The sequence below is a fragment of the Terriglobia bacterium genome (assembly GCA_020072815.1).
In the GTDB taxonomy this organism is placed as follows: Bacteria; Acidobacteriota; Terriglobia; order Terriglobales; family Acidobacteriaceae; genus Angelobacter.
This window is the reverse complement of record JAIQGE010000016.1, coordinates 56,919-99,007: the sequence shown is the minus strand read 5'-3', so window position 1 is coordinate 99,007 and position 42,089 is coordinate 56,919. Positions and strand designations below refer to the sequence as shown.

The window sequence follows — 42,089 nt, the reverse complement described above, 5'->3', positions numbered from 1 at the left end:
TAAGGCACCTGGACCGGAGCCAGGGCCGCCCGGCCCCCAGTCGTAGAGCTTTTCCGTAACCACATTGCCGAAGATTACACCCGTAGAAGATTGCGGCGGGTCATAGCTCTTCGTGACCTGGGTCATCTTGTTGCTGGGATAAACGGAGGTCTTAACGCTGTCAGGAACGACATTGCCAACCATGCTGGCGGGATAACCAGTGTCATCGGGAACCAGTACGCTGAGGTAATGAGTGTCAACTTGTTTGAGAGGCGGTCCACTGCTACTTGACCCGCTGTAAAAGCGCGTGCTGGTTTCGTACAACATGCAACCAGAGTTGTCTGTGGGGCTGAAGATATGGACCGTGTCGTTTTGGTTCGGATCAGTGACCGTGGTCATTAAGCTATTCGCTGAAAGTGTGCTGTAGACGTAAGACCAGGTCTGGGTGTGTCCCAGCCCATCATTGAACGACCGGGAGGCGACGGCACGGCTCACGGGGGTAGGGTCGGTGCAAGGGTTGAGCGCGATCGTCGTCCACGTGTAGCTGATGGACCCGCCCGTGGGCAAGCCAATGGCAGTGATTTCGCCGTAATTGTCGTAGCTGAAGGTATATTTCGATCCGTCAGGAAGGATGGCAGTGGTTACCCAGGAACGTGTCGGCCATTGATAGTCATTATTGGTGGCGCCCGGCCACGTCGGGTATTCCGCGACGTTCGGCACGTTGAAAGCGGTGGCCACATTGGGCGTGGTGCTGCACAATTTTAGTTGTGCAGAGCCGCCGTTATAGGCCGCGAAGTTGTAGATCATCGCGCTGCTCACCACGCCAACGCAGCCGCTGTAGTCAGTGGTCGAGGACCCAGAATAAGGGCTCCGGCCAAGCGTATCTAAGCTGTCGAAATTGATGACATTTCCATTGCTGTCTTTAATACTTTGCGCCACAGTTCGCTGATTGCAGGTTGTGATGGTGTCTTGCCCGTAATTGTTGAGATTCCACCCCCCGCCGAGCGCGTGCGGCATAGCGCCTTCGGCGCCCGCGTTCGCGTTGCTTCTACACCTGCCGCCCCAGGGCCCGAACTGATACTGATTCCCATTGCGGTCTGTGACAATCGCTGTGCTGGGAACCCCGCCAGGGCCTAGCGGGCCGCTCAGCTCTAAATGAAGTCCGCTGGTGTCACTGGCATCAAAGGACCAGGGCTCACCCATGGAATCGGCCGTGGCAGGGTTGCCTGAAAGCACGTGGTTCGCTCCATCCCGGGTCACGATGTAATAACCGCCGTGGTAATAGCTCATGGCGCCGCTTATATAGGCGGCGTCGGATTGCCACACGCGGTTAATAGCCATGGTCGGGGAGGTAATAAGCTGAATGCCGCCGGGCGGGTTCCCCCAGCCGAAAGCTGTACATGAGCCGCCGCATGAGTAGGAATATGAGTTCGCGTGCCAGCCTTTTGAGTTGGCGTGCAGATAGACCGGAAGCGCAAGCCGATCCCCGCGTTGGGGATAATTAAAGGGTAATCCGATGTGCAATTGCAGGTCGCCGTTCATGGTATTGATCGAATCGATGCTGGTGACATCATGCGAGCCGTAAGGCTTGTAGCCGGTTTCCAGATTCGGCTGGGTTTGACCAAACATCAACGCGGCTTGCACCAAAATTACTGCAACGAAGGCGACTCTGCTAGATTTCATTTTGTACTCCCTATCCTTCTACCTATCTTTTGGACACTGGTTGTGCGAGCACATCGGAGCTTTATAGACGCGGCGACCTTGGCTGTAGTTCCTCCACGGCATTACAGGGGGTAATGCAATCCGGCCAGGAATCTAGCTCTCAAAGGGGTGTTTAGATGCTGAGATCAATAGATCATGGCTTGGTAGTTGACTACAGCAAACCATGAAAAACTGTATCTAATTGGCCAAGACAAATGACGTGATGGCCATCACGCGTTGCGTGTATCTTAGCTCCTGCTTCAATCTCTCCCCAGCCGTGCCCAAACCACGAGTGATCTGTTGAGTTTCAGGTGTTCCAACGCTTGGGATGTGGAATCCACCTGATCGTCATACTTGCTGCCCGGGAAGGCGGTTAGTTCGCGGACGTATTCGTCGAGCCACGGGGCCGAGCGCGGCAGCAGCACGCGGCCGTTCTCAAATTCCGCCGACTGGGCATAGAGCCGCAAGAGTTTGTCCGATCCCGGAGGTGGATCATACGGCTTTATGTGGAGCACCCCATCCATCTTTAGATCCTGGATCAACTGCGTTCCCGACGCCTTATCCTCAATTAGAACCACATCGGCTGGGTGTAGGCGAGCGTGCTGTCGCCGAGCTTGTTCTTGCACGGCGCGCTTGAGATCGGGGTAATTAAGACGCTGACGGAAGACGTGAAGCAGGTAGTAGAGATCGTTAACGGCGCCCCAGGTGGTGCAAACGCTGAAATCATTAAGTTCACCGCTCTTATTGGCGGTATCCCAGCTTTGCAGGATGCAGGTGAACCGTTCGGGGAGATTACCAAGCTCATAGTATCTCAGCCACTGAGTCTTTATGATCGCGCCGCCCAGAGGCATCGGACTCTGCTGGTACTGGCTGGCAAAGTCATATTCTCCAGTCGTCCGACGAATGGCGTCGAGCGCGAGTTTGGATTCACGTTCGGGTTGCAGGACTTCACCGGGCTTGCGCTGAAACAGCCGCCGACCCCACGGACTTTCAATAAGATGAGTTTCGTTCTCTTCGGCAATGGCAGGGAACGATAAAACGTCCCAATGTTCCTGTTCCAATACGTGGCCCACCAGGTCGTCCTGGTGAAGCCGTTGCATGACAATAATAATGATGCCCGTCTCCTTGTTGTTGAGCCGGCTTAGGAGAGTGTTGCTATACCACTCGTTAACACTGGTTCGCCTGGTTGCAGACAGGGCCTCGTCGGGCTTCAGCGGGTCGTCAAGAATGATGACCTCCGCTCCCCGACCGGTCAAGACCCCGCCCACGGAGGTTGACATCCGGAAGCCTTGTTCCGTGGTCATGAACTCGTTGACCGCCTGTTTATCCGGAGAGAGCCGGGTCCCGGGGAAGAGCCTTCGATAAAAGGTGCTCGCCATCACCGTGCGGCAGTCTCTGGCGTGCTTGTCGGCCAGATCCTGGCCGTAGCTGGCACAGATGATCTGCGTGGCCGGATTGTGACCGAGTAGCCATACGCGCGGATCTGGTCTTCTGTCAGGTTTTCCACGCGAATCGTCGGAACCAGTTCCATCCCCAACAGCTTGGCGGCTTCCGCGCGGCCATGACCGGCAATGATCAGGTTATTGGCATCGATCAAAATGCCGTTAAGAAAGCCAAACTCTGTGATGCTGGCGGCTATCTGGCGGATCTGGCGTTTCGAGTGTGTCCTGGCGTTGTGGGGATTAATGCGCAGAGCACTAAGGGGCAGGTAGACAATTGTTAGCTGAAGAAAACCTTGTAGTTGCTTCATCGATACCTCTAGCGATGGATTTGAGCGAGTAGTACCGCTCTGAAATCCATGCTAGGGACCGATTTCGCGCGAGCCCGGCTAGCGCGAAGTGATTTCTTCTTTTGCGATTGTCCTCTTCGCTCTTGACAGCCGGTCTTTCAGGCCGGAGATTGGGGATGATTTTTCCGTTCCCCGTTCAGTAAAGTGAATTGCTCTCTTCTTCTCTTCGGCGAGTCCAGTGGCAGCGTCGATCTCAAAAACAACGGTGCCTTCTTTATGCCTTTCAAGCCAATCAAGCAGTTGCGGTGTGGTTATATTTCTGTTCTTTCGAACAATCTCCAGAATTAGCCGTCGAAGGCCGTCAGTCTTAGTCGCTGCGCCTCCTTTCTTGGATAGATTCGTTCGAAATTGTTTGAAAAGTCGGCCGACACCGTAGATTCTCTCATCAGCATCGGCCAGAGCCTTTTCAAAGGAGATCTGATCGCCTGGCGCTTTTCGCAATAACTGTTGCGCTTCAAGATTGTGTATGGTGCTCCAAAGAACGGCTTCGTCCGACATCCATCTCTCGATGCGTACAGACTGCGCAAGCCAGAATTGGCGACTCCGCTCGTTAACCTCCCGCAGTGTTTTAAGCCTGCCGGCCGGAGCAATGCAGGTAATCCCGGTATTTCTAAGAGTCATGTCTGGTGTCTCCCCCATTTGACCTCTGTAAGGGTAACGAAAATGATCACTCACCCTAAGTATAAGGAGATTTCGAAAGAGAGTTTGTGGGGTGGCCGGACGGTTCAAAACCTACCTGGATCAGGGATGTGCCGGCAAAGGGAGGGTGATTGATCTATCTGCCACAAATCGCCTAAATCAAGAGGTGATGCCTGGCGTAGCTCGCATCCTTAATTATTCCTCTTAAATAAGTCAGCCCGCCGGCCCAACAGGCTTTGGAGTCATTTAGGTCAGGCCATATTTGTGTCGCTTTCGGTTAATTTTCGAGCGTGTAGTTCTCAAAAGGTCCGCAACATCGTTTTCTGTCGCATCCGGGCATCTCTTTTGAGCTGTTCGCAAAAGCCATATCTCCAAATTCTTCGTATTCTTGTCTAGATCAAGGCCCCCATAGAAGTCGATGTGAAAAGGGCGTCTGGAAGACTCTATTATGCCGTCGACATGGGCCGCGAAATTTCGCAGGTAGCAATTTTGCACGCTTTGGCTCAGAGTCGCCCAGCGTGAAGATTCCTCTTCTGCTTTAACCAGATTATTTGTGCCAACAAACGACTCTGCAAGCAGAAGCCTGATCTCGGCTTCCAGCAAGGGATCGTTCCCGATGCCTTTGAGGGCTTCTTGCAACGGATCTATAGAAGATGCCCATTTAGCCAGGCGGTTGAAAACATAACCTTGCAAAACGTGATAGGGGATTTCAAATTCCGGCTGACCATCCTCGATAAGCTCTTTGAGCTCCAGAAGTTTCCGCTCAATGTCATAACGTGGGTTGTCGAGTTGACAGGCGAGGCGCACATCAATGAATTTATATCGACACTTCCAGTGGGCCTCAGCGGTTTCGCTGAGTTCCTTGAATTGATCACCAATAGTTCGTGCTTCGTTAAGAAGCACACTTCGTCGTTGCTCGTGATCGTTTTGCTTCGTGGACCAATCCAGCAAGTCCACCCAATCCAAGTATGCACGCGCCAACTCCTGCACAGCACGAAGTTCGCCTACGCTGGACTTCATAGACGCGTATATCTCACGCTGCATTTTGATATTCAGGATGGCCTGCTCGTATTCAGGGCTTCCGGGTGTGCTTAAGCGCCTTTCAATGATCGCCAACAGGAACTGCACCAGTTGTTTCATTGCTTGATGCCCGCTAGGCAGCAGAAGGGTCTCAGCGCTGAGCAACAATCGCCTCGCCCTTGATAAGCGCCCGCGATTAAGTTCAGTCCAGCCAAATCCGAAAGCAAGGATGCGCGCAGTACAAATGATCGCAAAATCTCGATGCTCGCTTATCGACAGGGGATCTATAGCTTTCTTACCTAATATGTTCTGGCTTTCGCTTAGGGCCGCTGGCGAATTCAGCTTGTGTTTGAGACGCTGATTCGCATGTTCCTGAGACCGCATTAGATCCCGTTCGACGTCAACGAATCTCCGAAGGCCCCTGAAACAGTGCGAGCGATAATAATACAACCGTGACAACGTTCCGTTGGGTATGTGGTTAGCGCTTTTTAAATCGCCGAGGATGACTGTTTCAAGCTGCGTAAGATGTTGAAGGCAAGGCTCGTAAGAACCTTTCTCATAAAATCGAAAAAAGAGGTAGTTCATCAACAGCCAAATGGCTTGCCGCAGTAATTTCTTGTCTGCCAAGTAGTTTTCGGGCAACTGTGCGCGCCCTGCCCTGGCGGACGCGTCCAGAAAGCTGAGCATCTCCACAGCAGGACCTTTTCCTGGTGCTGGCTCTAGAACCTTAATTGCATCGTCGATTCGTCCGAACATGGCATGAGATTCCGCGAGAAGGCTTTGGTACATCAATGAGTCGAGAAGAGAAAACCGCGACAGAGATGGTTCAAGGCTTTCTAGAACCTTGTGAATTTCGGCTTGAAGCTGGCTAGGCGATTCGATCGTATGTTCTCGAGGTAGTCCATTTCGAACCAGTAGACGCAACGTACGCAGCGCGCTTTTGGGCTGCTCAGAATCGGGCGCGAGACTGCTCACCTTCGAACGCCGTTTATTCATTATAGTAGGTCCGTTGTGAAGTTGAGTTTTGCATGGAAATTGTAAACGTCAGAAGAGCTCGCGCACACAAAAATCTGGCCGACAGTTGCTTAGATTTTGATGACGGATGGTCCTCGGAGTTGTGCTTTATGCGCTGAAGGGAGGCGGCATCCCTGACGTCGATGCTTTCGGCAAAACCAGTGTCGAACGCCTGGATTAGGAGGGTGTTGAACATGAACGTCATTATGCTGCAGTTCCTTGGCGGTGGGGCTTTGATCCTCTGCTCAGCCTGGCTGAAATGTCACGATGCTTCCGCAATCCTCAGGCTCGGCCGCCCCAAGTCGCAAAAATTGGAGGCCTGGATCAGGGTGTTGACGTTGACCGCTTTGAGCTTCACCGGCATCGCTTGCATTGTCGATCCCTTGATTCCCGGTTCAGGATGTCTGACAGTTGCGTTCCGCAGTGACCACCCACCTTATCCAACGCTCGCGGAAAATCTGAAACTGAGATTGAAGCCCATCGGCTTCCAAGGAGAATCTGGTGGAAACCGTGTTACCTACGCTGATTTTGACAGCAATGGATCAGCCGAAGTCTTGGCGGATATGTCCCTTCTTGAGACGCGGGTCACAGTAGAAGTCTTCGATGTGACGCAACCCTCAAAAATAATTCAAAGCGCTACGGTTTATATCTCGCCATTCGTAAGGCGGCAGTTGTTTTGCAAGAAAATTGTTCTTTAAGAAAGGAACCAGACCAACCATGAAACATATCCTCAGTACAGTGCTGCTTATCTCAACAATCTTCGTCGTGCTCGCTTGTCGTCCTACGGCAGGATCGGCTGCAGCGCAGTTCCAGATCACAATTCCGCGCTCGAATGCGGTAGTTCCAGGCGAAGTCCTTACGGTTTCAGGTGTCGGCGCAGACCCCGCCGGCACAATTGAGGTCGAAGTACTGACCAATGCCTGGTACATACAGGACGGAGAAGCGCGGGTTAACCCTGACGGCACGTGGACTTTCAGCCCAGTGCATCTCGCGGGCAAGGGAATATACAACAACCATACGATCAAGGCGACGATTATTAAAGCCAATCGCCGTCTGACCTCGGTGACGGTGTCCGGAATAGTCCGCAGACAATGAGCATCTTGGGCAGAAGATCGCACAGGGTCCGTGGCGCGAGATGCTCAGCTGTAATCCATACAAAGGAGGAGAGTGTGTCCGACCCCACCGGGAGAATTTATAGCGGTATCGACGGCCCTGCGCAGAATAGAGGCGCCCTGAATGAACTATTCTCTAGAGCTTTAACAGGTCAGCGCCGAACGGGATTCTATTTAGTGTTCAGCGCCGTCCTACACGCTGTGATTGTCGCTCTTGTTACTTTTCTGCCTCCGGGGCCTTCCTTGTCGAGAGCGATTGCACCAGAGCGCCTTTCGGTGATGCAGCTTTATATGCCTCAGAAACCTCTCGCAGCAGAGACCGGCCGAGCCCGAATGCGCGCGCCAGTAGCGGCCAGAACGGTTGCCAATGGCGCTTCGGCCGTAGGGAAGATAGTCCAGTTGCCGGTGGGCAAAGTGGAGATCGGAGCACTTGATCATTTCAGTGGCAAACCGCTGTCGGCGATCGGATATACCGGTTCAGGTGAGGTCTTGGTAGGCAGTCTAGACAGTGGGACAGCACGTCATGGACAACTGGGGCCTGTCGGGACCATCGGGCTCAGCGATGTCTTTACTCCATCCCGTCCCGGGCAGAATCAGGCAGTGCCGCTTTCACAGAATGCTGGTGACGAGGCTGCCCGATTATTGTGGGCGCCTACACCTACGTACAACGAAGAAGCGCGGCGCCTGAAAGTGACCGGTGAGGTGGTGCTCCAGGTCAAGATGACCGCGTCTGGCGAAGTGCGTGTTCTGAGGATTCTGTCCGGCCTTGGCCACGGTCTTGATCAAGCAGCCGTCGGCGCAGTGAACCAGACCCGTTGTCGACCTGCCCTCAAGGCGGGCCGTCCTGTCGATGTAATCGCAACCATCAGAGTCATTTTCAAACTTGCGTGAAATGAGGTGAATCATGCGGCAGTTAGCGACCTGCAATTGTTTTGCAATTATTCTTGTAGTGTTGGCTTCTCAGGTTTTGGGACAGTCAGCGGAAACGCGTCCAGCCGGCCTGCCGACAGACAAGAATGTTATCGCCTTCGGTCTCCGGGCAGAGGGTGCATTATCCTCGGGATTGCGGGAGGCAGCCCCGCTCAGCGAAATCTACGTGCAACGCCTCATCCCCGCAGGCAAACTCGGATTCGTAATAGATAGCGACCGTTATCTTCTGGGCAGATTCAAGTGGGGTGAAAAGCCAGTGATGGAAAACCTCCTCAATTACCCGGCAGACAGCGGCGACAACGATATCCAGAAATCTACCAACGACCAACAACTGCTCGATGGCCTTATCCAGGTGATGGTACCCGATTGGAAGCAACTCGGCCCCGAGCGTTACGAATACAAATTCGTCGGGCCCACTTTCCTCGGCGCTGTCCGTTGCCTGGTTTACGACGTGAAGCCACTTAACCCCGAAGGCGACGGGTTCACCGGCCGTATATACCTTGAAGATAAGTCGTGGAATATCGTGCGGTTCACGGGAATGAATACCAGCGTCGATAAGTTGTTTATTGCACTCCGCGCCAAGAATTCTCGGTTCCGCATCGACAGTTGGCGTGTGAATGTGACCAAGAAGCAGTGGGTGCCCGCCTATGCGTATGTCGAGGAAGTTCCTCCGCTAGACGCACCGGAATCGCCGGTCGTGAAGGGCCAGATCCGATTCTGGGGTTACAACAGGACGGGCATTCAGCAGCAAAAGTTTACCGATATTGTGCTTGATGGATCGCCTTTGACAACCGACGACAGGAAGGGGCAATGGCCCTCGCCTCAGCAGAGCCAGAGGTTGTTTGAGAACGAGGCCGAAGCAAACGTTTTGGAACGCCTCTATCAAGCCAGATTGCTCGGTACTCCAAGTGAAGTCGAGAAAATGCTGGATCAGATTCTGACGAATCTGATTGTCACGAATAAATTGATTCTCGGGCAGCAGGTGCATTGCCGGGTGCTCTTAACAACCCGGCTGGAAGCGTTCACGGTCGGGAACACCATCGTCATCAGCCGCGGGTTGATTGACGTGATGCCAAACGAGTCTGCTCTCGCTATCGTGCTGGCGCACCAACTCTCACATAATCTCCTTGGACACCGGAAAGTAGACACGCAGCTCGCATTCGCAGATGTTTTGAGGATTAGCGATGCCGAACTGCTGGCAAAGCTGCGATTCCATCACAGCCGACAGGAAGAAGCGGCGGCTGATGCAAAAGCGATGGAAATCCTTGAACAGTCGCCATACAAAGAAAAAATGGCAGAAGGTGGGCTGGTCATGGAAGCACTGCGGGCCCATGCAAAGCAGCTGTCGAACCTGATTCAGCCGCATTTCGGGGAACACATCGCAGATGTTGATCAAATCGTGCGTAATGATGGGATGTTTCGTGTAGTCCCAGAACACGACGAGGAACTTATTGATCAGATCGCTGCGCTCCCGCTGGGCTCGAGGCTTGTTGTCGATCCCTGGGACGGAGCGGTCAGGCTCATCCGTTCGGCCCCGCCACCGGCCCCTGTCCTTCGGGAGCGGGCCGAGTTTGCGGTTACACCGTTCATGCCATTCCTGGACTATGTCGTCGAAATAACGGCTGTCCCCATGCCGATAAACGCGTCCACGCAACGACGCACTGGTCGCCACCATCAGACAGTAAGCCGATCCGTGCGGCCTATAAAGAAGGGTGGATCATAGTGTGAGCGGCCCACCAAAAACTGATACACGGCGAGAGCGAGTTTACGGCATAAATCGAGGACCTGAAGAAGGGAGCGACTGTCTGTTTTGTCAAGGGGCTGAGTTTGAAGTTTGTGGAAAAGACGGCGGCGCGGGGCCGCCTTGGAAAACGCTCGGGCGTTTCCCACTTTCCCCCAAACCGGCTGCTGCTGCTGGACTAACTGGCAGTCATAGCGCAGGGAAGCGCCTGCGGATTGCGGACTTGGCGGGCCTTGGCATTGAGCCGCACCAGGAGTTTGTGAGTCAGAGCAATATGGATCACCTTCTTGGGTTTTCCCGCCGCGTTCAATCGGCGGTCGAAGGCGGCGAGGTCGGCATCGTAGCGGCGCACCACGGAGGCCATCACGAACAGGATGGCGCGGACGTTGCTGCGGCCGCCACGCACCGGGCGTTTGCCCTGGTGATTGCCGCTGTCGCGAGCCAGGGGCGCCAGACCGGCGAGTTTGGAGATGGCTTTGTTGGACAGGGTGCCGATCTCCGGCATCTCGGCCATGAGCCGGGAGACGGTGCGGTCGGCTACGCCCTTAATGGAACGGAAAGCCTGGTCCAGTTGCTGCCACGGCGGATCGGCAGCGATGAGCTGGGCAATGGCGGTTTCCAGAGCGCGGATCTGGGAGGCCAACAGTGCCAGGATGGCGGTGAAGGAGTCCAGCACTTGCGGGTCGGTGACCAGAAGACGCTGATTGCGCTGCGCGGCCTGCAGTTCGGTGGACTGGCGCAGACGGGTGACCAGAGCCTGACAGCCCTAAGACTTCTGGGGCGTCTCGGCGACCCGGTTTCTAAGGAGCATGCCGTCTCCGAACTGGTCCCATGTAGTTCAGTGCTGACAATTCAATTCAAAAGGGTTTGCTGAACGCCGCCAATAGGCCACCTGGTGTTGCGCAAGAAGCGCGCAGATTTGCTAGGCGCATATTCCATTGTTTTCCTTTCAAGGGGCCAAATGTTGTTGATTCTTATCTGCGCTTCCAGCCGACTCTGATCCTGGCCCGTTCAGAAGCTCTCAAGAGCTTCTATTTGTAGTTGACCTGATTCTCTGATAAAAGCGAGGTTAAGGGGAATGTTTCCCCAAATCGATGTGGCGCTCCACACGAATGCGCAAGGTAGTGCGACGATTCTGTTCATGGCATTTGGTATCTGGATTTGGATCGTTGCAGAACTGGGCGGTATTCGCCAAGCCTACAGATGTAACTCTGAATCCGGTTTTTTGTGAAACACCGCACTTATCGAACTGGTACAAGACACTCGCTGCTCGTTCGGAGCTGAGCTTCCAGTTATAAAGAAATTGCTCCCGTTCACCCTTCAAAGCCGGAGGAATTCTGTCGTCGGTGTGGCCTTCGATTACCAGGACTAGACTAGAGCGATCAAACGCTAGATTTTTCGCTTTCATTTGTTGCATCACTTTCTCCACCGAATCCTTGTAAACGCGGCACGCTTCATTAACCTGATCTATCCCATCCACATGCAGGTCACTGAGGCTGGGAACAAAGCGAAATTGCATTTCGATGCACTGGTCGCCCTCCCGGTCTTCACACTGATGGACTGTGATCTGATGGTCCTTCCCGCCTTGATATTGGGCCTTGAAAATGTTTGCCAATTCCTGGACTGCCTTTATCTCAATTTTTTTGTTATCGTCCACAATCACGGCCCCGATGGTCACAAAAATCAGGGAAGCAAATGCCGTCACCGTGAGGGCAGAGAAAAGGTCAGCCACGGAAGGCCACGGATTGAGCCGGTTGCGGGCCATTATGTACTCTTTCTGAACAGATGTTGGGCTCGCAATTTCACGGATTTCCAGAGTGACGGCTTGGGAGCTCGCGATTGCGGTATCCTCATTCCCTTGACGGAGAATTCGAGTGTGCTCACGGAACGGTCCAACGCGGTGATGGACCGGTCAAGGCTTTGTGACGCTTTGGTTTGCGTTTGGCCTGACTCCTGAAGGACTGTGGCGGAGCGTTCAAACTGGACTATTTCAGCGTGCAAAACCGTTCCAAGCTCCTGCAGCGATTTTTCGACTTTGCTCCATTGCTGTGCATGTTCAGCAGCCAGCGTGCCTGCGGCCGTCATTCCTTCCAGCACTGCGCGCGCAGCCTCGATTTGCGCCGACGCCCGGATAAGGTTGGTTTGCAGATCGGCCACGGCCTGGGGAAAGTGTTGCCGAAACGCCGTGTCAAACTGTTCCAGATAGACTTGCAGCCGTTTGGCGCCTTCTTCCATCGCACCCTTCAGCTGTGGCGTTACCGACTCCGCCATGTTTTGCAGGCTCTGTGCTGCTTCCTGCAATTTCAAGCTTCCTTTAGTAGCGGACTCGGCTATGTTCCCGGCGCTGCTTGCAGCAAGCTCACGAATTTCGTTTACGTATCTCTCGCCAAGTAGCTCGTAATAGGAACCTATCCGATCGCGCAGCACCTCGTGCAAATTAGACATATCTGTGCGGACTGCTTCAGGCAGGCTGCTTAGCTTTGCCGCTGACTCATCCAGGGCCTTGGCCGTTCCTTCAACGCTGGCATGCAGCTGTTCCGTTGTCGCAGTGATTCTCTGGGCATCGCCCAGGACCTTCTCCGTAACATTGGCCATGGCGGAAATCAGTGCCCCAATGTCGTCGATCTTGGCCGTCAGGCGCTGGATCGGCTGCTCCAGCGTGGCAATCGCAGAAGACACACGTTCCGATTGCCGGTCCAATTTGCCGACCGTCTCCTTCCATTCCTTGCGCGACTGCGCAAACAGCTCCCTCAGCGGATCCAAAAACTCCTGGTTGTTTTTCTGGATGGCCTTGGGCAGATCCACCAGCGGCTGCAGTTGTGTAATCAGGTTCTGGTTCGCCGGCATCAGGGCTTTCGCCATTTCTTGTGGCAGTTCACGCATCGCCAGCGCCAACCCTTCAAAGCTGTCTTGCTTCAGGGAGGCGGTACGGAAGTGCAATGCTTGATTGACGGCGCTTGTGGAAGCCTCGCGTAATCTGCGTTCCCAGTAACTCGCAAACGGGTGAAAAAGGATAGTCAGTGTAAGCCCCAGAAAACCGATGGGAAAAGAGTGACCAAGAGCGGTCCGCAGAGCTTCGAGAATGTCTCTCGAATCGGGTACCTGTTGCAAGACGGACGCTTGGCGTGCGAACTCGGCCATACCAAAGAAAGTCCCCGCCAGGCCCGCAACCAGAAAAAGATTGACGGCATTGTGCAGCCGGTCAACAAAGCCTTCAATGAGCGAGTCGATGCGGTCCGAGTAGTCTGTCATCGGTACGACAATTCCCTGGATTCGCCAACGCTCGGCTTCGTCCAGAAATACGCCCAACTGGTCGGTGATGTAGGCGTTTGGAGCTGCGTCTTTTGAGCTATCGACATGCGAGCCAGAAGGCGAGCTTTTGTCGGCTTCGGATTTAAGTGATGCTTCAAGCAAGCCATGATCGAAAGGCGAAACAGACTTTTGGGTGCGCTTTTTTTTCAGCTCTGCCCATCGCAGACACTCCTTTGTTTCTTTTCTTACTCTCCAAAACGTGACGAAAAAATAGATCAGAACTGGACCGAAGAAGATGACTACGACTGGCCACCGGGCTAGTAGCTGGCCCAAAAACCATTGAAGTATTGCCGACACAGCTACTCCTGGCAGAACTGCAGAGTGGCAAATACGGACTTGGACTCTGGCAGGTTGCGGCGATAGAAATTTTCCAGCAGGTCAGCTAGACCATAAATCTTATGCGGCTCGACCGCCGGCTGAGTGGTGGCCAGCTTCTGGATGTAGTTTCCCAACACCGAAACAGGCGAAGACAACTCATTCACCGCCGCCTGCATGTCCCCGGTCGAGGTTAGCTCAGAGCGCGCTTCTGGCGTCCCACAATGCACCGGCTGTTTGCCGTTGCAGGCGATTTGAATGGTCAATCTTGATGGAGAACCGCCCGCGCTCCCGCCTGCCAGCGTGACCTTCTGGATGGTGCCGTGCCCGGAAAATGACAGGTTGGCCGGAGCCAGCAAATCCAGGCGCAGCGGCCGGTTGGGATCCTTTGTGGAAAGCTGCAAGTGCGCGCTCGACGGTTTGGGCAGGCAGCTCAGGCGGAAGTCGTTGGCAGAGCTCACAGCACAGTTCACAAGGTCGCCTTCAATCCGCCCGCGCTGGTCTTTGGTTTCTTGGCAGACCTGATATTGCTCAGGCGGAACTGTGCTCGGAAAAACCTCAACCACCGGCAGGATTGCCGTTCCCCCTTTATAGGATTTTGCTTCGCTCAGCGTGCTGAGAAGACTGAAATTCGTGTGGTTGACGAATTCCTGCAGAAAGGCCCGGCTAGGCGCTACCTCTCCCACCACAAGAGCCAGCAGTATTCGCGGACCCTGGTAATCAAAGATCAAAGTTCCGTCATTGCCTTTGCGCGGATTGTCAATGCGCGCATTCACGCCCAGGTCCTCGCGTATTTTGGCTTCCGCAACACTAGCCTGAAAATCACCGGGATTAATCGGCTGTTCCGCGAAAAAAATCCCCTCGTACATGGTCACAATGGGAACAATCCAGGCACCGCGCAAAAGGCTGGCGTCCGTGCCCGAAGCACCCCGAAGGACGCTGCTAAGCGCGTCCGAGACGCATGCCGCATCCACGCCGCTGCCTACGCACTCCTTGCCCGATGAAAGCCCTGAAGGCACGCCGTCGGTAAAGATCACGCTCAGCCCATAGTCTCCCGCGCTCTTCACTGCCCGGTCCAGATTGGTATAGCCGCTGGCCTCGGGAACCTGCACGCCGTCGACGCGCGGCTGGCAATCGAAGATCCCTCTTTTCTGATCAAAGAAACATGCTTTCTTCGACTGTATGGAGAAATACAAATCGCGGGAGTAACTCAGCCCTTCATCCACCGCATGCAGAAGCCCCGGCAGGTTCTTCCTGAACCCTTTCATCGAGGCCGACGTATCTACCAATACCTGGACCTTCAGAAGAGGCGGCTTGTCCGGGCGCAGGTGGTCGTATAGCACCTGCCGGACATGGTTCGAATCACCCTGGGGAGAACCACTCTGCGCCACCGCTTGTTCCTTGCTGGTCCCCAGCGCAATCCAGACGATCAGCGCGCAGAGCTGCAGCGCCGTCCAACGACACTTCATGAGAGTTTCTCCGCCCATTTTTCCAAGATGATCTGCAGCGGGCCTTTTTGGATTCGTCCGCCAGAGAAGCCGAATTCGCCGCTTATGTACTCATCCGTGGGATCACTGCTCAGTTTAGGCATCGAAAAGTCAAGTCGCTGCTGCCAGGAACTCGGCGCCGGGGGCCCACTCACGCGGGTAATCTCTACGTGAGCTGCTCCTGTGCCCAGAGGAAGGTCAGCTACAGCAGGTCCCACCAGGTCACTCCATTTTATTTCGCTGCCGGTATTCGTTAGACGAACATCACGCCCAGACGGCATTCTTACCTCGTTAATCGCGCCCGGGATCTCACTCTGTCCTGTAGGACCGGCATTTTCCAGCGCTCCAATTGCCACCAGATGCTTAGGCGCTATGTTTACCTCTCCTTCATATATCGAGAAGTCAGATATCCCAAACTGTTGCAACGTGCGGGCCAACTCACCTTTCGCTGCGTTCTGGGCCAGAGGAGTGTTGGCAGTGAATTCTGCAATGCGCCAGCCGTTTCCCGCGAGGACAAGCCGTACGGCCCGGGTTGGGTATTTTTGTTGAAATGCCGCAACCATGACTCGCAGGAGCTCCTGGGCAATCGTTAGAAAGCGGTTAGCCACGCTATCGAAACCGCCGCCAGGGAACTCCTCTGCTACCCTGCCGGCCATGATTGCATCCCGGAACGTTGAATATTTTTCGTTGCGAGATATCTCATCCGAGCCCATTTTATCGGCAATGGTTTTGACGAAGGATTCCCCACCGATCTTGGCAGATCCCACCTGGAAAAACTTGGGAACACTTTCGCCTTGCGCGGAAGCCTCAACCTCAAACAGTGCCACGTCGAGGCTGCCTCCACCGAGGTCTGCAATCAGAAGAACGCTGCCTTCTCGAAATTGACCCAGGGCCCGTACACAGGCGAAGGATTCGTTGACGTTCTTAACCTCTACCGGACCGGAAGTATATTGGTCGACGTTCTGACGAAGAGTTTCATACAGGAACCCGTAGTCCTGGCGCTGAGCGCCAGAAAAAGCCAGTGGAAAGGCAAATCCAATTCTCCAATTACCTTTGGCCTTCTCACCAGGGAAGAGTCTGTTCAAAGAAGCTGGAAGGACCAAAAACAACAGCTCATCAAGGTATCGTTCGCGATATGTTCTTGAACTACTACTCCACTTCAGCCGGTATATCGCCTGATGTTGGCGTGACGGAGGATCGGATTTCCAGCGGATCGGATTACTCGCATTTTCTTCTGAGAACCAGAGTGCCGAGGGAATCAGGGTGGGGTCAGTGGCATCTTTGCTTGCAGTCGGTTGTGCAGGCAGGAAGGATGCCCGTGCTTCCCCCGCGCCTGCAATTACTTTGGCCGCACGAACCAGGTCTGACCGCTGAATGACCACGCGCCTGTTTTCCGGCCCCATTTCAATGGCCTCGCCGGCAGGCACTTGGACGTAGACAACAGTGTTTGTTGTACCAAAATCAATTCCCACATGAACAGCATGTACTGAAATTTTGTCCGTCACTTTTGGAAGCAGCCAGGTTGCACCAACATTGGCCGGTAGACCTCCACGGGTTGTTCCTTCTACCGCGATGGCCTGTGGAAGGCCATCCGTTGTCTCCAGGACTTCGGCCGGCTTGCGCGGGGTAACGTCAGGTTGCAAGGTGTCCGCCACCAGGCGCGCTCGATATTGATCCGATTGCGGTCCACTGCAAAAGAAGCGGTAGCGACGCCAGCCCGTGTACATCGGTTTGGGAAACATCCCGACCTGAAGCTCTGGAACCACCGTGCATGCAGCCTTGGGATAACGACCCAGAGTTACCGGATGCTTCATCCCCCGGAACCGCACGTTACGATACACAATCACGTCACGCTCGATTTCAGGCGCGGGCATTGGGTCTTGGTTCAATGCGAACAGCCATTCCGGACGGATTGGAAGCGCTTTCACCTCGCTGAATTCTCCCGGGACCAGCAGAGACCCATACTTGACGTCAGCGGGCCGGAGCTTCTGCAGGGTCTGTCCAGGAAAGCGCAGTCGCAGGTTTACCCGGACAGAGTCCCCTGTGCGCGCTACGTTCCATCGGAACCACACTTCGTCACCGTTGATCTCAGGCGATGGCGGCAGCGGAACCGCGCTTAGCCCCTCAAAGGTCTCTAATTCCTTCCAGACATACGTTGCGCTTCCATAGTTCCAGATTCCAAAATCTTCTAATTGGAAGGTGGTTGTCTGGGGGCAAGCTCCGCATTTCAGGACAATCTCGTTGCCGGAGACCTCGATGGCCGCGTCCGTTTCCGCGTAGGTCAAGGTATGGCGGCACCCCGTGTAACTGCATCTCGGTACAAACTGCGGCCGTTCGCCCCCGCTCGATGCGTCCAGGGCAAGATTCGTCAGGGCCAGGCCACTCCACGCAGAAGCATCCGCTTTCGCCAGGAGGGGAACGGCATATGGCAGCGGCTCTCCCCTGTAATCGTTAGGTACAGGATCGAACCTTGTAATCCGCAGGTTGGTTTGCAGCAAATTCAGCAGCCTGGGAGCGAACTCTGAGCCCCCGTCTTGTATCTGTCTGGCTGCCAGCGCCCGGATCCTGCTGTTCGCCAGCTCCAGCATTTGTGACAGCTCAGCCCGTCGATCTCTCGCGCCCGGTAATCTGTCATAGTGCTTCGGAAGCTTCGTGGCCAGCTTGCTTGCAGTAATATCGAACCGGTTCGGCTCAGGCAGGGGCCGGATGATCACTGTGGGACTGAGTACACCGATAGGTGTCTGGCCGAAATGCTCTTCCGAGCGGACCAGGACAACTTTGTGCAAATTGAGCTGGTCCGTATAGCCCAACAATGGCCGCTCTATGCTGACACTTTCCAGCTGCAACTCATTCAGGAGCAACATGCACAGCAAACGCCGCCAGGCCTCGATCCTGTCTTCCCAGGCCTTTGGCTTGGGCGACTGCCGCTCCATGATCCATAGATAAGCCCAATCCCAATGCAGCAGATGCGGGATAGACTCTCCAAATAGCGTGTAAGCTTCCCAGGAGTTCTGCTGGGTCAGGAGATTGGAAAGCCTGTTTTGGGCGTCGCCCAAGGGCACCGTGGAAACCGGATTGTTCTCCGTTTCGCTTCCTCGCAGAGAGTTGTGAAGGATGTGTGCGCTGGTATAGCTCGTCAACGCCTTCTGGCTCGAATTGAATCCCGGAACAGTAACATTGAGGCTGCTCCATCCGGCATTGCGCAGGACCGCCGGACCTACCGCCTTTTCTTTTGTGAGCGGGAATACAGAACTCAGGTCGTTCCATTGCGCGCCATACTCCGCCTGCACCCGGCCAGCCAGGCTCCTGATTCCATTAATGCCCAACGCCGGCTTCTCTTTTGCTACTGCGGTTGCTTTGGCCAACATCGCAGGAAGTTGAGGGCCATAGAACGTGGTAAGCCAGGGCTCCGCAGTCATGCGGTTGAATACTGTCTTCTTATGGATCGTGCGCGCAACTCCGAGGCGGTCGTTCAAAATCGTCGTGCAAGTCTCAAGATTGCGCAGTGGAAGACCAATTCTCTCTTTGCTGTCAAAACCATCTCTGGGCGCCGTGCGGTCCGTGCGAAGTTCTTCCAGGGCGGAGACTCCAATCCAGATCGCATCGGTTTGTGCCGGCCAGGAAAGATTGACGGGGCTGCGCTCATCATTCAGGTTACGCGGTCTGGGAGTAGCCGGTTCGATGAAAGCAAAGTACGCCAGCTCAGGCGGCGCCAGGTCCTTCAGACACCGCGCTACCATGAGCTTGTTGGATGGATACCGCAGGTTGGCGTCACGAACGGGAGAATCGCCTCTGATCTCGAAGTATTCGCCAAAAAAAACTGCTCGTATATCAGGCTGGGGGATGGTTTGTGCTGCCTTGATTCGCATCGCAAGCTGGCTGAGCAATGGGGCGATGAGCCCGCCTCCGGTGCCGCCAATGAGCGAACCTACCACCAATACCCGCTGGAATCCGGTGAGGCTCGCCAGAGGGAACTGGCTCCAGTCCGTTTGCAGGACAGCAGAAAGCGCTGGCCGAGCGTAGAGCCCTTCCTTTACGCTTTGGTTCAGCGATGTTGAGTCAAATATCGCTTCGGCAGGATGGAGATTCGGCGCTGCCGGCAGGTCTCTCCCCACCAACGCTTCCAGTACCGTGCTGCCAAGGTCGCGCGCGACAGCAAAATAGTCGAGCCTCGGCACCAGAAGCGGTTCGGGATTGGCCATTCGCGCCACATTCCAGAAATCACTCAGCTTCTTCAAAGAAGGCAGGAGCGCATCTGAGTCCACAACGATCGCGTGGAACGGATCGGGAACAGCGCGGATTTGAAAAAGCTGGGCATAATAATGCAGGACCATCTGCCCCGTACCACCTACTGCGACGATGACGCTGTGGCTCATTTTGCAAGCGCGGCAAACCGCAGCCGCGCAGTGGTCCATACGACGCTAAAATAAATCCCTGTGAATGCGGCCATGTAAATCGCATACACAATAAGAAGATCCAGCCAATAACTGATCATCAGGTTCGCCCCGGGATTTCTCATTAGCCCGAAGAGCAGACCATAGGTCTTGGGAACGGATTGGATATCACACTGGAGATACTCCAGGCGTATGTTCCCCAGCGTGTGTGGCACCCACAACCCGCCCGGACGAAATGTCTCGCTTACTCGAGCCAGTTGCGGCAATAGAAAAACTGGTATAAGGAAGACGATCAACGAGCCGATCACCCCGCACAAGATCCATCTCTTAACGGGGCCTGCCAATAGCCAGGTATTCGCAACGCGCGGGACTCGCGGCAGTAGTGATGGAAGAACCAAGCACAGAACAAACGCCAGCACTAGGGCGGACAAGTCGTAAAACTTTGTGAAGTTCTCGTCATCAGTGACGCATTTGACCAGATCACCGCCGGACTGGTTCGTTTGAAGAGGCATGGCAATTAGCAAGACGGGTAGGAAGGCCACAATACAAATTGCGACGAAGAGAAGCGCTTTCATTTTCACGGCCACTTTCTAAAGCAACTTTTATTCGTAAGAGGGGGTGCTAGGATAGGGTTTATACCTGATCTAGTCGGCGCCGTCAAGCTTTTGTGTCTTTAATTTCGGGCGACGTCAAAGATGTTTCTTAAGAATACCTGCCATGTCGTATTCCTAACTGTCCAAAATTGCCGAACCAATCCATACGATTGCGCAGGACAGAATCCGCGAGCCCTGTTTTTGCTCGACTCTTACCCTCAGCACGGGCGTGTCCTTTTCCGGTCCCGAGATGAGTGCGGTCAAAAGTGATAGTAGCGAACTATGATCATCGTCAACAATTTCTGATTCAAGATCGGGACAGCAAGTTCGGAGACCCAGTCGAGACGAGTGGTCCAGCAGATCTCGCCTGCAACTTCCCACCCAGAGGGTCGGGACCGTGAAGAAGTCCATGGCAGCGATGGTCTCACGATGGTTCTGCAGGAACGCATTCCAATGTTGGGCTGGCTCAGGATTCGTAGGCGCCCGCCGCACCCATCGTGAGACCGTACGTTCGGAAATGGCAAATCCGAGCTTGAGCAATTCGCCATGAACGCGCGGCGCGCCCCAAGTCGGATTTTCTGCCACCATGCGGAAGATCACGTCTCGAATATCCTTGCTGACTGGCTTCCTGCCAATGACTGTCCGATGGCGAGACAGCCAGGTCCAATAAAGCCGGAAGCCGGCACGATGCCAGCGAACCACGGTTTTGGGGGTAACGATCACGAGTGCCTGTTTCCACTTGGACCACATGCGCTTGGCAACAACCCAAAACAACCGATCAACACGGCTAAGACGCAGCCTTTTGTTTCGACGTTTCAGAGCCATGAGTTGCTGGCGAAGAGCCAGGTTCTCCAGTAGGAGATCACGTCGAGAGCGGATAGAGCGTCGAAACAAACCCAGGAGGAGCCGGAACATGACGCCCTGTTATAGCAGTCCCGGCTGTAAGCCCTCTTGTGGAAACTATTGAAATCACGGCAGATCATGATTTTGACGATGGACAACGATCATGGAGCATCTTTCAAACCCGCGGCCAACTCGGATCCTCATTCTGCGCTTTCCTTATTGAATAGCTTTCCTTTCTTCTCAACTCGGGTGGCCAGACCGGTCGGATCCGGTAATGGCGGTGAACTTGGTCAAAGGCAAGATCCCTCAAAGGGAATTCCGCCGGGATTTCGTTCATACGAAGTGCAGCACCCGGTGTCAGCGCGCAATACTTACGTGCGGAACAATTTTGAGCGCATAACTCTTGTTGTAGGTCGAAGCAACAAGATCAACGTCAGCCCCCTGCCCGGAAACGGGACAACTTTGCCGAGATCTCCAGGATTTGTTCGTGTCTGATGCCTTGAGGAAAGCTATGAATACCTAGACAATCACAGTCCTCTCGTCATTTCGCCAACTTGAAGGTGTTGTCTGATTGACCGCCGGTGTAGTCGAAAGTCTTCAACTAAGGGATTGATCTAATCAGCGAGTTGGGGCACACTACCCTCGCATTGGTCGTCGGAACACTTTCAAGATGGATTCCCTAAATCGTAAGATGAGCGGAAATATCAATGGAATCATTCGGCTGTGAACCAGTGGAGATGCGTGAATTAGACGGATTAGCGGTTGGCACATACATGTGGGGAGTGGAGATGGCATATGGCAAGTTATTGTGGAAAATGTGGTACAGAGTTGCCAGTCGGTGGAATCCATTGCTCGGCTTGCATTGCGGCAGCGGCAGCACCACAAGCTGCCGGCGCGAGCGGAGCGCCTCCAATACCGGGTGTAGAATGGGTGGGACAGCCCCAAACAGCCAAACAAATCCCAGATCAGGTTTGCAGCAGCTGCGGCAGTCCGCTTCCAAACGGAGTCGGGAGTTGTCCGATTTGCGATGGCGCGCCAGCAGCGCGTGCAGCCAGCGCAAGCTTGCAATCTCCAATACCCGGCGTGAATTGGGTCGCAACAACTCAAACAGGCAAACACACCCCAGGCAAGGTGTGCAGCAGTTGTGGCCAACCGCTCCCTGCAGGCCGCACTTGCCCTACTTGCCATAGCTCCCCGAACGCGCAGGCGCTCGGCACAAGTGCTCCGGCTTCACCCCCTGTGCCTGGAGTGCAATGGGGCGCGACACCGCGGCCAGGCAATCAGTCGCCAACAATGCACACAAACACAGTACACGGAGCGCCGTTTACGCCTGGAGTAGCTTGGTCTGGAACATCCAATACGGGCACCACGCAAACACCGCCGGATTTCCAAACGCCCGGTGTACCCCGGACGCCTTTATCTGCAACCCATGGCCAAAATCCCCAAACGCAAACCACGCTGAAACCGATCAAGTCGCCCATGAAATTGCGGACGAAGATCCTGATAGGGGTTGCCGCCGTATTTGGAATTCCATTCTGCTTATTACTAGCGGTTGGGTTCATCCAGTACCGCTCTGATATCAAAGAGACTGGTCCCGCTAAACCCTATGCCGCCAACTGCCCGGCAGCAAATGATGGTTGTTTAGCGTGGGCCAATTTCCGGAACAAGCATCCATTTCCCTACCAAAGCTTTGCTGCCGCGCCCGGGACGAATGGCACTCTGATCATCATCCTGTCAGAACCCGCGCCGACCTTATCGAAGGCAGAGTTGGATAGCCTGGTAAGACGGACTTTTGGCACTGACTTGATATCTCTGGAAAGACGGCGATGGTATGTAGCCGTCGACGGATGGCTTGAAGATCTTATCTTGAAAGTAAAGTGTGGGGATCCGACGAGCTCGGATCTGCTTGCTGATTCGATTTTAAGAGATAGAGTCGCCGTGCTGCACGAGGCTCTCTTTGGAACAGCCTTTGGAGGCGACCTCTCCGCTACTTCAGCTGAAGTTTCCACGACCCAGTCGCTTGCTCCAAATCTTCATGTATCGCCAAGCGAGATAGCCCAATGGATGGAAGATCCGAAGCTTTCCTGGCACAGGCTCGATGGGAGCGAGGATCAACACTTCGCCGCCTGGCCGGAAATTTCCGCCAATACCAGCATAGGCGCATTTGAGTCGGCAGACGGTACCTTGACCATGCTAACCCTTCCGACGAACATTCTCGATGAGGCCCATCGCAACCCAGCAGCGCTGGATCGAGCAAGAATTCCGTTCCGCGAGTTCGCCGTCGCCTCCGATGATATTTTTGGCGCTATCTGGACGCCCAGCCAGGTTGCAATCTTAGGTCGCTTCAGGACAACCTCTTTGGCGGAAGTGCCTCCTCCGCGATTCGAGACATTTGCACTTCTGGCTTCCCAAAACAGTGACGAACTTCGACAAAGTTATGAGAGGAACACCGTCTTTGCCGGCAAGCTGCAATCGGAGCCGTACCGTCTGAAAGACTGGGCCCCCGTGTATCTCAGTCCTTCCTTGATCGACACGGAGCTCGGGACCTTGCTCAACGTCAATGATCAGATGCTCAAATCCTGGTCTGAAGCTGGGAATGTTGAGTACCTGTATTTCGTTTATCCCCGAAAACCCAAAGGCTTTCCTTTTGACAAAGGGCTTTCAGAAGTTCTTCACGAGAAGTTCAAATCAGATTCAACACTGTTCAATTGGAATACCTCGGGGGCAGCGGTAATCGTGAAACACCCTTCCTTCGCAATACTTGCGGCGAAACAGACGGGTGCGCTTCCGGTCACATACGGGGCGGACGGCAAGCCTAAGAACGAAGGTGGTGAAGATCTTTATGAGTATGAGGAGCAAGCCTATAAGTATTTCGCCGATCTGAAGGACCCGAATCTCGCCAGAGCTGCCCAGTACACAACCTTGTACCAACTGTTTCGGGCAATCGCAAAAGAAGGGTCAACGCCGCAACAGTCACTCCGTGCTCAAGAATCCTATGGATCGCGATCTGCCGCCACCACTACCTTGGCGATGGCCATCACACAACTGATTGATGACGTTGAATCCCATAAAATAACGGCTCCAGAGAAGTTGATCTCGCAGTCCTTGCTGCCAAAGCTGGCGGCCTTTCACCAGCAAAACCCTCGGATGTCGACTAACCGTCTGGGAAAGATTCTTGCGGACCGCGACGCAGCGATTAAATTCTTTCAACCTATAATGGATAAAGTGAACTCGCTCAAGGATTCTTTCAATAAGGATGCAGTTCTCTTTGATAAGGATGTGAATGCATATAACGCTTTGGTGAGGAAGAGCTCTTCATTGTCTGTCGAACAATCAAATTTGGATCGCATGAAGCTGGAACTCGACAAAAGAGAAGCGGCTCTGAAAGCAAGAGCAATTGAATTAAAAGCCTTGCGTGACAATGATCCACTCATGGGTATTGGCAATGAGCTCTCGATTGTTGCCACTGTGGCCGGCAACCTGGAGACGATGAGAAGTGGTTATGTCCAGGCCGCCTCTGAGGATGATAAAGATGTGCCCATCAGAACGGCTTCCATTGTTTTGTCATGGGACAGGAAAGACGGTCTTCAGGGAGCGACCGGCGGACATAATATGAACTCCGGCGCACTGCGTTTGCAATCGTCACCGGACACCGTGGGTTTTCGCCTATCACAGAACCCCGATGGAACAAGAACCTTGTATTACAACCCTGGCCTTTCAGATTCCGTAGAGAGTCACGCGACGGATCTTGCACGGGCGGTAGAACATCGCGGCGAAACCGATTCCGCCGCGTTGGAAGCCTTGGTGAAGGAACCTTCCTTCCTTCGGACGCGCGCTGACGCGTTGGAATTAGTTTCGAGCGCGGAGTTGTCTGCGAAAAAGCCCTTTGGGCGCTTAGGTCGGCGTCCTTATTTTGGAAAAGAACCCTTTGTGCAAGATCTGCGCGCTATCGCTGAGAAAAACGATTGCTGCATCTTCGTTGCCAGAGACGAACAGCAGACCGCGTATATAACGGAAAAAAATCCGCATGCACCACCGCCCACTCTGGCTTATGAAATTCGAGATACTCCCTCGCTTCGTGATCAACTACTGTTCCTAACAAACAGGCGCGGCTTACTAAAAGAGAAACCGGTTATCTTTCTGGATGAACCCGAGGCTCACGTGCAGGCCCTGGCACGTTCGCTCGGGAACGACAAAGGGACTCAGACTGGTTGGACTGAATTGGTGGAAGCCTTAAGTCCGAATAGCACAGGCGCAGACGGTCGCGTATCAGCGATTGTCGAAAAAGACCTGAGCGGCAAGCGGACTTTCCTGAAAACCATACTCGAGACCCTAGCGGCAAACGGTAAGAAACTACTGGAAAGGTTGGGCGGTTCTATCCCAAAAGAAACCTGGCGAAGTGCTCGGATCACCAAACTAGAGCGTGAAGACATTGGAGGCATGCTGAAGCAAGTAGGATGGGATGACGGCCGGGATGGAATCCCCACGGCGATCAAGGTATCATTTGGATCCGATTCGCCACAACCTCCTCCTGATCTCTCGGTAATCGCAGGTTTCAGCGATAACGACTCACCACAGGGTATATCCCACCTTCGCGGCGCCCATGAAAAAGCGGCTGGAGAGGCATCGCTTGCCGAAGCAAATCTCGCCCAGTATTTGATGAGTGTGAGAAATGAGCTAAGGTCTCTGCCGAATGCGCAAGTTAAGAGGTTAATACTCGTGGTTCATGAAGGAGATACAGATATCCTTCTCACAAAGATAGAATTGCAAAACGAACCCAATGGCGGCTCATAATCATCACATTCCGAAAATTTGTTTGCTTTTGGGAGTGCCGACCGACTACGACACCTTTGTTTCGCGTGTGATCACGTCTGACTGGCTTTCAAAGTTTAACCCTTCATATTTGAAGGCTGACAGTCCCGACCGCGAGCCCATACTTCGTGAACGATGGACGTCTGAGTACTCGCCACTGGTTGCTGAGCCGTTATTGGAATTGATCAAGAGAGCTGAGCAAAAGCGGGTCGATGTGGTGCCTGAAGCCAATTTGGACATCCTGCGCCAGTCAAGTGAAACACACGACATTATTATCTTGTTCGCACACTGGAAGGCTTACGAACTAATACCCGAAGACCTTATTCAACCGGTTAACATTCACGCTTTCGTTGAATGCGCAGGGAGGAACTCAGGTGCAACCGCGAATCGGCTCTGCAAGCGGCTACAGGAACTCGCAGGCGTACAGGACAGAGGCAATTCCCCGCCAAAGCGGCCTTGGTGGCAGCTGAAAGCAACTGCCAATGACCAGCTTAGCCTTCCGGAGATACTCTCGGAAGCCATCTCGCTCTACCGGGATGAGGCAGAGAGCGGTCACAGCAGCGTCGATCGCATTCTGGAGACCGAATTGACCTTGCGTTCGCGAGCGCGAGATTATCTCGATCAAACATTCGCGGGTCTCCTCCAGCCGGGGAATCGTCTGGAGCTTTTTGATGGTCTGCATTCCAAAGAGCAAGTTGAGTCGGCGGTATGGAATGGCTTCAGCGGCGTGCTCGATTTAACAACCTGCACTTCGACGATCCTGGCAGATTACATCGCGAATCGCCGACGGCAGCAATTGAGAACGATTCAGTTTCCAGCTGTTCAGGAATTTTTGTGGCATGCCAAGTGTATAGAGATCGCTTTATCGCTCGTCATTGATCATGGGATGTCTTATCAGCAGGCACGTCTTGTCGCGGGCAGCACGCTCGCACAGTTCATCAAGGATGTCGGACGAGAACATTCGGCGTAGTTATTAAACCAGGAGACTTTATGACAAACCTGAAAAGCATTCTGCAACGTGCCAGCGACCGCCGGCTGAAGGCAGGCGGCGTCTCTAAGGAGTTGATTGACGATCTCTCAAGTTACCGAAAGCAACAGCTTGTTGTATTTGCGGCCATAGAGGTCGCGCTGATGTTCGGTGTGTCATTCTGTTCCTATTATCTCGCGGCTCATCCCACCAACAGCACTCAGGCGAAGATGCTTGCTGGTTTCATAGGCATTGGCAGCGGCGGCGGCATTGAAGTGATGCGCCGCATATGGAAAGAATGGAGTCAGACCACGTTGCTTCTTATCATGTTGCGTGAGGCTTCCCAGGCGCAGGTCACTGAATTGATCGACCGGCTATTAAAGAAGCTGTAGCATGCTCTGGCGTCTACCGTGCTGCTGGCTTCGTTATTGTCATCAAAGATATTGTTCACAAAAATGCCGATTCACCACCTAATCAGATCGGTGAAAGGATTGCGCGTAGGATTACGGAGACACGGGCTTTAAAGAAGCGACTGCCCAGAGACGCTTGGCCCGGAGCGAAGTGAGATTGGGGAACAACCGTCATCTACCGACACATGATCTCTGTGCGGGCCTAGTTGGTGCCGTAGGTGGCACGAACCCTTTTGGACTTAATGAGGTACAAGAACCAGATACTCTGAAAGCTCAGGATGCTGAAGAACTGAGTAAGGGCCACGTTCATTTGCTCAGGCGGATTTGTGAATATCGAGACTACCAGTTGTATGGCCGCGTACGCAGTTATGGATACGAGGAACCACTTCGCCACTTGAACCGACCTCGGAACATGCTGGTTCCGCAGACATATTCCAGTAATTACGCTAAAGACGGCGAAGCCATTGGAAAAGAAGGCTAAGGGCGAATTCAATGTGATCAAAGCGGCAATGGCGAACAAGGGATTGACCACAAGAAGTCCAAAAACAAATAAAGCAAGCCAGCCTCCGACTCCCGCCGGACCGGCTTGAGTCGTAACGACGCTCGAGCCGCCGGAAGATGTGGCACCGGATGGCCATGTGCTCACGGATTGGGATCTGCCCCAGGAAACACCAGGTGTTGATGAATTCTGCTGCGCATTGGAGGACTGCCCGGGTTGTCTGGTTACCGTAACCGGACCAGCCGCTGTCTGCGTACGCGCTGACGACCCTCCCCATGTTACTCCCGGGATATTCATTGGAATGATCGGTGTGTCTTTCGCGATCGCGGTATAGAGCGCACCGACGCTGGGACAGTCGGACAATTTGGCGGAGTACCAGGCTTTTTCAACAAGTGGAGCGAAATTAGGCGCCACGGATTGAAGGTAAGGGAGAGCTTCAGTGAAAGTCTCAATACTCTCCTGAGAATATCGATTGCCGCCAAATAATCCGTTGTCGCCCGCACGGGATGACAGTACTGGATCTGCAGATAATAGTATTTCGCTCGCTAGAATCGCCGTTGCATATCGATCCCCCTCCGGGCACCAAGTCGAATGGCCCTGATCGGCGGTCGGGTGGTTGTACCCACTCGCTCCCATGTTTCTATGTTTTGGTGGATTGCTGCCCTGAACATACAGGTCTTCCAGGTCCAGCAGCTGTACATCCGTAGTGGCTTCATTGACAGCTACGTTCCCTGGCGAAATATCAGTATGTGCAATTCCCACCCGTTCCAAACCAGCCATGACTGACAAGAAGACATTGCAGAGCGCGAAGGCGGTTCCCGAATCGAAAACCGGACCGGTTTTTCCCAGCCGATTGAGAACGTCAAACCATGTGGCCCCTTCCACCCAGGGCATCAACATCGCATACTCCAGCTCCGGGTATTTCCTGGCTACTGCGTTGGTCGGCTCAATGATCGTGCGTCGAGCCGCCAGCATTCCTTCAAGATTCTCAAACTGCTTAAGACGGCGAGCGGCGTCCATCAAAGCGCTGTTTCGATATCGCGCCTTGAATACTTTCAGCGCGTACGGGGTCTTGTCGCTGCTTTTAGCGATACCGTAGACTGTACCGCGTCTACCTTCAGCGGAGAACGCGACGCCGGCTGCACTGGGATGAGGCTGAACAACATACCGTTCATTAACGAGAGTTATGGTTTCCTGGGGAGCAGGATTGAACTTGTTGCTCATGTCTGCTATTCGATCTCTCCTTGTAGAATTTCAAGCTCGTAACAGCTGATACCTGGCTTGAGCGTAGTTGGCAGATCGACCACAGGACCTCCGGTTTTGCGGTACAGCCGCAGATGCACAATCTTGTCTTTTTTTGTGGCGAACGCGGGATTGCCATCGAAAAAAACAGTTTCGCCAGAGCTAACTGGGTGTTTGAACAGCAACTGGGAGCCATCTCTTAAATCGACTTTAGTTGCCAATGATGTGGACAAGGAAATCCGCAATACAATTCCATGGTCGGGTGATTTCAGAAATCCTTGCAACCGAGGTGCCATGGAACTTCGATAACGGGCCAGAAAGTCTTCCGTGGTCCATTCCTTAACAACCCGTGCTCGGATGGGTGAAGTCTTGTCTTTGCCAGGTGACGCAGTAACTTTGCTGTTCGAAGGATCTCCATCCGGGGAGGCTTCGGCATCCTGAGGCGCAGTCTTTACGCCCACTCCGGCAGGACCAGAGGAACCCGCCGGATCGTTATGAGCCGGAACAACGACCGACTTCTTAGTCCCTGAATCGTCACTAGATGCGACAGACGGTCTGAGCCGATCTGCCTCCCGTCCAAAGCTAACTCGATTTTCAATCCAGAAATAACCTATTGTGACAGAGGCCAGAAGCAGAGCGAAAAGGGCCCCCTGCACGAAGCCGTTAAGATAGTTCCAAAGAGGCAGTCGACCTACAGAACTTGCGTTGCGACTTTTCGATAGTCGTTGGGCCAACGCGCGACTGAAATGTTCATCGGGAGTGATCGGCGACTTGACAGCCTCTGTCTTCTGCCCGTGAGTTGAATCAGTTCCTAAATTGGTCGATGAATCTGGCGAGACCCGCCGTGGATCGGGAGTTCGGTGCACTGGTGGCTTTTCAAGAGTTCTTCCCGGCTGGACAGCTTTTGCGCCGACCCCGGTCTTCCTGATGAATGCAGAGACGAAAGATACGTCATCGACCGCCGCCATGGGCTCGGCGACTTCAGTGAAGGCCGTTTGCGTTAACTCCTTAGGGTCACGCGCAGCCCAACTGTTCTCGACGCCATCAGAGCTGAGCACAAGCCCAACGCAATCTCCCAAAGGAATTTGGGAGAGCTGGAGCTTGCTCTTTTGTGCGCTGGACCACCTGCCGTTCGTTCCCTGGAATAACTCCGGCGACTTGTCACGACAATAAATCCTAGCCGCTACATTTCCAACCTGATAGAAGGACCCCGTTTGTTTTGATAGATCCCAAATGAAAGCGGAAAAAACGGATTGGGAACCCAGTTTCCTCATGCTTTCCAGGGCAGTGCGAAGCATAGGCATCTCAACATCATTGATAGAGTACGCCTCAACGACTGCAGCTAGAACCTTTTCCTGCTCACCGAGTCCCTTCTCAAGATCACGTATTTCCGGCGCGTATTCTCGATTTTCCCACAGCTTGTCAAGGAGCCACTTCGAAACGTGCGTTGCTGCCAGATCTCCAAAAAAGGATTGCGATACTCCATCCGCAATAACGCCCACAAGAAAGGAATCGTCAAAACGGACTCCAGCCGCATCTTGTCCACTAGCATTTGTCTTGTCAAAGTCGATGTATCGACGATATCCGAGCTGCACCTCCAGAGTCAGACCTTTTTTAAGATGAACTACCCCACGAAAAAACTGAATACCGCCACGTTCCGGATGTGCCCAAACCACGCGACTGTCATGAAGAACACCTGGGATGAGCTTTTCCACTTGTATAGTGACCTTTCATCGCAAAGCTTCGCAGCGACCAAGTTCTCGAATTGCACTGTTTGGCGGGCAGCTAAGAGATCGGAACTAATAATTGCCCGTACGGTTGCCCCTATCCCACCGGGGTCGCCCCAGACATCGTGAATGCCAATTCGATTAGTTCGCTGTTGCTGCCTGGGATCAACATTCTCGAGCCTGGCAGCATTGCATAACCTTCATCCTTGATCATGTTGGCGTAACTCTTGGGGAGAGAGGATGACATGTGAAAGAGCTTTTTGGCGTATGTGTTTCGAAGCTGGGAATCATCCGTAAGACCAGGCCAGCTTTCAATTTTCCCAATCGTGCCGTCTGTGAGATCAGGGCCAACATAAATGTTCTCGACTAATGCATGCCCGTCATCATTCGACATTTGCATGATCTCATGTGCCAGAGGTTCCGGATCGGAAGCAGTGTATACACCATCCGTCAGATGACAAACCATGGGCGCGGGCATGCCTGACAGGTTTGGCAGTTCGCGCCTAAGAAGATCGCGCGCCCACAGGAACGCGGCGTGGGTATCAGTGCTATTAGTTGGCGACAGCGTGGGATTACCCATCGCCGCGACCTCATCGATCGTTCGTATCCCGCCGAGCATGTCTAACGCTTGGTCGCTATATGCACACATTGCCAGGCGGTAACGCGGTGAAATAACCCTGCCTTTAGTTGATCTTTGAATCATCCGCTGCAGCGTGCTGGCCAGGGCACGGTTCACGTAGTCAATCTTCCTTGCACCTTGAAATGGTTCGGCCATCGAGCCACTTATATCGAGCAGGTAAATTATTAACCCCGGGTGTCGGCCGTTTGCTTCCTTTTCATAATGTCCCATCGCAATCTCACTTCCTCGTATCTTAGACTGAGCTAAACCTTAAAGAAACTTCTAGTTCATGTTTGGTTGGACTGCTCACACACTGATTTATTTGCACAGACGCGGTTACGCAGCTTTGAAATGTGATCTGGGATGCTGGAGGTTATCATTTCTAAGTTGGGCGGTCAATCTTTTCCATTTAGCCTGACGTGATACTTGATGGTTTGGGCAGAAAACTTTGTGCTGCTTGCCAGAGTTCGGAGCCGTTCTAAGTAGCACATAACACAGCAACCGCCTTCAGGTGCTCTCAAGAATGCTCCCAAATAGGCGACAGTACCTCTTCATGAGAAACGGAGTTCCAGATCTAAACCCTTTTGCACAATCTCTCCAGTGATAAAAAGGGCCGGATGCGCGCAGCTGGCTCGGATTGGGCGATTGGTCGTCATGCGGCGACGGGATTCCCGGTCGCGCACGGGTTGTCGGCCAACCGGAGGTTGGCCACAAACGGGCTTTTTGGGAGGCGCCAAGGTTGGTTCCTGGTGTCAGCAATCCGGAGAATTGAAGCGGTCGTTTCCGGATGCCCGTCATCCAGGACGAATGCTCGGACCCTCCGCTTTGGTCGGATAGTCGGTTCTCACCTAAACATTGTGGCCACAGACAGTTGTGTCCTTGGTGTCCCCTGACATTTCCCTGTTAAGTCCCCTGATAAGTCCCTGTTCATTCCCTGTTACGATTTGAGGATGGTATCGCTTCAGGAGAGTTGAATGCAGGCAGGAAGCGCGCTTTCTCTCGTGTGGGCTACCCACGCGTGCGAATTTCCCTGTATTATTCCCTGTTACCAGGGAATTAGGGGGCGGAGACGGTTTCGCTCGTGACTGCCTCATCCGCCATTCAATAGAAATCTTTGCTTCACGGAGCGCACTTTTTGAAGCCAATCCTGGTCACCGGCGGCGCCGGTTTTATTGGATCCAATTTCGTTTTGCATTGGCTGCGCCGCGAAGATTCGCCGGTGGTGAATCTGGACAAACTCACCTACGCCGGCAACCTGGCCAACCTGGCCAGCGTCGCCAACGATCCGCGCCACACTTTTGTCCACGGCGACATCGGCGACCGCCGGCTGGTGGCTGACTTGTTACAGTCGCAGCAGCCCCGGGCCATCGTCCATTTTGCCGCGGAGAGCCATGTGGACCGTTCCATCCACAGCGCGGAAGATTTTATCCGCACCAACATTGAAGGCACGTTCCATCTGCTGCAGGAAGCTCGCCAGTACGTGACGACGCTGCCCGACGGCGCCCGCCAGGACTTTCGCTTCCTTCACATCTCCACCGACGAGGTGTACGGATCGCTGGGCCCAGATGACCCGGCCTTCATGGAAACCACTCCTTACGCTCCCAACAGCCCTTACGCGGCGTCCAAGGCGGCATCCGATCACATGGTCAGGGCTTTTCACCACACCTATGGCCTCCCGGTGCTGACCACCAATTGCTCGAACAATTACGGGCCTTACCAGTTTCCGGAGAAGATGGTCCCGCTGATGATCTGCAACGCTCTCAAGCGCGCGCCGCTGCCGGTTTACGGCGACGGCCTGAACATCCGCGACTGGCTCCACGTGGGCGACCATTGCGAAGCCGTGCGCCAGGTGCTGCATCGCGGCGTGGTGGGTGAGACCTACAACATCGGCGGCAACTGCGAGCGCAGCAATCTTGACGTGGTCCGCGAGATCTGCGGAATCCTGTCTGAGCTGCGCCCGGGAACGCGCTACGAGTCGCTCATCGAGTTTGTCAAAGACCGCCCCGGCCATGACCGCCGCTATGCCGTGGACACCAGGAAGATCCGCAAGGAACTCGGCTGGTCGCCGCAAGAAAGCTTCTCCAGCGGCTTGCGCAAGACAGTTGCCTGGTACCTGGAAAACCAAAATTGGATTGAGAATGTGACCAGCGGCGCTTATCGTGACTGGCTGGACCTTCAATACCATGCGGGACAGCATCACTCGGGGGACCATGGCGACTAAGCGGCGAGGAATTATTCTGGCGGGCGGGTCCGGCAGCCGCCTCTATCCGGTGACGCAGGCCATTTCCAAGCAACTGCTGCCCATCTATGACAAGCCCATGATCTATTACCCCATGAGCGTGCTCATGCTGGCGGGGATCAGGGACATCATGGTGATTTCCACTCCGGCGGACACACCCCGCTTTGAAGAGCTGCTGGGCGACGGAAGCAAATGGGGCATTCATCTCCGCTACGCGGTGCAGCCGGCGCCGGAAGGCCTGGCGCAGGCGTTCATCATCGGCAAAGATTTCGTCAAAGGCCATCCCAGCGCGCTGGTCCTGGGTGACAACATTTTCTACGGGCATGATCTCTCCAAGACCTTGCAGGAAGCCGCGGGCCGCACCGCCGGCGCCACTGTGTTCGCCTACCCGGTGCACGATCCGGAACGTTATGGCGTCATCGAATTTGACGAGCGAGGCGAACCGCTGAAGATCGTGGAGAAGCCAAAAGACCCCAAGTCGCGCTACGCGGTGACCGGACTTTATTTCTACGACGAACAGGTTGCCGAGGTCGCGGCGGGAGTCAAGCCTTCGCACCGCGGCGAACTTGAAATCACTGACGTGAACCGCTGGTATTTGGAGCGGGGCCAGCTGCACGCGGAAATCCTGGGCCGCGGCACGGCCTGGCTGGACACCGGCACCCACGACTCCCTGGTGGAAGCCGCGCTGTTCATACAGACCATTGAAAAGCGGCAAGGCTTGAAGGTGGCCTGCCCGGAGGAAATCGCTTTCCGTTTGGGATTTATTGATCGCCAGCAATTGCAGACTCTGGCGGCTGCCCTGGCCAAGAACGGCTATGGCGAGTACCTGCTGAGTCTTCTCGAACGGCCGGCGTTCTAGCCGGCTGCGCACAACCAAGTTGGCCCCAGCCCCAACTTCGTATTCCCGCCGCAAAAGATCAGACAGCAATCGCTGTCTAGCTGGTCACGATGAATGATTTCGGCAGCAGGAGAAAGCGCTCGGTTTTGATCTTGCAGCCGGGAAACATCTTGCGCAACTTGGCTTTTGAAATCCACGTCACGTCGTACTCGTAAGGCTTTCCCCACAGCCATCCGTTGAGCGTGAAGTAGCGAAGAAAAGTAGGTGTGAGCCAGCGGACGGGCAGCCAATGAAGAAAGGGAGTGGTCAGATGGGGATCAATGGGGAAGAGCCGCGAAGGCGTCTGGCAGTAGATCCTTTTGCCGACTCGCATCATTTCTTTGGCGAACTGAAACTGGTTCTCTTCGCTGCCCACGTGCTCGATCACCGAGTTTGAAAATGCCAGATCGAACGACTTATCGGGGAGCGGCATGGCCAAAGCAGAAGCGAGGATGTGGTCAAACCCGTCTTTGTCTTCAGGATTCTGGATATTTAACAGCGTGACGCCGTCAGTCCGCCCAATAAGTTCCCAAGTGCAACGGAAGCCGCCCACGTCAAGGATGGTCCTGCACGCCTGGTAATCCGCCAGAAAAGTCTTGAAGCGGCGTTTCCGAAAGAAGTCTCGCAGCGGCTTCTGGAAATCTTTGGGATGCATGGTGCGCTCGGGGATTGTACCTGACATGATCCAGATTTGCAGTCAGGAACAGGGCAACCCGGCGGTGTTCAGGTTCGCGCCACGACGTTGGCTTTTTCCCGCGCTGCCAGGTACGCTTTCAGCCCGTCTTTCCAGTGGCCGAACAAGTTGAGTGACTTGTTCTTCAACGCGCGGTTTTCCAGCACGGAATATTTTGGACGGGTCACTTTTGTGCCGAATTCTCCGGGCAACGCCGGTTCCAGAGCGACGCGCGTTGCGGTGAGTGCAAAGATGGTCTGGGCAAACTCATACCAGGAACAACTGCCCTCGGCGGTGGCGTGGTACAGCCCGTACTCTTCCGTGCGGCCCAGCGCGACCACCTGCCGGGCAATCTCCACGGTGGAGGTTGGGCTGACAAATTCGTCATTCACCACGCGGAGGCGGTCGCGTTCCTGGGCCAGCTTCAGCATGGTGTCAACAAAATTCAGGCCGCCTTTGGCCCGGCAGGGATGCAGGCCGTAGATGGCGGAAACGCGCATGACGAAGTGCCGGGGATTGGCGCCGCGCACAAAGTATTCGCCGGCGAGTTTGCTGTTGGCATACACGTTCAGCGGCCGCGGCAGATCTTCTTCCACGTAAGGCGCGCCTTTGGCGCCGTCAAACACGTAGTCCGTGCTGATCTGCACCAGCCGGCTTCCCAAGGCCACGCTGGCCAGCGCGACGTTGCGTGCGCCCAGCGCATTTACCTCGAAGGCCCGCTGAACTTCGGTTTCACATCGCTCCACATGGTGAAACGCCGCGGTGTTCACCACGACTTCAGGACGGACGCCGTCAAGCGCCTGCTTCACCGACTCCAGCGACTCAATCGTCAAATGCTGGTGGGTGAGCGCAAAGACTTCTTCGCCCGCAGCAATATATGCGGCGGTAACGTCGTGCCCCAGTTGGCCGTTCGCGCCCAGCACCGCGACCCTCATCGCACGGCACCCCCGGTTTGCGGCACCTCTTCGCGCAACTGGCGAGCAACCTGATGCACGCTGGAGTGGACGCGCGTGGGGTCTTGTCCGTCCGCCAATTGGAAGAAGAATTCCTCGTATTGGTCGGCGATGTGTTCCCAGAGGTAGGCCTGGCGGACTCGCTCCGGTGCGCGGCGGCGATAGTCGGCGGCCACCGCGGGATTTTTCTCAATGAATCCGATCTTCTCCGCCAGATCAGCGGCGTCGTTGAAAAGAATCCCGTGCCCGGCCAGCACTTCCTCATTGAAGGGATTCGCGCGCGCCAGCACGCAAGTGCCGTATCCCAGTCCGTGCAGCAGCGCCGGATTGGTCCCGCCCACGGTGTGCCCGTGGATGTAGGCGTAAGAATTGCAATAAAGTTCCTTGACGTGGGCCGGGTTGTCCACGCGTCCCAGAAACTGCACGCGGCTCCCCGCGCGAGATTCCAAGGCAGCGACAAAGCTGCTCTTGTAGTTGGCGTCGCCTACGATGGCCAGCACGCGTTTGGTGTCCGCGCGGTTGAATCCTTCCACCACCAGGTCCGCGCTGTTCTCTGGCACCAGGCGGCCCAGAACCAGGTAATAGCCTCCGGGCTCCAAACCGTATTGGCGGACGACATCCGGGTCAGTCGAAACGCCCAGGTTGGTGCCGTACGCGATGCACGCTGAGGGCGTGTTGAATTTGTCGAGATACAAATCGCGCATTGCGTAGGCGTCCGTGATGATGCCCTTGGGCAGGATCTTTCCGCACATCCGGGCGTTCATGTAGAAGTAGGCTTTCCCCACTGCGCCCCATTTGCCTCGCTTCCATTCGATTCCGTCCACGCACAGCGCGCATCGCTTGCGAAACAGGCGCGGGATGATGCAGTGAAACGCGTTGGCCACGTTGGTGACCAGCAAGGCGTCCACGTCGCGGCGCAGCACGTCCATCATGCAGGCCAGAGTGTGGGTGAAAGTGCCCAGATTCTTGGTTTCAATGCTGGGCAGGTAGATCAGCCGCACGCCCTGGTAGGTTGGAGGCCGTTCAGGAAAGAGCGACTTGCGGCAATAGACAATGACGTCGTGACCGCGCGCCGCCAGGCGCGGTGCCAGCTCAAGAAAAAACGTCTCAAAACCGCTGTAGGACGAAGGGATGCCGCGCCCGCCGCAGATGGCGATGCGCAGCTTGCGCGGTTCGGGATTTGCCGGTTTCGTCATCAACCTTTTCGTGTTTGCAACTCGCCGTCTTTTATTTTGCCATTCAGGGCTTGGCCCGGCTGCGTGGCTATGATAATTCGCGCGCGCTCTCGCCGCTGAACAATGCCGGTTTTTCACCCGGCTTGGTTTGCATGGCCAGGTATGACGCGATTAATCCAATGTGAATCCAGGGAAAAGCCAAAATGCTGGCGTCGGTGGCCTGGAAAGCAATCAGGTAAACCACGCTGGAGAGCAGCAGGCCGGCCAACTCCGGATTCGCGGTGCGCCAGGCCAGCTTGCCGGCGCGCACCGTCACCACAGCGACAAACCATAAGAATACCGCCAAGCCGATGGCGCCGGTATCGTGCAGAATCCTGATCTCGGTATTGGGAATGGAGCCGGCCACACCCAGGTCGCCGTAGCCGATGTCCGAATAGTCAAATGTCAATTGAAAGCTCGCGGTGCCCTTGCCAAACACCGGGCTCTCCAGGATATCGGCGATGGCTTCTCCGGTCATCAGCAGCCGGATCTTGGTATTGGCGTCCGCGGACGGATCGGAAACATCCAGAGTGCTGAACCGGTCCACGTACAGGGGCCACACCGCAGGACCAAGCACCAGGCAGACCGCCAGGACGGCCGCCGCCACCCTGGCCAGCGCCGCCTTGCTCGCCAGTTTGGTGGCGAACGCATAGACCGCCAGAACGAACAGGGCCAAGACGGTGGCGCCTATGGCAGCGCGAGAGAGGCTTATGAGCAGTCCCGCAAAGGTGCAGGCGATGCCCCAGAGGAATTTTCTTTCGCGCTCGCGGAAATACATCACCAGCATGATGATCAGGCACGCGCCGCTGTACGATCCCAGAATGTTGGCTTCATACTGCGTGGCGTAAATCCCTGGGATGGTTTCGTATTGTCCCGGCTCAACTCCAAATTCACTGCCGAAGAACATGCTGGAATAGAAACAAATCACCGCGTACACCGCTTCGGCTGCGCCGATCAGCAGCATGATGCGGACGGCCTGGCGCCACCGCTCGCGGTTGCCGGCCAGCAAGCGCACCAGGAAATACGTCACCACCACCAGCGACTGCTGAATGGACCATTTGATCGTCTGGCTGGGCGCAGGGGACTTGAATAACGAACTGTAAGTATTCAAGGCAACGAAAGCGAGCACCAGGACGTCAGGAAAAATCCAGCGCAGCGGTTCGCGATTGCGTTTGTAAATAATGACCGCTCCCAGGCACAGCAGCCCGGTGATCATGTGTTCGGGGCGCGCCTTGAGCGTTCCGACTTCCAGGAAGAAACGGGGCATGGCGGCGCTGGCCATCAGCGTGCCCAGGGCGATTGCCAGGTTGTTGGAGAGAAGATAGACAATCGCCGGCAGCAGGATAATTCCGGGCAGCAGCAGCGCGGCCCAGCGCATGCTCTCCATGGAATACAACAGGGCTGACGCCGCGGCGATCAGGAACAGCACCGGCGTTGGATCAGGGACCGAAAGACCCGCGACGCGATTCCTCATCGCCAACCCTCGATGTTCAGCCGGCGGCATTGGTGCCTCTCATCAGCGAGCTGAGCAAAGTCTTTTCCCGCGGCGAAAGGGCCCACCGCCACAGCAGGAGCGCGGAGCCGGCGGTCATGACCACCATGGCCAGCACCTTCAACGTCAGCGCCATCTCCACGGCTCCCAATGCGAGAAACAGCACTCCGCCACCTGCCAGCAAACCAAGCTTGGCGACCACCGCGCTGTTTTCCGGGGCCACTCGTTGTGAAAACGCGAACATAAGGACGGAATCCACGGTAGTGCGCAGCAGCCAGGCCAGGGCGGCGCCACGGATGCCGGCCATCCTTACCAGTACCAGCAAACCTGCAATGTACAGAGGCAGCTCAAACAAATGGAGCTTGGCCGTGATGTCCGGCCGCCCGGCGGCTTGCAGATGGGCAAACGGCACCTGGCCCACGCTGTTCACGAAAATGGCCACGGCCAGGCAACGGACCACCCACGCGCTGTTCTGGGCGAAATCGTTGCCCAGCCAGAGCCGCAGGCCTTCCGGGGCAAAAACCACCACGGCGAGAATGATCGGGAACATGGCCACGCAGATCAGCTTGACGCTGGATTCAAACAGAAAAGAAACCCGTTCGCGCTGGCCGGCGTGGGCCGTGGAGAAAGCCGGAAACAAAACCGCGGTCAGCGCGGCGGGAAACAACATCAACTTGCTAACCACTTCAGAAGGCACAGCGTAATAAGCCACCGCCGTCACGGAAACCAGCGCGCCGATGACGAAGCGGTCAAAGGTGACCATCATGGGTCCAACAATGTTGCTCACCGTCATCCAGGTGCCAAAGCGGAACAGCGGGCCGGCGGAAGCGCGGTCAAACTGCCAGGACCGCCGCAATTCCGGCAGCACCCGGAAGCACGCCCAGAAGTGGGCGATGAGGGCCGCTGCGCGCGCCGCCACCAGGACGGCCACAATCGGCACCAGGCTGCGCGAAAAAGGCAGGATCAGCACCGGACCCACATAGGTGAAAATGCCCAGAGGGACGCGGATGGCCGTGGCCAGGCGAAATTTCTGCAGGGCCTCCAGCACTCCGCGCAGCCCCGCGGTAATCACCACAATGGGAATGGAGATACTCAGCCAGTAAAAGGCCGTGAGTGATTCGTCGCGCAGGCCGGCCGGCACTTTTACAATCGAATGCACAATCCACGGCGAGAGCGCGAACATCACCACCGTGCCGATCAGGCCAATCCCGCCCATCAGGACCACTGACGTCCACACCAGCGGCGGGATTTTTGCCGCTTCGCCCTGGCCCAGTTTCTCGGCCACCAGTTTGGTCAGGGCGCGTCCCAGGCCGAAATCAAAGAGTCCGAAATATCCCACCACCACCCAGGCCAGAGTCAGCATGCCCAGGCGGTCCGTCCCCAGCAAGCGAGTGAGCACCGGCAGGCAGAAGACGGCGACCAGCGCGGGGGAGCACACGCCCACCAGGCTCCAAAGAGTATTGCCGGCCAGCAGGCGGGCGCTGGTCAGCTGCGCCGCTCGCGGAGGCGGAGAGGTATCCGCTACCTCAGGGGACTCGACCGGCGGAAGCAAGGACGGGGTGTTCATGAATGCTCGAATGATTTTTGCGATGCGGGCCTTACTGGCGCGGTCCGCTAGAAATTCAAAACCTGTTCAGCTTCTCTTTTGCCTTTTTCCTTTTCGCGCCGGTCGCTACGTGGCTGAGATGTCTTTGTTCCGCCGGAAGATGGTCGCCATCAAAATGCGCCAGGGATCGTCAGGGCCCCGCTGTAGCCACCGGTATTGCATGTACAGCCCGCAGCAAGCCAGAAGCGCGCTGATCAGTGCGCCTAGGACGATCACCAGCGTGGGGCTGGGGTGCCTTTTTTCCGGGACCACCGCCGCGTCCAGGATCTTGACCGTGGCGATGTCCTTGGCCTCCTGGATCCGGGCCACTTCGTATTGCTGCGTCAGAAGTTCGAACACCGTTTCATGAATCTTTGTGTTGCGATAAAGGTTGGCCCACTCCACGCCCACCAGCGGCAGCTTCTTGACCGAAGGATACGGGCTGTTGGGCGAATCACCGGCCGCGGGTTTGCCTGTGCTCCCCGTGTTGAGCCGGTCCATGGCCTTCTGCAGCTCATTCACGCGGGTGCGGAGCGTCCTGACGCGGGGATTTTCCGCAGTATAGATCTGCCCCAGGCCTTCCAGCTCGGCCTTCGCCGCAATCATCTCTCCCTGCAGCCGCGCGGCCGCTTCCACCATCACACGGGTTTGCTGCGGGACGTCAAGCGCCATGGAGCTGCTGGCGAACTGGCTGAAATTCTGCTCGGATTCGTCCAGGGCTTTCTTCTCTTCCGCCAGCCGCCCTTCGATGAACTCGCGTTCCCGGCCGGCCGCCGAGGTGCTGGTCTTGCGCATGACCGCGTCCAGTTCATGGACATACGCTCCGGCAAGGTCCGCGGCTTTCTGCTGGTTGCGATCGCGCACCGTCACGCTGATCACGCCGCTTTTCTTGTCTTCCACAATGGTGGTCCGCGACAGCAATTTTTCGCGCGCGTCTTCCCGGGCTACTTCGCCGAACCACCCTTTGCGCAGATCAAACTGGTCAACCAGTTTGTCTTCCACGGTGCGGCTCTGCATCACTTTGATGAACAGCGCACCGGTGCTCTTGATGCCGAGCATGTCTCCGGCCATGCCCGCGAGTCCCGCCATGCCGGGCGATTTGAGCAGGCCAGTCGCCGCCAGGGCGGATAGGCCGCCGCCCCCGCTGTCCGGAGGCATGATTTGCACGGTGGCTTCAAATTTGCAGATTTTGTAGGTAAGCACCGCGGACAGGAGGGTCCCGGCAATCGCCCACCCAAGCACCCGCAGCCGCCGCGACCAGAGAAAGTCGGCGGCAGACAGCCAGTCGCGCACTCTTTCAGCGCCGGCGCTGGGCACTGGCTCTTTTTCTTCCTCAATTAGGACTTCGTTTATAGCTCTCCCCGTTGGCATCAGTCAGATTTCGGCGGACCTCGCTTGCTGCAGGATGCTATGAGTATACATTGCTGGTAAAGCAGCTTTGCAGTCCTTAGGCCAGTGACTACCCAGGATACTTGATGTGTTCCGAGAGCGGCGAGGCCAGCCATTGCGCCAGCGTGGGGGCGTTGCGGTCGCGTTCTGAGGTCACGGCGGAAGCCGGGTCCGTGGGCCAGGGGATGCCCACAGCCGGGTCGGCAAAGTAGATCCCGCCCTCCGTTTTTGGGTTGTAAATGGCGGTGCACTTGTAAAGGACCTCGGTCCCGTCGGCGAGGGCGCAGAATCCGCGGGCGAAGCCGTAGGGCGCCCACATCTGTTTCTTGTTTTCCGCCGACAGCTCAGCGCCGAACCAGCGGCCCAGAGTCGGAGAACCCTTGCGGATGTCCACGGCCACCACGAACGCCGCGCCCTGCACCACGCGCATCAGCTTGCCCATAGGCGGGTCATACTGAAAATGGAGGCCGCGCAGCACGCCCTTGCTGGAGCGCGACTGGTTCTCCTGCTGGAATTCGGTGG

General features: G+C 55.4%; 30 protein-coding genes and 1 pseudogene (1 of these 31 only partly in view). 9 read left to right on the top strand and 22 right to left on the bottom strand.

Features of this window, described 5'->3' with window-relative positions; all coding sequences use genetic code 11:
- The 5 genes from LAO20_18640 to LAO20_18620 form a co-directional block, all read right to left on the bottom strand.
- A partial coding sequence (locus LAO20_18640; GenBank protein MBZ5533451.1) for a hypothetical protein occupies positions 1-1,662 on the bottom strand: 1,662 nt, incomplete at its 3' end.
- 278 nt (positions 1,663-1,940) lie between these two features.
- Positions 1,941-3,059 carry a phage terminase large subunit gene (terL, locus tag LAO20_18635; protein MBZ5533450.1) on the bottom strand — a complete coding sequence of 373 codons (1,119 nt, stop codon included), beginning with the start codon at positions 3,057-3,059 and terminating at the stop codon, positions 1,941-1,943.
- Positions 3,059-3,430: a ParB/Srx family N-terminal domain-containing protein gene (locus LAO20_18630; GenBank protein ID MBZ5533449.1), complete on the bottom strand. Its 372-nt coding sequence runs from the start codon at positions 3,428-3,430 to the stop codon at positions 3,059-3,061. Before LAO20_18630 ends, terL begins: the two co-directional genes overlap by 1 nt.
- A gap of 78 nt (positions 3,431-3,508) precedes the next feature.
- Positions 3,509-4,090 carry a hypothetical protein gene (locus LAO20_18625; GenBank protein MBZ5533448.1) on the bottom strand — a complete coding sequence of 194 codons (582 nt, stop codon included), beginning with the start codon at positions 4,088-4,090 and terminating at the stop codon, positions 3,509-3,511.
- Positions 4,091-4,354: 264 nt separating this feature from the next.
- A complete protein-coding gene (locus LAO20_18620; GenBank protein ID MBZ5533447.1) occupies positions 4,355-6,124 on the bottom strand; it encodes a hypothetical protein in 1,770 nt (589 codons plus the stop codon).
- Between the two features lie 212 nt (positions 6,125-6,336).
- On the opposite strand from LAO20_18620, the gene LAO20_18615 reads away from it, so the two are divergent.
- From LAO20_18615 to LAO20_18600, 4 genes are all read left to right on the top strand, one after another.
- A complete protein-coding gene (locus LAO20_18615; protein MBZ5533446.1) occupies positions 6,337-6,840 on the top strand; it encodes a hypothetical protein in 504 nt (167 codons plus the stop codon).
- Positions 6,841-6,859: 19 nt separating this feature from the next.
- Complete coding sequence (locus LAO20_18610; GenBank protein MBZ5533445.1) at positions 6,860-7,237, top strand: hypothetical protein; 378 nt, start codon at positions 6,860-6,862, stop codon at positions 7,235-7,237.
- 350 nt (positions 7,238-7,587) lie between these two features.
- Positions 7,588-8,145, top strand: coding sequence for an energy transducer TonB (locus LAO20_18605; GenBank protein MBZ5533444.1), 558 nt, complete (start codon positions 7,588-7,590; stop codon positions 8,143-8,145).
- Between the two features lie 13 nt (positions 8,146-8,158).
- A complete protein-coding gene (locus tag LAO20_18600) occupies positions 8,159-9,907 on the top strand; it encodes a M48 family metalloprotease (GenBank protein ID MBZ5533443.1) in 1,749 nt (582 codons plus the stop codon).
- A 196-nt stretch (positions 9,908-10,103) separates the two neighbouring features.
- On the opposite strand, the pseudogene LAO20_18595 reads toward LAO20_18600, so the two are convergent.
- The 7 genes and pseudogenes from LAO20_18595 to LAO20_18565 all read right to left on the bottom strand — a co-directional run bounded on the left by LAO20_18595 (position 10,104) and on the right by LAO20_18565 (position 20,941).
- Positions 10,104-10,685, bottom strand: a pseudogene (locus LAO20_18595) (transposase).
- Between the two features lie 309 nt (positions 10,686-10,994).
- Positions 10,995-11,690, bottom strand: a complete 696-nt coding sequence (locus LAO20_18590) for an OmpA family protein (GenBank protein MBZ5533442.1) — start codon at positions 11,688-11,690, stop codon at positions 10,995-10,997.
- The gene (locus LAO20_18585) at positions 11,690-13,534 is read right to left on the bottom strand and encodes a hypothetical protein (protein ID MBZ5533441.1); all 1,845 of its coding nucleotides are present in this window, start codon (positions 13,532-13,534) and stop codon (positions 11,690-11,692) included. Before LAO20_18585 ends, LAO20_18590 begins: the two co-directional genes overlap by 1 nt.
- Before the next feature lie 2 nt (positions 13,535-13,536).
- A complete protein-coding gene (locus tag LAO20_18580) occupies positions 13,537-15,021 on the bottom strand; it encodes a hypothetical protein (protein ID MBZ5533440.1) in 1,485 nt (494 codons plus the stop codon).
- Positions 15,018-19,415 (bottom strand): hypothetical protein, encoded by a 4,398-nt coding sequence (locus LAO20_18575; GenBank protein MBZ5533439.1) that lies wholly within the window; start codon positions 19,413-19,415, stop codon positions 15,018-15,020. Before LAO20_18575 ends, LAO20_18580 begins: the two co-directional genes overlap by 4 nt.
- On the bottom strand, positions 19,412-20,014 hold the full coding sequence (locus tag LAO20_18570) for a hypothetical protein (protein ID MBZ5533438.1): 603 nt from the start codon (positions 20,012-20,014) through the stop codon (positions 19,412-19,414). The genes LAO20_18575 and LAO20_18570 overlap by 4 nt, the downstream gene beginning before the upstream one ends.
- A gap of 147 nt (positions 20,015-20,161) precedes the next feature.
- Positions 20,162-20,941 (bottom strand): hypothetical protein, encoded by a 780-nt coding sequence (locus LAO20_18565; protein ID MBZ5533437.1) that lies wholly within the window; start codon positions 20,939-20,941, stop codon positions 20,162-20,164.
- A 1,407-nt stretch (positions 20,942-22,348) separates the two neighbouring features.
- Between LAO20_18565 and LAO20_18560 the strand changes: the two genes are divergently transcribed.
- From LAO20_18560 to LAO20_18550, 3 genes are read left to right on the top strand one after another with little or no spacing between them, the layout of a single operon-like run.
- The gene (locus LAO20_18560) at positions 22,349-25,663 is read left to right on the top strand and encodes a hypothetical protein (protein MBZ5533436.1); all 3,315 of its coding nucleotides are present in this window, start codon (positions 22,349-22,351) and stop codon (positions 25,661-25,663) included.
- Positions 25,650-26,651, top strand: coding sequence for a hypothetical protein (locus LAO20_18555; protein ID MBZ5533435.1), 1,002 nt, complete (start codon positions 25,650-25,652; stop codon positions 26,649-26,651). The genes LAO20_18560 and LAO20_18555 overlap by 14 nt, the downstream gene beginning before the upstream one ends.
- Positions 26,652-26,671: 20 nt before the next feature.
- Complete coding sequence (locus LAO20_18550; GenBank protein MBZ5533434.1) at positions 26,672-27,040, top strand: hypothetical protein; 369 nt, start codon at positions 26,672-26,674, stop codon at positions 27,038-27,040.
- 220 nt (positions 27,041-27,260) lie between these two features.
- Here the strand turns inward: LAO20_18550 and LAO20_18545 are convergent, their stop codons facing one another.
- From LAO20_18545 to LAO20_18535, 3 genes are all read right to left on the bottom strand, one after another.
- The gene (locus LAO20_18545; protein MBZ5533433.1) at positions 27,261-28,781 is read right to left on the bottom strand and encodes a DUF2569 domain-containing protein; all 1,521 of its coding nucleotides are present in this window, start codon (positions 28,779-28,781) and stop codon (positions 27,261-27,263) included.
- Positions 28,782-28,786: 5 nt separating this feature from the next.
- Positions 28,787-30,514, bottom strand: coding sequence for a protein phosphatase 2C domain-containing protein (locus LAO20_18540; protein ID MBZ5533432.1), 1,728 nt, complete (start codon positions 30,512-30,514; stop codon positions 28,787-28,789).
- Between the two features lie 109 nt (positions 30,515-30,623).
- Positions 30,624-31,376: a VWA domain-containing protein gene (locus LAO20_18535; protein MBZ5533431.1), complete on the bottom strand. Its 753-nt coding sequence runs from the start codon at positions 31,374-31,376 to the stop codon at positions 30,624-30,626.
- A 913-nt stretch (positions 31,377-32,289) separates the two neighbouring features.
- Between LAO20_18535 and rfbB the strand changes: the two genes are divergently transcribed.
- Positions 32,290-33,366 (top strand): dTDP-glucose 4,6-dehydratase, encoded by a 1,077-nt coding sequence (gene rfbB / locus LAO20_18530; GenBank protein ID MBZ5533430.1) that lies wholly within the window; start codon positions 32,290-32,292, stop codon positions 33,364-33,366.
- The gene (gene rfbA / locus LAO20_18525) at positions 33,356-34,243 is read left to right on the top strand and encodes a glucose-1-phosphate thymidylyltransferase RfbA (GenBank protein ID MBZ5533429.1); all 888 of its coding nucleotides are present in this window, start codon (positions 33,356-33,358) and stop codon (positions 34,241-34,243) included. The genes rfbB and rfbA overlap by 11 nt, the downstream gene beginning before the upstream one ends.
- 76 nt (positions 34,244-34,319) lie before the next feature.
- On the opposite strand, the gene LAO20_18520 is transcribed toward rfbA, so the two are convergent.
- The 7 genes from LAO20_18520 to rfbC form a co-directional block, all read right to left on the bottom strand.
- Entirely contained in the window at positions 34,320-34,943 is a 624-nt protein-coding gene (locus LAO20_18520) for a methyltransferase domain-containing protein (GenBank protein MBZ5533428.1), read from the bottom strand.
- A 41-nt stretch (positions 34,944-34,984) separates the two neighbouring features.
- The gene (rfbD, locus tag LAO20_18515) at positions 34,985-35,869 is read right to left on the bottom strand and encodes a dTDP-4-dehydrorhamnose reductase (protein ID MBZ5533427.1); all 885 of its coding nucleotides are present in this window, start codon (positions 35,867-35,869) and stop codon (positions 34,985-34,987) included.
- The gene (locus tag LAO20_18510) at positions 35,866-37,083 is read right to left on the bottom strand and encodes a glycosyltransferase (protein ID MBZ5533426.1); all 1,218 of its coding nucleotides are present in this window, start codon (positions 37,081-37,083) and stop codon (positions 35,866-35,868) included. The genes rfbD and LAO20_18510 overlap by 4 nt, the downstream gene beginning before the upstream one ends.
- A 67-nt stretch (positions 37,084-37,150) precedes the next feature.
- Positions 37,151-38,575: an O-antigen ligase family protein gene (locus LAO20_18505; GenBank protein ID MBZ5533425.1), complete on the bottom strand. Its 1,425-nt coding sequence runs from the start codon at positions 38,573-38,575 to the stop codon at positions 37,151-37,153.
- Positions 38,576-38,591: 16 nt separating this feature from the next.
- Positions 38,592-40,160 carry a flippase gene (locus LAO20_18500; protein ID MBZ5533424.1) on the bottom strand — a complete coding sequence of 523 codons (1,569 nt, stop codon included), beginning with the start codon at positions 40,158-40,160 and terminating at the stop codon, positions 38,592-38,594.
- A gap of 105 nt (positions 40,161-40,265) precedes the next feature.
- Positions 40,266-41,495: a lipopolysaccharide biosynthesis protein gene (locus LAO20_18495; GenBank protein ID MBZ5533423.1), complete on the bottom strand. Its 1,230-nt coding sequence runs from the start codon at positions 41,493-41,495 to the stop codon at positions 40,266-40,268.
- Positions 41,496-41,637: 142 nt separating this feature from the next.
- On the bottom strand, positions 41,638-42,089 hold the 3' portion of the coding sequence (gene rfbC, locus LAO20_18490; protein MBZ5533422.1) for a dTDP-4-dehydrorhamnose 3,5-epimerase. Its footprint extends 127 nt past the window's final position; 452 of the gene's 579 nt are visible here — the last part of the coding sequence; its start codon lies beyond the right edge, outside the window; the stop codon is at positions 41,638-41,640.

What these genes read in the sequence shown, in the direction of transcription:
- terL (MBZ5533450.1), bottom strand. Translation starts at nt 3,059, where the DNA reads ATGGCGAGCACCTTTTATCGAAGGCTCTTCCCCGGGACCCGGCTCTCT.
- LAO20_18630 (MBZ5533449.1), bottom strand. Translation starts at nt 3,430, where the DNA reads ATGAAGCAACTACAAGGTTTTCTTCAGCTAACAATTGTCTACCTGCCC.
- LAO20_18625 (MBZ5533448.1), bottom strand. Translation starts at nt 4,090, where the DNA reads ATGACTCTTAGAAATACCGGGATTACCTGCATTGCTCCGGCCGGCAGG.
- LAO20_18620 (MBZ5533447.1), bottom strand. Translation starts at nt 6,124, where the DNA reads ATGAATAAACGGCGTTCGAAGGTGAGCAGTCTCGCGCCCGATTCTGAG.
- LAO20_18615 (MBZ5533446.1), top strand. Translation starts at nt 6,337, where the DNA reads ATGAACGTCATTATGCTGCAGTTCCTTGGCGGTGGGGCTTTGATCCTC.
- LAO20_18610 (MBZ5533445.1), top strand. Translation starts at nt 6,860, where the DNA reads ATGAAACATATCCTCAGTACAGTGCTGCTTATCTCAACAATCTTCGTC.
- LAO20_18605 (MBZ5533444.1), top strand. Translation starts at nt 7,588, where the DNA reads ATGCGCGCGCCAGTAGCGGCCAGAACGGTTGCCAATGGCGCTTCGGCC.
- LAO20_18600 (MBZ5533443.1), top strand. Translation starts at nt 8,159, where the DNA reads ATGCGGCAGTTAGCGACCTGCAATTGTTTTGCAATTATTCTTGTAGTG.
- LAO20_18590 (MBZ5533442.1), bottom strand. Translation starts at nt 11,690, where the DNA reads ATGGCCCGCAACCGGCTCAATCCGTGGCCTTCCGTGGCTGACCTTTTC.
- LAO20_18580 (MBZ5533440.1), bottom strand. Translation starts at nt 15,021, where the DNA reads ATGAAGTGTCGTTGGACGGCGCTGCAGCTCTGCGCGCTGATCGTCTGG.
- LAO20_18575 (MBZ5533439.1), bottom strand. Translation starts at nt 19,415, where the DNA reads ATGAGCCACAGCGTCATCGTCGCAGTAGGTGGTACGGGGCAGATGGTC.
- LAO20_18565 (MBZ5533437.1), bottom strand. Translation starts at nt 20,941, where the DNA reads ATGTTCCGGCTCCTCCTGGGTTTGTTTCGACGCTCTATCCGCTCTCGA.
- LAO20_18560 (MBZ5533436.1), top strand. Translation starts at nt 22,349, where the DNA reads ATGAAATTGCGGACGAAGATCCTGATAGGGGTTGCCGCCGTATTTGGA.
- LAO20_18555 (MBZ5533435.1), top strand. Translation starts at nt 25,650, where the DNA reads ATGGCGGCTCATAATCATCACATTCCGAAAATTTGTTTGCTTTTGGGA.
- LAO20_18550 (MBZ5533434.1), top strand. Translation starts at nt 26,672, where the DNA reads ATGACAAACCTGAAAAGCATTCTGCAACGTGCCAGCGACCGCCGGCTG.
- LAO20_18545 (MBZ5533433.1), bottom strand. Translation starts at nt 28,781, where the DNA reads ATGAGCAACAAGTTCAATCCTGCTCCCCAGGAAACCATAACTCTCGTT.
- LAO20_18535 (MBZ5533431.1), bottom strand. Translation starts at nt 31,376, where the DNA reads ATGGGACATTATGAAAAGGAAGCAAACGGCCGACACCCGGGGTTAATA.
- rfbA (MBZ5533429.1), top strand. Translation starts at nt 33,356, where the DNA reads ATGGCGACTAAGCGGCGAGGAATTATTCTGGCGGGCGGGTCCGGCAGC.
- LAO20_18520 (MBZ5533428.1), bottom strand. Translation starts at nt 34,943, where the DNA reads ATGTCAGGTACAATCCCCGAGCGCACCATGCATCCCAAAGATTTCCAG.
- rfbD (MBZ5533427.1), bottom strand. Translation starts at nt 35,869, where the DNA reads ATGAGGGTCGCGGTGCTGGGCGCGAACGGCCAACTGGGGCACGACGTT.
- LAO20_18510 (MBZ5533426.1), bottom strand. Translation starts at nt 37,083, where the DNA reads ATGACGAAACCGGCAAATCCCGAACCGCGCAAGCTGCGCATCGCCATC.
- LAO20_18505 (MBZ5533425.1), bottom strand. Translation starts at nt 38,575, where the DNA reads ATGAGGAATCGCGTCGCGGGTCTTTCGGTCCCTGATCCAACGCCGGTG.
- LAO20_18500 (MBZ5533424.1), bottom strand. Translation starts at nt 40,160, where the DNA reads ATGAACACCCCGTCCTTGCTTCCGCCGGTCGAGTCCCCTGAGGTAGCG.